Origin of the sequence: Caulobacter sp. DWR1-3-2b1, from assembly GCF_049895765.1 — a bacterium.
In the GTDB taxonomy this organism is placed as follows: domain Bacteria; phylum Pseudomonadota; class Alphaproteobacteria; order Caulobacterales; family Caulobacteraceae; genus Caulobacter.
Genome location: NZ_JAFCSZ010000001.1, coordinates 221,645 through 275,895, shown reverse-complemented (window position 1 = coordinate 275,895; position 54,251 = coordinate 221,645). Strand labels below are relative to the sequence as shown.

Below are 54,251 nucleotides of genomic sequence, written 5' to 3'. Positions count from 1 at the left end.
TTTCCGATCTGGTCAAGGTTCACGACGCCGCCAGCCAGGCCCTGATCAAGCGCCTGGAAAGCCGTGATGCTTCCGACGCCCTGAGCGAGTTCGACCGCCTGTACCTGGATCATGGCGATGGCACTCGTCGCACCGACCCCACGCTTTACGACGGCGGGCGTACAGGGCCCCATTATGTCTACGGCATCGGCGGCTACCTGCCGAAGGCCGAGCTGATGAGCCAGGCCGAAAAGGCGTTGTTCGTCTCGGCCATGGAGGTGGTGGCCAATACCGGCGAGACCGAAGTTCACCACTACGACAATTTCTATTTCTTCACGCCAAAGACCCAGCTGGTGATGTTTGGGCCCAAGCGGGCGGACAGGCTGCTCTATTATCGCCGCGATGCACCGCCCAACTTGGATATCTCCAAGGAAGAGATGGCCCAGATTACCCTGCCTGAGAATAATCCCGGCCAGGTGATGAAATGCACCAAGCTGCGCCGGCTGATTTCCGACCCCAGTGGGCGCGGTCTGAACGCGGCCTGCATCACGCCCTTCTATCACAAGGGCCAGTACATGGGCTCGTGGGGCACCACCCTGTCGCTGGACTCCTACCTGCTGCGCGCCGTGGCCAAGGCCCTGCCGGGCGGAACCAACATGATCGTCTCGGATGACGGCGAACTGATCGCCTCGCCCGGCTTGGCCCAAAAGGGCGTGATCGATGCCGCACGGCTGCGGGAGGTCGAGACTCGCAACCGCGTCGGCGAGGTGATCACCCAGATCAAGGCGGCCGGCCGCAACGTCGGCGCCCTCCGTGACAAGCGGGGAGACCGGGTTATCGCCTATGGTCGACTGAAGGAGCCCAATTGGTGGTTCCTGATGACCTTCCCCTCGGGCGACGTGGTCTGGTCGTCGATCAAGACCGCCTCGTGGGTGCTGCTGTTTGGCGTGCTGGGCGTGGTGGTCCAGGTGATGCTGCTCTATCGCGTGGTCAGCCGCGAGGTGGCCTGGCCGCTGGGCGTTCTGGCCCAGTCCCGGCGCTCCGGCGACGGCAAGGATGCCCTGGAGGTCGAGAACCGTCAGGATGAGATCGGCGCCCTGGCCCGCACCCTGCGCCAGCAGCGCGAGGGCAATGAAGATCTGCTCCGCTCGCTTGAGGACCGCGTCGCCGAACGCACGGCCGAGCTGGAGCGCGCCAATCAGGCCAAGTCGCTGTTCCTGGCCAATATGAGCCACGAGCTGCGTACGCCGCTGAACGGCGTGATCGCCATCGGCGGCCGTCTGGCCGAAGAAGAAGATCCCAAGGTCCGCCGCGATCTGGCCGCTCTGGTCACCTCGTCCGGCCGCCTGCTGGAACAGGTGCTGGGCGATATTCTGGACGTCTCCAAGATCGAGGCCGGCGAGTTCCAGCTGACGCCCGCGCCCTTCGACCTCGAGCGTCTGGTGCGCGGCATGGCCGAACTGCACGCCGTCGCCGCCAAGGCCAAGGGTCTGGATTTTTCCTGGTCCGTCGCGCCCGGCGTGGCGGGCGGCTATCTGGGCGACGGCGGGCGTATCAGCCAGATCCTCTCCAACCTGCTGGCCAATGCGGTCAAGTTCACGGCCAAGGGGTCGATCTCTCTGCACGTCGAAGGCCGTGACGAGCAGCTGGTCTTCACGGTGGCAGACACCGGGGTGGGCTTTGACGATGCGGTGCGCGAGCGGCTGTTCAAGCGCTTCGTCCAGGCCGACCAGTCGATCACTCGCCAGTTCGGCGGCACGGGCCTTGGCCTGTCGATCTCGGCCGCCCTGGCTGAGATGATGGGCGGCCGGATCGATGCGCGGGCTGTGGTCGGTTTCGGAGCCACCTTCGCGGTCGAACTTCCGCTGCCCCGCTGCGAGGGCGAGCTGGTCGATGCGCGCCGGGAACCCGAGGACGAGATCTCTCTTGAAGGCCTGCGCGTGCTGGTCGCCGAGGACCATCCGACCAATCGCAAGGTTGTCGAGGTGGTGCTGGAGCCGTTTGGCGTCGATCTGACCATGGTCGAGGACGGCAAGGCGGCCCTGGCGGCCGTCGAGAGCCAGGTTTTCGACGCGATCCTGATGGACATGCAGATGCCGTTCATGGACGGCCTGACCGCCACCCGCGCGATCCGCGCACGCGAGGCGGCGCTAGGCCTGCCGCCGGTGCTGATCATCATGCTGACCGCCAACGCCATGGAAGAGCACGTCGCCTCGGCCAAGGCGGCGGGCGCCGACCTGCACCTGGCCAAGCCGCTGCATCCGGTGATGCTGCTGGAGGCGCTTGCCGCCGTGCGAACTGGCGGTCTGGCTGATGCGGCCAGCGCTGCGGTGTAGGGGGCGATCGTTTACTCAGCGACGGGCAGACAAGAGTCTGCTTTCGACCCATTGCAGACATTCAGCTATCAAGACACCTTAGGTTTATGAAACTCGCTGAAACTTCTCTTGCCGTTGAAGCCCGGCGAAGGTTCGTGCCCAGCGCGTCACTCTCAGTGTGCCGCCGCGCGGCCAATATAGGCGCACTGGTTTGTGCGACTGCCGGGCTCCAGCTTGCCGGGTGTGCACCCGCCCCCAACGGAGCGGACATGGCGCGTATCACGCTTGAACGTGCTGAGTTTTATTACTGCGATACGAGATGCAGTTCCTTCACCCTTCACCTACGCATCCAAAATCAAAGCGACGAGACGCTCTGCGTACCCGACTTATTTCTCACCGAACGAGCATCCGAATTTCTTTATTTTAAAGTCGCCGGAGGTCAAGAATACCAGCAATCCACCAATTCCGGTTCCCCGTCGGAAGCGGTTGAAAAAGGTGGGCAATTCTTGGCTAGAGCATACCAGTCGGGGTCAAACTATATACTGGCACCGCGAGAACGGCGCGATATTGAGATTTATACCGGCGATAACTTTGATGTTCCCAATGCTGATGGCCAGATAAACACTTATGTTGAATATTTTCCATGCATTCCCGATGACCATGGCAATATTGCGCTAAAGCGTGCCGATATGAAAGCGCCCGTAAAACGACTGCCGCAGAAGATGACGCTGTCGCGCTAGTTAGAATTTCTGCGTGTCCGCTCCCGCCCCTAGCGGACTTTCACCGTACGCGCTTTGCGGCGGCTCTAGGCTCCGGTAACCTTTCGAACATGGAATATTTTAGCCGTGCATGGGCCTTGGGCGACCTGTCGGATGAGGAATCTGACAGGGTTGAGGAACTATACAGGGAATACATTGGGTCTCTGGACCCTGATGGGCACGTGCGACGGTTCGCAACCACTATCAACCTGCACGATGCCTATGTGGATCGCCTGAGCTATTCCGATGGAGCCTTATCCCTACGTTTGCTGACAGGCGACATGCAGCGCGGCTATTGGCACACACTCATTCGCTATAGCGGCGGCAATATCGTCCAGGGTCGTGATGCGCTTGAGCAAGCGATGGCCGTGAGGCCGACGGAAATTTGGTACGGCGAGTTCTCGTCCGCCCCGCCTCGAATGGTTCACCGGTTCCTCTTGGTAAAAGCCAACACCAGCGAGGACCGAGGTGAGGTCCATGTCGAGTTTGAAGGATTTTCGTTCAGCGAAACCCAAGCCGCCGGACGCAGTCTGGGGTAAGATTAGTCGAGGTCTGCTCTCCACCCATTGCCGAATATCAAAAGGTCCGCTTTCGGGCAGCCCTCCACCAGATCCCCGTTATCCCGCGACTTGTTCGCGGGACCCATTTGTCCGCCTCAGGTGAAGAGGGGGCGGTCCACCGAGGCGCGCCGCTGGCGCCACTGTACGGGTTGAACGATGGGTCCCGCGAACCAGTCGCGGGATGATGGGCTTGGTGAATGCAGGGCGAAGCGGGCAATCGCCCCGGACGTTCCGGAAAGTCGCCGGCCAAAAGCCTAGCCTTCGGCCGCCTTCAACACGATCCGTCCCACATCCGCGATCACCGCGTCCCGCGCTTCGTCCGACGCTGTCGAGCCGCTGAGGAACACGACCACGGCGAACTGGCGGCCGTCCTTCAGCTTATAGATCCCGATGTCGTTGCTGGCCGGGGTCATGCCCAGGTCGGTGCGCGCGCTGCCGGTCTTGTGGGCCAGGCTGGCGCCTTCGGGCAGGGCGGCCTTGAGGCGACCCTGTCCGGTCGTCGTCGCCGTCATGATCCCCAGCAAGCGCTCCGTCGACGCCTTGGAGACCAGTTCGCCCGCCCGCAAAGCGGCCAGGAACCGCACGGCGGCGACCGGGGTGGCCGTGTCGCGCTGATCGGCCAGATAATCGGCCATGGCCTTGCGGCGCGTCGCTTCCGGCACCGCCAGCAGGACAGGCTTGTAGGCCTGGCCCCGCCAGCCGGCGCGGAACGAGGCCATGCCGGAGATTTCGGGTTGCAGCTGCCGCTCATAGCGGTCGATCTGGAAGTCGCGGATATTCTTCTGGTTCAGCCAGGCGGTGAGGGCGCCCGGCCCGCCGATCCTTTTCATCAGAACGTCGGCGGCGGTGTTGTCGCTGGCGCCGCTGGCCAGCTCCAGAAGTTCGGCGATGGTGTAGTCGGCCCGCCCCGGCCAAGCCTCGGCAACAGGGCTGAAGGGCGGCGACAGGTCGATGTCGCGAATGGTGACGACCTCGTCCAGACGGATCCGCCCCTTGTCGACCTCGGCCAGGACGGCCGCGCCCAACGGGGCCTTGAACACGCTCTGCAGCGGAAACCGGTTCTCGCCATTGAAGGCTACGGTCTGGCCGGTTTGAGCGTCGCGCACGGCGATGCCCAGCAGCCCCGGCGCGGCGCGGTCGGCCAAAGCCTGGAATTGCGTGGTCAGATCCTTGTTGTCGAACACCGGCTCCAGCTGCCCCAGCATCGGCGTCGTTTCCTTGCATCCGACGGTCAGGACGCCAGCGAAGACGGGGGCGGAAAGCAGGAAGGCGCGACGATGCATGGACCTGTCTCACACGGGCGAACACGGCCGTAAACGCGTATCCCGCGGGTTGGGGACTTGCATCTGAACGCACGGCGGCGGCAAAGGGACGCCATGAGCCAGTCTTTTGCCCCGCCCTGCGTGATCCTCAACGAACCTCAGATGGCCGAGAACATCGGCGCGGTCGCCCGTGTGATGGCCAATTTCGGTCTGTCTGACCTTCGCCTGGTGCGGCCGCGCGACGGCTGGCCTCAGGAACGCGCCTGGCCGTCGGCCTCCGGCGCCGACTGGCCGCTGAACAACGCCAAGGTGTTCGACACTTTGGAAGAGGCCATCGCCGACCTGAAGCTGGTGTTCGCCACCACCGCCCGTCCGCGCGAGACCCGCCTGCCGGTATTGACCCCCCGCGAAGCCGCCGCCCAGTTGTCGGACGATGTTGCCCAGGGCCGCGCGGTCGGCCTGCTGTTCGGCGGTGAACGGGCCGGGCTGGAGACCCAAGACATCGCCCTGTGCCAGGGGATCGTCAGCATTCCCATCGACGAGCGGTTCCGGTCGCTGAACCTGGCCCAGGCCGTGTCGATCAACGCCTACGAATGGAAGATGACGATCGACGATCGTCCGTGGGTGAAGTTCGAACAGAACGTCGAAGATCCCGCCGACCAGTCGTCGTTGCTGGGCCTCTATGGCCAGCTGGAAGACGAGCTGGAAAAGGCCGGCTTCTATCACCCGCCGGAAAAGAAGCCCTCGATGGTCCGCAACCTGCGTGTCCCGCTGGCCCGCGCCCGATTGACCGAGCAGGAGGTCCGCACCTTCCGGGGCGTGATCACCGCGCTGTCGCGAGGCCGGGGCAGGGTGCTGGCCAAGCTGGCGGCCAGGGCGGTCAAGGACGAGCCAAAGAGCGAGAGGTCAGACCAAGGGTCTTGACGCAACACCCGCCAGAGTCGAAGGCCAAGGTCATGACCCTTCGTGAGATGACCGCGGTCGACGCCGACGAATTCCACGGGACGATCGTGCCGGCGGCGCAGCCGGTGATCTTTCGGGGGCTGGTCTCCGACTGGCCCGCCGTCCAGGCCGGGGCGCAAAGCGACGAGGCCCTGTTCGCGCACCTGTCGGGCTTCGACCAGCAACAGTCGGTGACCACCCTGGTCGGCGATCCGGAGGCAGGCGGTCGGTTTTTCTACAATGCCGATCTCAGCGGCTTCAATTTCCGCAGCGGCGGGGCGCGGCTGAGCAAGAGCTTCGAGTTCCTGCTGGCCAATCGGGACGAGCCCAGGCCCGCCAGCCTGGCCGTACAGTCTGTGGCCACCAACACCCATCTGCCGGGTTTCGGCCAGGCCAATCCGTCCAGCCTGCTCGACCCCTCCGTCGAGCCCCGGCTGTGGATCGGCAACCGCGCGATTATCGCCGCTCATCATGATCCTTACGAGAACCTGGCCTGCGTCGTGGCGGGCCGGCGGCGTTTCACCCTGTTCCCGCCGAGCAGCGTGGGCGACCTCTATATCGGCCCGTTCGAACTGACGCCGGGCGGCCCGACGATCAGCATGGTGTCGTTCGACGATCCCGACCTCGAACGCTATCCCCGGTTCGCCCAGGCGATGGAAGCCTCGCTCGTCGCCGAGCTGGAGCCGGGTGACGCGCTCTACATCCCCTATCTCTGGTGGCACCATGTGCGCTCGCTGGCGCCGGTGAATGTGCTGGCCAATTACTGGTGGACGCCGCCCGCTGAGGAGCGGGGCGCGCCGCACGATGCTTTCCTGCACGCGGTGCTGGCGCTGCGCGCCTTGCCCGACCCGCACCGGGCCGCCTGGAAGACGCTCTTCGACCACTATGTGTTCGGGGAGCCCGAGGCGGCGACCGGACATCTGCCCGCCGGGCGCCAGGGCATATTGGGTGAGTTGACGCCCGAGGAGGCCCAGCGGCTGCGCAAGCTGCTGAGCCAGCAGATCCTTTCCTAGCGGACGGTCGGGCTTCCAGCGCTTGCGCGCGCAAAAGCCGAGACAGGCAGGCGCGCAGAGGGCTAACCTTCCTCGAGCAATCGTTGGGGGAAACATCATGAACCGTCGGGAACTGCTGGCTTTCGCCAGCGCGCTAGGTCTGGCGCCCTCGCTGGCGAGCGCTCAGGACGCCGATCCGGCGGCTGCCGCCCGCGACGCCTGGCTGTACGCCCTGCCGCTGATCGAAATGGCCACCACCCGGGCGCGGGTCCTCTCGGCGCCCGGCGCGGCGATCAACGTCCTGCGCCACGACCGCGAGCTGACCGACCACACCAAACGCTGGGTGACCACGCCCAACAACGACACCCTCTATTCCTCGGCCTTCGTCGACCTGACCCAGGGAGCGGTGATCCTGACCATCCCCGCGACCGGGACCCGCTACTACTCCGTCGCCGTCATGGACATGTTCACCAACAACAACGTCGTGCTGGGCCTGCGCACCGTGGGCGGGCAGGGCGGGACCTTCACCCTGGTCGGGCCGGGCCAGGCCGCGACGGGCATGAACCCCACCCGCATCGCCACCAGCTATGCCTGGGTGCTGATCCGCACCCTGGTCAATGACGACGCCGATCTGCCCGCCGCCCACGCGGTGCAGGACGGTTTTTCGCTGAAGGGACCCGAGGCCGGCGCGCCGCCGGTCTTCGCCGCGCGCGACGCCGCGCCCGCCGCCTATTTCGCCGCCGCCCGCCAGCTGCTGGCCGCCGATCCGGCCCCGCCCACCGACCTTCGCATCCTGCGCCGGACGGCCTCCTTCCTGGGCGCGGGTCCGTTCGACGCCGCCGCCGCCGCCAAGGGCGTCGAGACGGCGCGGATGATCCCCATTCTCGCCAAGGGACGGCAGACCTTCATCAATGGGTGGAGTTATCCGCGCGCCAATATGGGCGACTACGGCCAGGACTACCTCTACCGCGCCATCGTCGCCGTGCAGGGCCTGGGCGCCCTGCCAACGGCCGAGGCCCTGTACATGAAGGCCGCGGGCGACGACGGCACAGGGCTCTATAAGGGCGACGGCCTCTATCGCCTGACCCTGCCGAAGGACCTGCCGATCGACAGCTTCTGGTCGCTGTCGATGTACGAGGCCACGGCCGACGGGCAGTTCTTCTTCACCGACAATCCCATCAAGCGCTACGCCATAGGCGACCGCACCAAGGGGCTGAAGCGCAACACCGACGGGACACTGGACATCTGGATCGGCCGGACCGACCCCGGCGGCGAGCGCAGCGCCAACTGGTTGCCGGCCCCCAAGGCTGGACCGTTCTCCCTGACTCTGCGCACCTATCTGCCGCGCGCCGAGCTGCTTGGCGGCCAGTTCCGCTTCGCGCCAATCAAGAAGGCCTAGAGCATTTTCCGATAAGTGTGAAACGGTTATCGGATCGAAAAATGCTCTAAACTTTTGATTTAATGCCCTTTTTGCCCGAACCTGATGAAGCCATCAGGTCGGAAAGGGCTCTAGGGCGCTGTCCAGGGGGGCTCGACCCCGGCGGCGGTCGGCGGCAGATTGGCCGCCGACTCGCCCAACAGGAAATCCACGATGAAGACCCGCGCCGCCGTCGCCTTCGAGGCCAAGAAGCCGCTCGAGATCGTTGAGGTCGACCTGGAAGGTCCCCGCGCCGGCGAGGTGCTGATCGAGATCAAGGCTACCGGCGTCTGCCACACCGACGCCTATACGCTGGACGGTCTGGACAGCGAGGGCCTGTTCCCCTCGATCCTGGGCCACGAGGGAGCGGGCGTGGTGGTCGAGGTCGGCGCTGGCGTCACCAGCCTGGCGGTCGGCGATCACGTGATCCCGCTCTACACGCCCGAATGTCGCCAGTGCAAAAGCTGCCTGAGCGGCAAGACCAACCTCTGCACGGCCATCCGCGCCACCCAGGGCAAGGGGCTGATGCCCGATGGCACCAGCCGCTTTTCCTACAAGGGCCAGACCATCCATCACTATATGGGCTGCTCGACCTTCTCGAACTACACGGTCCTGCCCGAGATCGCGGTGGCCCGGATCCGCAAGGACGCACCCTTCAAGTCGGCCTGTTATTGCGGCTGCGGCGTCACCACGGGTGTCGGGGCGGTGGTCCACACCGCCAAGGTCGAGCCCGGCGCCAACGCTGTGGTGTTCGGCCTGGGCGGCATTGGCCTGAATGTGCTGCAGGGCCTCAAGCTGGTCGGCGCCAACATGATCATCGGCGTCGATATCAACCCGGATCGCGAAGCCTGGGGCCGTCAGTTCGGCATGACCCACTTCGTCAATCCCAAGACCATCGACGGCGACGTGGTGGCCCATCTGGTGGCCATGACCGACGGCGGCGCCGACTACACCTTCGACGCCACGGGCAATACCACTGTGATGCGCCAGGCGCTGGAAGCCTGCCATCGCGGCTGGGGCGAGAGCATCATCATCGGCGTGGCCGAGGCCGGCAAGGAGATCGCCACGCGGCCGTTCCAGCTGGTCACCGGCCGGGTCTGGAAGGGCACGGCCTTCGGCGGCGCGCGCGGCCGCACCGACACGCCCAAGATCGTCGACTGGTACATGGACGGCAAGATCCAGATCGACCCGATGATCACCCACGTGCTGCCGCTGGAACGCATCAACGAGGCGTTTGATTTGATGCACGCGGGGACGAGCATCCGGACGGTCATCGAGTTCTAGGATTTCTGCCTTCTCCCCTTGCGGGAGAAGGTGTCGCCGCAGGCGACGGATGAGGGGTTGCGCGGAACGTTTTGAGAGACCCCTCATCCGACCTGCGGAGTTTATCTTCGGGCGCGCGCTTAGCGCGACCCGGGGGCAGGCCACCTTCTCCCGCAAGGGGAGAAGGATCGTTTGAGCAGGTCGATGTCTGAAGTTGAAGTTCTGAACACCCACCGCCTGCACGGCGGAACCCTGCGTTACTGCAAGCACGACAGCGCCAGCACCGGCACGCCGATGAAGTTCACGGTGTGGACGCCGGATGGAGAGGGGCCGTTTCCGTATCTCGTCTGGCTGTCGGGCCTGACCTGCACGGAAGACAATTTCACCACCAAGTCAGGCGTCTACGAGCACGCCGCCAGGCACGGCCTCGCCATCGTCGCGCCCGACACCTCGCCGCGCGGCGAAGGTGTGGCCGACGATCCGGCCTACGACCTGGGGCAGGGGGCTGGCTTCTATCTCGACGCCACCCAGGCTCCGTGGGCGCCGCACTTCCAGATGTACTCGTATGTGACCAGGGATCTTTTGGAGGCCGTGGATGGCGCCTTCCCGCTGGACCCTGCCCGACGCGGGGTGTTCGGCCACTCGATGGGCGGCCACGGCGCCCTGACCCTGGCTTTGCGCAATCCCGACCTTTTCAAGTCGGTCAGCGCCTTCTCGCCCATCGTGTCGCCGCTGAACTGCCCGTGGGGGGACAAGGCGATGACCGCCTATCTCGGCCCCGACCGCGCCGCCTGGCGGCCCCACGACGCCTGCGCGCTGATCGAAGACGGGGCGGGCTCGAGTTTCGACGACATCCTGATCGACCAGGGCCTGGCCGACAATTTCCTGGAAAGCCAGCTCAAGCCCGAACTGATCGAGGCCGCCGCCGCCAAGGCCGGCCGCAAGGTGACGGTGCGGCGGCAGGAGGGCTACGACCACAGCTACTTCTTCATCTCGACGTTTATCGGGGATCACCTGGCGCGGCACGCCGCCCGGTTGTGAACTTTCGGTAATTCATCCTCGGTTCAGGCGGCCAAGCTTCCTCTCACGGTCAAGCTAGAATTAGAGGGGACCTCATGAAATCCGTATCATTCGCCGCCGTCATCGCCTTGGCGCTGATCACCTCGGCCTGCGTGATCATCGACGCCGATGATCACGCCGACACCTCAGTCAATATCACCAAGACGGATCTGGAGCCGATCCAGGGCGCGACCATCGACAAGGGCGATCTGGTGATCCGGGTGTCGTCCAACGGCTGCACCAACGCCGCCGACTTCGCGGTCGACAGCACCCGCCGCGACGGCAATGCCAGCTTCGCCTTCACCCGCAAGCGCCCCGACCTGTGCCGGGCCCTGATCGCCGAGGGCGTCGACCTGCGCTTCCCGCTGGACGCCTATGGCGTGGATCGCGGCGCCAGGGTGCGGGTGCGGAACCCGCTCGTGCGTCCGTAAGGTTGCGTGGGGCCTCCGTCGCGGTCAGTCTCGACCAGACGGAGGCTCCATGATGCATTTGAACACCCCCGGCGAAACCTATCTCGCAGCCGGAGACGGGGTCGCGATTCGTCGTCTCGAAGCGCGCGATCTGGAGCAGGTCAGCAGATTTGCTTTCACGGTCTCCATCACCGAGCCGCTGACGGACTTGGGCCGGCTCTCGGATGTTTATGCGACCACGGGGCTCTGGACGCCGGAATCGGGCGCGGTGGGGATCATCGATCTGGCGACGGACAGGTTGGTCGGGACATCCCAGTTCTATCGCTCCGCGCCTTGTATCCACGGTCTTGAGCTGGGCTACATCCTTCATGATCGCGTCGATCGAGGACGAGGTCTGGCGGGCAGGGCGGTTCGAATTTTCTCGGACCTGCTGTTTGCCGAGAGGCCCAGTTTCCATCGCCAACAACTGATCATTGAGGTCTGGAACACCGCGTCCTGGCGGCTGGCCGAACGTTGCGGTTTCATGCGCGAAGGCATGCTGCGCAGCTGCGGATTTGGCGTGGACGATCCGTCCGATGGTTTCATCTATTCGCGGACACGCAAGGATTGGCGCGAAGAGCTGCATTCCAAGGTCGGCGGCTAACAATTCCCGAGGCCGCAAGCGTTGACTCCCCGCCGCCCCTCCGTCATAAACCGCGCCTTCCCGCCGCCGGCTCGCCGTGTGGCGTGGAATCACATGACGGACTGATGCGACGCCGCCGTTGAGATCGCGCCTCTACTAATTGAGGCGCCGGCCCGGATCGAACTGAAGAGCTACACATGTCCAAGCGCCATAGCGCCAAGTACAAGATCGATCGCCGTATGGGCGAAAACCTCTGGGGCCGGCCCAAGTCGCCGGTCAACCAGCGGTCCTACGGCCCCGGCCAGCACGGCCAGCGCCGCAAGCAAAAGGTTTCCGACTTCGGTCTGCAGCTGCGCGCCAAGCAAAAGCTGAAGGGCTACTACGGCAACCTGACCGAGAAGCAGTTCTCGCGCACCTACGAAGAAGCCGCCCGCCGCAAGGGCAACACCGCCGAAAACCTGATCTCGCTGCTCGAGTCGCGCCTGGACGCCATCGTCTATCGCGCCAAGTTCGTGCCTACCGTTTTCGCCGCCCGCCAGTTCGTGAACCACGGCCACGTGACCGTGAACGGCAAGCGCGTCAACATCGCCTCTTACCGCTGCAAGGCCGGCGACGTCATCGCCGTCCGTGAGCGCTCGCGCAACATGGCCCTGGTGCTGGAAGCCGTCGTCTCGGCCGAACGCGACTTCGCCGAATACATCACCGTCGACGTCAAGGGTCTGTCGGCCACCTTCGTGCGCGCTCCGGAACTGTCGGAAGTGCCGTATCCGGTGAAGATGGAACCCAACTTGGTTATCGAATTCTACGCTTCGTAAGAAGCCTCGACCTCGAAGAGATACGTCAAAGGCCCCGGAGCGATCCGGGGCCTTTTTCGTTAGCGGCGGACGCCGGACGCCCCCTCCGTCACATCGCCTATCGGCGCCGCGCCACCTCCCCGTTTCACGGGGCAGGAGAAGAACAGCTGAACCCTCCTGCCCCGTGAAACGGGGGAGGTGGCGCGCTGCGAATACGCAGCGTGACGGAGGGGGCGTTCTGCATTGGCCCCCTTGAACTCTCGTCCGGCCCTCCCCATCTACAATGAGCGGGCCGGGCCCCTCTGACGAATGAATGCAAGCATTCGTGATGTCGGACCGCATCGGGTGTTCTCGATGTCTGGGTCCGGTTGTCCCTCCCCCTAGGTCCGGGTCCAGCGTCGAGAACACCCATCCAGTCTGGATGGGGAAAACGCGATATGCCGCTACTGTTGTGCCCCAACTGCGATGGTTCGATGCAGGCCGTGAACCGCGCCGACGTCGAGTTCGACATGTGCCCCAAGTGCCGGGGCGTGTGGCTGGATCGTGGCGAGCTTGAAAAGCTGATGGCTCTGAAGCGCGAGGAGGCCGCTGGCCAGGCCGCCGCGCCCCCGCCGCGCGCGCAGACCCAGTATCAGGCTCCGCCGCAACAGCACTATGCGCCGCCGGCCCAGCGCTATGACGAGCCGCGGCGCTATAGGGATGATGACGACGACCGTCACCGCCATGGCCAGCACGGCCACCACAAGAAGAAGCGCTTCGACCTGTTCGACATCTTCGACTGACGAAAGAGCGCCGGAGTTAGGGCGCTTTGACGGGTCGCACCGGATTGTATTCCCAACCCCACGGTACGCCGATTTCACCAAGAGCCGCCTTGACCAGAGGCGGGAAGATCCGCGCCCCGACCCCGCTGTTGGTCAGTAGCACCACGCAGCGCTGACCCCTCTCGACACAGACCATCTGGTTGTCGGTGATGTCGTTGTGGCCGCCCTTGTAGAAGGCGTGGCCCTGTGGTCCATCGAAGACAACGACGCCCAGGCCCGCCGCCAGGCCGATCTTCGCGTTGCCCGGATTGTCGCGGATCAGGAACGGCGGAAACTGGTTCTGGCTGACGATCGGAAAGCTGGGCTTGCTCAGCTCGGCCCGCGCCTTGGCCGACAGTCCCTTGCCGGACACCATGGCGGCGGCGAGCCGGCCAAGATCGCTGATCGTGCTGTCCAGCGAGCCGGCGGCCTTCACACTGCCCCGGTCGTCATGAGCCTCCCACCTGCCGTCGGCGTGATAGCCGTCGGCCAGATTCTCCTTGAAGTCGTCGCGCCAGATCATGCTGGAGCGGGTCATGCCCAAGGGGCCGAAGACCCGCCGGTTCATCTCGTCGCCGACCTTGAGGCCCAGCCCCTCGTCGATGACGAACTGCATCAGATTGATGCCTTCGCCTGAATAGGCGTAGCGGGCGCCTGGCTCCAGATTGAAGCGCAACCTGTTCTGCGGATCGTAGAATCGCTGGTCGGCCAGACCCGAGGTGTGAGTCAGCAGCATGCGGGACGTGATCGCCTCCCAGCGCGGATCGCCGGCTAGATCAGCGTAGCGGGGATAGTCGGGCAGGGGCCTTGGCAGATAGGCCCTGATCGGCGTGTCCAGGTCGATCCGGCCCTCATCGACCAGCATCAGCACGTAATAGGCGAAGGCCGATTTGGTGATCGAGGCGGTGTACATGATCGTGTCGGGGGTCAGGGGCAGCTGCTTTTCGACATTGCGGAAGCCCCGGGCGCTGACATGGACCACCTTGCCGTTCTCGATCACGGCAATGGCCAGGCCGGGGATCTTGCCGACCTTCATCAGCCGCGCCGCCTCGACGTCGAGCGCCTTGTAGCCCGGGGCGGCTAGGGCGGACGTCACGATCATAAGGGTCGCCGCTAAGCCAAGAATGCCGTTGCGCATGAGCCGTCTCTCCCCAAGAGTCCCAGCTAGAGCCGATTTCCGAGAACCCGTACAGCCGCCGATGCAGCCGTCCCGTCGATCCCTGCTGGTCTGTGGCGCTTCCTTGTTGGCGGCTGGCTGCGCAACACGGCCCAGCCTTGTCGCGGCCAGCAGGACCTGGCCGGAACTGGAGCCGGTCGGGGTCACCGCTGGCCGTGAAGGCCTGACGGTGCGCGTGGCGTCACGAGGTTGCGCCGCCAAGGCCGATTTCGTGTTCCATGTCGATCGGGCGCAGCGGGATGTTGTCATCGCGTTCGCGCGCCGTCGGATCGAGACTTGCCGGTCCGGGCAGGCAGGAGGGGTCGATCTGGTGTTCGGCTATGACGAGCTGGGGCTGAAGCGCGGCGAGCGCTTCACGATCGCCAATCCGCCTTCCCGTTGACCAAGCTTGGGGCCTGGTCGCATCCTTGGGCCAGGTTCAAGGCGATCGCGCGAAAGCTCCAGGCCCTCCGCAACGACATCGTGCGGGAGTTCGGAGGCCTGGAAAATCCGCTGCACCAGTTGCGGCCGCCAAAGGTCACTGCCGTCGGTCGGAGGCTTGCGCTACGGCGCGTTTGGCGAAAAGCGCGTGCTGGGCCACTGCTCCTGGTGCAACTGCTTTCGCATCTTGAAGATTTACAAGCCGGTGGACGAACAGCCCATACCGCCGAGAGGCCCCTAAGCCTTCGCCGAGAAACGTTCGACCATCCAGTCCATCACTCGGGCGGGGCGTCTGGCGGCGATGTCGATCAGCACCCAGTCGGTACGGCACTGGGCGCACATCTCGCCATCGGGGCCGTCGATGCGGACATAGCGCTCGAAGCGCGGACCTTTCAGCTCGCCGACCCAGGTATAGCCGGTGGCGATCTCGCCTCGGCGCAGTTCGCGGCGATAGTCGATCTCGTGCCGGCGAGCTACCCAGCTCCAGCCGGCCCGCTCCTCGGGCGTGGCCCAGGCTTGCCAGTGCGCGATAGCCAGGTCCTGGGCCCAGGCCAGATAGACTACGTTGTTGACGTGCTCGTTGGCGTCGATATCCGACGCCTTGGGCGTGAAGGTCATCGAGAAGGCGTTGGCCGCCGGGACGAAGACCTTGCTCAAGCGGCGATCAGGCCCTGTTCGGTCAGGAGGGTCTTCAGTTCGCCCGACTGGAACATCTCGCGGACGATGTCGCTACCGCCGATGAACTCACCCTTCACATAGAGCTGGGGAATGGTCGGCCAGTCGGTGAAGGCCTTGACGCCCTGGCGCAGCTCGTCGTCCTGCAGCACGTCGACGCCGATGAACTCGACGCCCAGATGGTCGAGGATCTGCACGGAAACCGCCGAGAAGCCGCAGCGCGGCTGGTCGGGAACGCCCTTCATGAACAGCACCACGGCGTTATCGGCCACGGTCTTGGTGATGAAGTCGAGGGCGGGGGAGGAGGCGGCGTCAGTCATGGCGGGGCAGGTCCTTGCAAGTCCCTTCAGCTAGGCGCCGCACGGGTCCGGGTCAAGTGCGGCTCAGTGTCGGCCGTCGGCCCGTTCGCGTTCCTGGGCCGAAAAGCGCGCCATCTCGATCTGGGCGCAGACGCCATTGGGCAGATCGCGCTCGACCACGGCGGCCAGGCGCTCGACCTCGGCCTTGGTGTCGGCGGTGATCCGCACCGTCGATAGCGAGGGCTCGGTCAGGGCGTAGCCCAGGCAGATATCCTCGGCGCTCCAGCCTTGCGTGCCGGTCAGAAACTCGTAGCCGCCGACATCGGCCAACGGATCGTTGCGTCGACGCCAGAGCGAGGGCTTCTGGAACGCCGGCTTGCTGTTTGTGTCGCGCAGGGCCTGGGGCCAGAAGTCTTCGCCGATCACTGCCAGGTCCTTGACGATGGCCGCGCGGACGCGATTGCGCTCGGCCCAACCCGACGACAGGTTGAAAGGCGAAGACAAGGCGGTGACCAGGCCGGAGTTCAACAGGCTGGGATGCACCTCGCCCCGGCTCGCGACACCCAGGCCCCGGACGACCCGTCGCTCGTGCAGCGCGCGAAGCGCCGTGCTGGCGGATGGCGTCAGCTCCGGACCCAGCGGATCGTTCAGCAGCACCAGGTCCAGATAGTCCAGCCCGAGCTCGTCGAAGGCCGACGCCGTCATGGTGTCGACGACATCTCGCGTGAGTTGCTCGGCCTCGTCGCGCACCTGCCAGGTCAGGAACAGCAGGTGGCGCTCGATCGAGGCGAAGGCTTCGGCCGCGCCCTGCAACAGGGCCGGGGAGACGCCGTCGATCTGGAAGCTGTTGATGCCATTCTCGATGGCCGTGAAGATCAGGGCCCGCCATTCGTTGGCGCGCAGGCGTGACTGGTCGGACAGGCGAAGGGTGATCGCCGAAACCGTCATGCCTGAGGCGCCGAAGGGGCGGTAGCGCACGCTAGTCGGCCGAGCCCGAGGGAGGGGCCGCGGTTTCCAGCGCCAGGGCGTGCAGAGTCCCACCCAGCACGTCGGCCAGCGCGCGGTTGACCAGCTGGTGCTGCTTGACCCGGTTCAGGCCACGGAACGCCGGCGAGACGATGCGGGCCTTGTAGTGGTCGCCGTCGCCGGCCAAATCGGTCAGCACGATCTCGGCGTCGGGAAAGGCGGCGTGCAAGCGGCCTTCGAGGTCGGCGGGAGACATGGGCACGGGAGGAAAGCTCCGATTCTGGAACGGGTTGTATGGCCCGAATTCTTAAGAACGGGCGCACGCGGTCAAGACAGGGAGTCTTTTGCCACAGGCATGGTTAAGTGGATTTAACTCCCTCTGGAAGTCGCCTGCGGGCAATATGGTCGATATGATTCAGCTTCTTGCGCCGCGCCTTCGCCTTCTTGCCCTGGTGTTCGCCCTGGGAGCCGCGACTTGCGCCTGCTCAGCCACACCGGGCGCCAAGGCGCTGGACGACGTCCGCATCCTGTCGGACGACGCCCTGCAGGGCCGCGCGCCCGGCACGCCGGGATCGGCCATGGCGCGCGCCCATATTCTCAAGCGCTTTGGCGAAATCGGCCTCTCTCCCATCGGGACAAGCTTCGAGCGGCCGTTCAGCTACGCCAGGCGTGACGGAACCAAGGTCGACGCCATCAATCTGGTGGCCCGCATTGCTGGAACCAAGCCTGGCGGCAAGGCCATGGTGGTCTCGGCCCACTACGATCATCTGGGTGTCCGGGGCGGCGAGATCTTCAACGGCGCCGACGACAACGCCTCGGGCGTGGCGGGTCTGCTGGCTGTGGCCGAAGCGTTCAAGGCTCAGCCGCCCAGACACGATGTGATCCTCGCGGTGCTAGACGCCGAAGAGGGCGGCCTGCGCGGCGCCCACGCCTTCGTCGCCGATCCGCCCGTGCCGCTGCCCCGCATCGCCCTGAACATCAATTTCGACATGCTGAGCAAGAACCCCAGGAACGAGCTCTATGTCAGCGGCGCTTCGCCGTTCCCGACCCTGAAGCCGATCCTGGACAAGGTGGCGGCGACCGCACCCGTCACACTAAAGCTGGGTCACGACACCGACGCCGACGGCAAGCAGAACAACTGGACCAACCAGTCGGACCACTACGCCTTCGCCGCCAAGGGTGTGCCCTGGGTCTATTTCGGGGTCGAAGACCATCCCGACTATCACAAGAGCACCGACGACTTCGCCACCATCCCGCAGGATTTCTTCAAGCGCTCGGTCGCGACGGTGGTCGCCGCAAGTCTGGCGTTGGAGCGTGACCTGGACACCATTCAGCCGCCGCACTGACCCTGCCAGCGCGACCTTTTGCCACCCCTGATAACATACCGGATCATCTGATCTTAAGCCCCAGCCCGCAAGCTGGGGCATTTTCCGATAAGTGTGAAACAGTTATCGGATCGAAAAATGCTCTAAACTTCTGATTTAGAGCCCTTTTCGCCCGACCCTGATGAAGCCATCAGGTCGGAAAGGGCTCTAGAGTTTGGAAGAGGATGCGCAGCGATCGACCGGGTGATGCTGCGCGACACGATTATCAGAACGGCCAGGATAACCGCGCTGGTCGTCGGCGCCGCCATGGTGATGGACTATATCGTCAATATTCTGATCCTCGATGATCCCGCCGCCTATTCGCCGCTGGCGACCTTCCTTATCGCCGTCGTCATCGCCGCTCCGTTGGCCTACTCGCTCAATAGCCAGAAGCAGGGCCTGCTTCAGCTACAGGCCGACCTGTCGCGTAGCCTGGAAGCCAAGCAGGTGGCGATTGTGGAGGCCGAGAGCCGCCGCGCAGAGGCTGAGGACGCCCTGGCCCGCCTGCGGGAAAGCGACCGGCTCTACCGGCTGCTGGCCGACAACCTGACCGACAACGTCAATCTGTGGTCCCGCTCGGGCGAGCGCCTCTACATGTCGCCATCGATCGTGAAGCTGACCGGCTTCACGATCGGGGAATATATGGATCTGCCGGCCAACGCCAATGTCAGCCCCGAGGACTACCAGCGGATCGTCTCCGTTGTCCGGGCCCTGGTTCCGGGCGGCGAGCCGGGCGTGGTCGAGTACGAGAGCGCCACAAGGACGGCTCGGTCATCTGGGTCGAAAGCACCTATTGACGGCTGGCGGACGAGGACGGTGAGTTGCTTGCCACCTCGCGGCTGATCACAGAGCGCAAGCGACTTCAGTTGGAACTAACCCATGCCCTGGAACTGGCCCAGGCCGCCGTCGCCGCCAAGTCCGACTTCCTGGCCAACATGACCCATGAGTTGCGCACGCCGCTCAACGCCATCATCGGCTTTGCGGGCGTGCTGCGCGGCTCGCACACCTTGTCCGGACGCGACGCACGGCACGTCGGCCTGATCCAGGACGCGAGCAACACCCTGCTCAACGTCGTCAACGATGTGCTCGACTTCTCCCGGCTTGAGGCCGGCGGGGTCGAGCTCGACCCCGCAACCGTTCGATCCGCGAGCCATGGTCGCCTCCTGCGCCGCGCTGATCGAGGACCAGGCCCGCACCAAAGGACTGACTCTGGACGTTGTGGCGCCAGACGATCTGCGGGCCATGCAAGCCGACGCGCCGCGCCTGATCCGGGTGCTGCTCAACTTCCTGTCAAACGCCGTGAAGTTCACCAACAACGGCTATGTCACGGTAACCGTCGAGCAAACCTTGGAGGGCGAGGATGGCCTTTTGCATATTGAGGTGCGCGACACCGGAATCGGTATCGCCGATCATCAGCTGAACGGTGTCTTCGACCGCTTCTCGCAGGCCGATGCTGCTGTATCCCGACGATTTGGTGGCACCGGTCTGGGGCTGGCCATCTCGCGTCGGATCATCGAGCAGATGGGCGGGGAAATCGGCGTCGACAGCCGCGACGGCGAAGGCTCGCGCTTCTGGTTCGAGATCCGCGCGCCGCTTTGCGAGCTGGTTCCCGAGCCCCCGGCGGATGAAACGGCGATCCCCGATCCGGGTCGGGCGGTGTGCCTGCTGCTGGTCGAAGACAACGCCGTCAATCGCGAACTGGTTCGCACCATGCTCGAGCCGTTCGGCATCAGCGGCGAGACGGCCAATGACGGCGCCGCCGGCGTCGAGGCGGTGCGTCAGGGCCGCTACGATCTGGTGCTGATGGATATCCAGATGCCCGGCATGGACGGCCTGACCGCCACACGCCGCATCCGCGCCATGACCGATTTTGCCGGCTCACGCACACCCATCGTGGCCATGACTGCCAATGTGTTGCCAGAGCAGATCGCCAACTGTCTGGCCGCCGGGATGGACGATCATTTGGGCAAGCCGATCAATCCGCCCCGCCTGCTTGAGACGGTGGCGCGCTGGTCGGGGCAGACCCACGCCCACGTCGGATAATCGACGACAATCCCGCACAGCACGCATCCGGGTTCGAGCGACGCTCGTAGCTGCGAAAGTCCCAGCAATGGACCAGCAAATCCCCGGAGACGACCCTATGAAGAAGTCCATGATGCTCGCCGCAGCTGGCGTGCTTTCAATCTCGTTCACCGGCGCAGCCCTGGCGAAGGTGGAACATCATGCCATGGGCCACGGCAAGACCGTGATGGTGGGCGGCGCGGCGATGTATCCGTCGAAGACTATTGTCGAGAATGCGGTTAACTCGAAGGACCACACCACGCTGGTCGCCGCGGTGAAAGCCGCTGGCCTGGTCGAGACGCTGTCAGGTGCGGGACCGTTCACGGTGTTCGCGCCGACCAATGCCGCCTTCGCCAAGCTGCCGGCCGGTACGGTCGAGACCCTGGTCAAGCCGGAAAGCAAGGCCACCCTGACCACCATCCTGACCTACCATGTCGTGGCGGGACGTATGACGGCCGCCGACATCGAAGCCAAGGCCAAGGCCGGCGGTGGCAAGGCCGTTCTGACCACGGTTCAAGGCGAGCCGATCACCGTGGCCAATGGCGCTCATGGCTGGACGATCACGGACGCCAAGGGCGGCATGTCTCACATCACCATCGCCGATGTGATGCAGTCCAACGGCGTGATCCATGTGATCGACACCGTACTGATGCCCTGAAACGTTGACGCCGGCCGGAGCGATCCGGCCGGCGTCATTCGTTCGAATTGAAGGCAGGTGATCAGTCGATGCAGATCGCGCCGGTCGTCTGGCCATTCTCGACGCGCGCGAAGCAACCAAACTGCACGTTGGTCTTCTGACACTGGCCGGTCACCGACGCCTGCGGCTCCAGATTGCCTTCGAGAATGCACGCGCCCTTGCACTGGGCCTTGTCGGTGCAGGCCTTTCCGGCGTCGGCATAGGGGATGGCGCAGGTCGGCAGCTGCAGCCTGCCGGCTTTCTGGATAACTCCGCCGCGCGCTGCGCAGGACGCCTCCGTGACCGGCGCTGTCGGCGTCGGCGCCATCGCGGCCGGCGCGCAGGCCGTGAAGAGTGACAGGGCCAGGGCGGCCGACGCCAGGAGCGAGATTTTCATGTCGGTTTTCCTCAAGCCGCTGAGCCCATGAAGCCCGGCAACCAGGCCTCGTGCGCCGCGCGCAGGGTGTCGAGGGGGATGCTGAAGAGGTCCTTGGAGGCGAAGGCGTCGCCGCCGGCCACACCGGCCAGATTGGCGTGGACGCCGGCTTCCTTGGCCGCCGCCAGCACCGCGTCTGGATCGGGCGTGGCGATCAGGTAGCGGGCCTGATCTTCGCCGAACAGATAGGGGTGGGCGTGCAGGTGGCTGGAGGCGTTCAGGGTGATCCCGACCTTGCTGGCCAAGGCCACGTCGGCCGCGGCGATCAGCAGGCCGCCATCCGACAGGTCGTGCAGACCGGCCACCAGCCCCGTGGGGATCAGGCCGCGCACGAAGTCGCCGTTCTTGCGCTCGGCGGCCAGGTCGACCGGCGGCGGGGCGCCGTCTTCGCGGCCCAGGATCTCGCGCAGATAGATCGAGGCGCCCAGTTCGCCGTGGCTCTCGCCGATGACGATCAGGGTGTCGCCCTCGGCCACGCTGCCAAAGCCCATCCGCAGGTCGTAGTTCTCTAGCAGGCCGACCCCGCCGACAGTGGGGGTCGGCGGAATGGCGACGCCGTTGGTCTCGTTATAGAGGCTGACATTGCCGCTCACGACAGGGAAATCCAGAGCCCGGCAGGCCTCGGCCATGCCGTCGGTGGCGCGGACGATCTGGCCCATGGTCTCGGGCTTTTCGGGGCTGCCGAAGTTGAGGTTATCGGTGATGGCGATCGGCAGCGAGCCGGCGGCCGTCAGGTTGCGCCAGGCCTCGGCCACGGCCTGCTTGCCGCCCTCATAGGGGTCGTTCTGGACGTAGCGGGGGGTCACGTCGCTGGTCACCGCGATAGCCTTGCCCGTGCCGTGGATGCGCACGATGCCGGCGTCACAGCCGGTGGAGCTGTCTTCCAGGGTGTCGGCCATCACGTGGCGGTCGTACTGCTCCCACAGCCAGCGCTTGGAGGCCATGTCGGGGCAGCCGACGACCTTCAGCACGGCGGCTTCCCAATCGCTCGGAGCGGGGATCTGACCCGGGTCGAGGCGGGGATGCAGGGTCGGCTGGACCCACGGACGGTCATACAGCGGCGCATCGTCAAACAGCGGCGCCAGGGGCACGTCGCATACCGTCTCGCCGTGATGCTTCAGCACCAGGCGGCCGGTGTCGGTGGTGTAGCCGATGATGGCGGCGTCCAGGCCCCACTTTTCGAAGATGGCGTGGCCTTCGTGCTCGCGACCGGGCTTCAGGACCGCCAGCATACGCTCCTGGCTTTCCGACAGCATCATCTCGTAGGCCGACATGCCGGTTTCGCGCTGGGGGACCATGTCCATGTTCAGCTCGACGCCGACCCCGCCCTTGCCGGCCATCTCGACCGACGAAGAGGTCAGGCCCGCCGCGCCCATGTCCTGGATCGCCGCCACGGCTCCCGTCGCCATCAACTCCAGCGTCGCCTCGATCAGCAGCTTCTCGGCGAAGGGGTCGCCGACCTGGACGGTGGGGCGCTTTTCCTCGGAGTCTTCCGAGAACTCGGCCGACGACATGGTCGCGCCATGGATGCCGTCGCGGCCGGTCTTGGAGCCGAAATAGACCACGGCCAGGCCCGCGCCCGGCGCGGCGGAGTAGAAGATCTTGTCGGCCTCGGCATGGCCCACGCACATGGCGTTGACCAGGATGTTGCCGTTGTAGCCGCGATGGAAATTGGTCTCGCCGGCCACGGTGGGCACGCCCACGCAATTGCCATAGCCCGCAATGCCCGCGACCACGCCGTCCACGAGGCGCTTGGTCTTGGGATGGCTGGGGTCGCCGAAGCGCAGGGCGTTCAGCAGGGCGATCGGCCGCGCGCCCATCGTGAAGACATCGCGCATAATGCCGCCCACGCCTGTCGCCGCGCCCTGATAGGGCTCGATATAGGAGGGGTGGTTGTGGCTCTCCATCTTGAAGATGATCGCGTCGCCGTCGCCGATATCGATGACGCCGGCGTTCTCGCCCGGACCGCAGATGACGCGCGGGCCAGTGATCGGGAACTTCTTCAGCTGGTTCTTGGAGGACTTGTACGAGCAGTGCTCGGACCACATCACCGAGAACACGCCCAGCTCGACCAGGTTGGGCTCGCGGCCCAGGCGCTCGAGGACGACGTCGTATTCCTCGGCGTTGAGACCGAATTCACGGGCCGTTTCGGCCATGGACTTGGCCGACGATTGGGCGGGGGGCGTTGAGGGGGTGCTCATGAGGCCGCCTTCTAGCGCGGCGTCGCGGATTCCGCCACCAGACAGAGCGGCCTTAAGGCGCTCCGCAGGCGATCAGTGGGCGGGTTTTTCGGCCTTGGCCTTCATCGGCTTGCCGGTGATGTCGCCGATGGCGTCCTTGACGTGATGGCAGGCGATGGAGACCCAGCCGTCCATCCGGGCTCCAGCCCCGGTGAACGACTTTTCCTGGATCGCCAGCCCCGCCGTCAGGGCGCCCAGCAGAAACAACGGAACCACCACCAGGCCTACCAGCGGATTGCCGGGCTTGTGGCGTTTGCGGGCCCAGACGGGTACGCCGCTCGTGGGTTCAGGAGTGCTCATCTGTTCGTCCCATGGTCGTCGACGGATCTCTGGGCGCGCGACGGCGCGATCCTGGATCGCCGCTTCTTTGTCCGGTGATTAGCGGCGCGACGCGCGCCACTTTCCAGCGATCTCCCCCTCGGCGCGAGCTTGGCCTTGGACGTAGACCCAATGAGGCGACTGCAAAGCTTGAATGGGCGTGGTCGGAAATCCGCGAATATGATCATGCTGGGCATCCCATGACGACGACAGGGGTTTGCCGCCGTGCGCACCGCGATCAGACGTTTCGACCGCCGGCTGTTCGTCGCCGGCCTGCTGACCACGCCCCTCGCGGCGGCTGCCCCGGGGCCCGTCCGCGTGCGGATGAGCACCGATCTGGGCGACATCGTCGTCGAGCTCTATCCCGACAAGGCCCCGATCTCGGTCGCCAACTTCCTGGCCTATGCCGACCGTCATCTGCTGGATGGCGGCAGCTTCTATCGAACGGTCGGTCCCTGGAACGACAACAACCCGGCGACCATCAGCGTCATCCAGGGCGGTCTGAACCGTGACGACAGCCCCCTGCCGGCCATCGCCCATGAGACGACCAAGGTCACGGGCCTGCCGCACATCGACGGGGTGATCTCGATGGCGCGCGATGGGCCCGGCACGGCGGGGGGCGAGTTCTTCATCTGCATCGGCAATAATCCGGCCCTGGATTTCGGCGGCACCCGCAACCCCGACGGCCAGGGTTTCGCCGCTTTCGGACGCGTGGTCGAGGGCATGGATGTGGTGCGAAAGATCCACAAGGCGCCGGCCGTCAGCAACGCCAGCGATCCCTATCTGAAGGGTCAGATGATCGCGGAGCTCGTGAAGATAAGGACGCTAGGCCGTAGCTAGGACAGCGGAGCCTAAAACTCCGGCGGACGGCGGATATCCATCGCGCGACCGTTCTGGCAGACGCCGCGATATCGACCCGCGCCCGCAATATCGACCCGGCCGGTGCTCCGATTGATCGTCACGCGCTGGGTGTTTTTGGGGTTTACCTGATAGGCGGCCGTGATGGTGTCGCCCTGCTGGCTGACATCGCTCAGGCGCCACCAGCCGTCCCGGCCGCCGGTGCGCACGCCGGGGGTCATGCTCTCTCCCAGGCGGATGCGCCCGCGCTCCCTGTTGATATCGACCTCTATCGTCGCCGGACGACGGTAGGCGGCCCACCGCTCCTGCAGCGCGGATCGGACTTCGGGCCGCGTGTAGTCTTCGGCGAAGAACCGGTCTTCGCGCGCGCCCTGGCAGACCAGTTTCAGATCGACGGGAGCGGGGGAGGCGGACGCCATGGTCGCGGCCGCGGCCAGCATGGAAGCGAAAGTCAGCATGGATCAAATCTCACGCTTGAGGTTGAGCTAAGCGATTGGGCCACATACCGGAGCGCGTGTAAAGCTGTCGCCACAATCTCCGGATAGGCCGCTGACGAGCAACCCCTACCTCCGACAACCCGAAGCTTTTGCCAGAGGAAAGGGCCGGCGATCACCCGCTGGCCCCTTTGTCGGGCGCTACTTCTCCACGACCGGCAGCTCGATGAAGCTGGCCGTGTCGCCAGCGTGGAACACCCGCTGTGTGGCCTTCACATAGTCGGTCGGCTTGGCCAGCAGGATGTTGGGCGTGAAGGTCTGGGGGTTGCGGTCATAGAGCGGGAACCAGCTGGACTGGATCTGCACCATGATCCGGTGGCCCGGCTTGAAGGTATGGTTCGCGGTCGGCAGGATGAACTGGTACTTCAGCGGCGTGTTCGGCTTGATCGCCTTCGGATCGCTGAAGCTTTCGCGATAGCGCCCGCGGAAGATGTCCATGCCCACAGCCAGCTGGTAGCCGCCCAGCTCGGGCTGGCTGGGAACCTCGTCGGGGTAGACGTCGATCAGCTTCACCACCCAGTCGCTGTCGGTCCCGCTGGTCGAGGCCGTCAGATTGACCTTCGGCACGCCGGCGATGGTCACCGGCTTGTCCAGAGGTTCTGTCGTGTAGGTCAGGACATCGGTGCGGTCGGCGAAGGCGCGCTGGTCGGCGACCAGCCACTGCTTCCAGCGGTCGCCGTCCGCAAAGCGCACCGGACGCGGCAGATACGGAACCGGCTTGGCCGGATCGGAGACATATTCGTCATAGGCCGCAGCGCCCTTGGCCGCCGCTGGGGCTGTGAAGGACAGGCCGCCCCCCGCCGCCAGATAGAGCGGCTTCGACTTCGCCTGGCAGTTGCTCTCGCAGGCCAAGGGCCAGCTCTTGAGCCGGTCCCAGTGGTTCTCGCCGGTATTGTAGATCAGCACCGGTGGGGTGTCGGCCTTGGGCGCGCCGTCCTTCAGATACTGGTCGAAGAAGGGCTTGAGCACGTCGCGCCGGAACTGCAGGGCGGTGTCGCCGTCCCACTTGAACGGGCCGAGATTATAGCCCTCGTAATTGACCTGGCTGTGCCGCCAGGGACCCAGCACCAGATAGCTCTTGTCGTTGGCCGTATCCTTGGGCTCGGTGGCGGCATAGGCGTGCACGCCGCCCCACATGTCTTCCTGGTCCCACAGGCCCTGGATCCACATGACAGGCACGTTCAGCGGCGTCTTGGCCATGGTCTTGTCGAGGGCCTGCTCGCTCCAGAAGGGCGTGTAGGCGGTGTTCTCGACCATCTTCTTCCACCAGGGCAGGCCATCCAGTCCATTGAGCCTGGCGTAGTCGCCGGCCGAACCGGCGCGGCGGAAGGTCTCGTAGTCGTCATAGCCGGGACGGATCACATCGTCGGCCGAGCCGCGCGCGGTGGTCTGGCTGGCGAAGAAGTCGAAATTCACCTGGCGAAACGCGCCGTGGTGAAACCAGTCGTCGCCCATCCAGCCGTCGATCATCGGGCTCATTGGGGCTGCGACCTTCAGGGCCGGGTGCGGATTGACCAGGGCCATCACCACCGTGAAGCCTTCGTAGGAGCTACCCAGCATGCCGACCTTGCCGTTGGTCTCGGGCACGTTCTTCACCAGCCAGTCGATGGTGTCATAGGCGTCGGTGGAGTGATCGACCTCGGACGAATTGAGCGGGCCCTTCAACGGCCGGGTCATGACGTAGTCGCCCTCCGAGCCGTACTTGCCGCGCACGTCCTGGAAGACGCGGATATAGCCGCCATCGGCCACAAACGGCTCGTCGCCTTGGGGCAGGGTCGAGATCATGCGCGAACTTTCGTTGCGCGTGGCCCGCTTGGCGGCGTTGTAGGGCGTGCGGGTCATCATGATCGGCAGGCTCGCCGTGGCTTTTGCGCCGCCCTTGGGGATCACGATGACGGTGTAGAGCTTGGTCCCGTCCCGCATCGGGATCATCACGACGCGCTTTTCGTAGTCGAAGCCCACCTTGGCGGCGACGTACTTGCCGTCGATGTCCGGGGTCATCGCCGAGGTTTGGGCGTGGGCGACGGTGGCGAAGGCGGCCAGGGCGGCGGCGGCCAGCAAGGCGGCGCGGAGGGTGGAAACGAGACTCATCGAAAAACTCCCCAATGGTGCGGGCACCTTAGGAGCGGTTTTCGCGCGGCGCTGTAATATAACAGCGCTTCCTCCCTTCTCCCCTAGCGGGAGAAGGTGGCGCGCAGCGCCGGATGAGGGGTTGAAGAAAGAAACCGCAGCCGGACGATGGTTGGGGTCGTGAGACCCCTCATCCGTCGACTTCGCCGACACCTTCTCCCGCAAGGGGAGAAGGGGACTTTATGCGCTCGCGAAGACGCTGCGGAACAGGAGCGCGCCGTCTTCCGAGCCCAGATCGGCGTCGAACGCACGGTCGGGGTGGGGCATCAGGCCCAGGACATTGCCCTTGCCGTTGACGATCCCGGCGATGTCACGGGCCGAGCCGTTGGGGTTATCCTTGTAGCGGAACACCACCTGGCCCTCGCCCTCGATGCGGTCGAGGGTTTCGGCGTCGGCGAAGAAGTTACCCTCGCCGTTGCCGACGGTCATCACCGCCTCGCGTTGCTCGCCGAACTCGGCGGTAAAGCGGGTCTGACTGTTGACGATGTCCAAGACTACCGGCTTGCAAACATATTTCAGCTTCTCGTTACGCAGCAGGGCGCCGGGCAGCAGGCCCGCCTCGCACAGTACCTGGAAGCCGTTGCAGATGCCGACCACGGCCATGCCGTCATTGGCGGCCTTGACGACCTCCTTCATGACCGGGCTCTGGGCCGCCATGGCCCCGCAGCGCAGATAGTCGCCATAGGAGAAGCCGCCGGGCAGGACGATCAGGTCCAGGTCGTCCGGCAGGGCGGTCTCCTGGTGCCAGACCATCTCGACGCGAGCTCCGGCGGAGCGCTCGATGGCGACCTTGCAATCGCGATCGCAGTTGGAACCCGGGAAGACGATGACGGCGGCTTTCATGGCGCGGGCGTGTAGCAGACTCGCGGGAAAAAATCCGCGCAAAAATCGTCAGGCGACCGGAATGGCTAGATCAGGGCTAGGGTCCGGCGGACGCGGGCGCCGATACCGCGCGCACCGTTCGTCTGATCGTCTTCCTGGCAGCGAGGGCTAGCCGCCAGCGCCTCCAAGGCGTCCGACATCCGTCGCCGGAGGTCGGCGTTCAGCTTGCGCCGGCTGAGGCGATTGTCGGTGCGCAGGACGGTCTCCAGCGCCATGACGAGGCGATAGACGGTCTTGAGGCGGAAGCCGCGCAGCGTCTTGTCGGCGGCCAGGTAGTCGATCTGGGCGGTCAGGGGCTCGGCGAACCGCGCCCTCGGTTGGGACCGCGCCACAATGGCGGCCCCAAACACCTTTTCTTCAGGCGCGCCTTGGGTCAGATCCTGCTCGTATTCCGCGGGATCCTGCAGGGTAGAAGCGATCGGTCGTAGCGCGCTGGCGAGGGCGTCAAGACGTTCGGCCGGCGCCTCGCTGTTGAAGGCCGCCAGCGGAGCGTCCAACTCGGTGCGGTCGACGGCCAGAGCATCGAGTTGTTCTTGGGCGGAATCGGCCTTGCTCTCGGCGACAGCGACCCGCTCTTCCAGTTGCTGGAACTTCAGCGAAACATCGCCGACCTTCACCTCAGAGAAGGTCGAGGCCAGACCCCTCAGGCCCGCTCCGCTGGAGCGTCGAAAGACCGTGACCATCAGTAGGATCACGATGGTCATGAACACCAGCGGCCTCGTCAGCAGATCCAGCAGATAGACCGCCGTCAATCCGTCGAAGAAGCCCGCCTGCTCGCCGATTTTGGTTTTCATGATCGGTCCCCGGCCGAAGCCTAGGCCGGCCATAGCCGGGGCGCAATCTGGGACGCTAGCGCTGGGCTTAGGCTCCGCACTCATCCAGCACCGGCGCCACCGGAACTGCGTCCGGCGCGGGGAAGGGTGTCTTGGAGGTGAAGGCCTCGCGCGTCGGGCCAAGCTCTTCCAGCAGGGCCAGCCTGGCCTTGGCCTCGTCGATGGTCGGACGGTGGCCCGCCGGGACCCACCACAGCACCATGAACACGTCCATATGCTCGAACCACTCGCGGCGTCGACGCATGATCGTGACGTGGTCGCCGCGATAGACGAAGGCGCCCAGGGATTGGATGTCGGTCCAGACCGACATGTTGATGGCCATAAGCGGATCTTCGAACGGCTGCAGGTCGGTGGCGTTGTGGCCCTCCCCGGTCAGTCGCCAGACGAAGCCGGGCGAGGCCTCGGCGATGGCGTTCACGGGATCGAGGTTGTCGGCGAAGTCCTTGATCGACGGATGATCGATCGGCGCGCGGAGGCGACCGATATTGACCTGCGCGAGTTGGTGCTTGCCGCTCATGTGGATCCCCTGGCTTCGACACCGGACATTGTGCGGCGAAGCTTGCGGGGAAAGGGGCGGCGCGGAGAAAAAGCCGCGCCGCGTGAGCACGGCTTTCGCCATGCTCCAAGGCTGGAGTAGAGCCTGTCCGCTGCGGACAGGCTCCGGGGGTCAGGCGATCTCGACCCGGTAGCTTTCGATGACGGTGTTGGCCAACAGCTTGTCGCACATGGCCTTGACCTCGGTCTCGGCCTTGGCGGCGTTGGTTTCCGCCACGTCGAACTCGATGGTCCGGCCGACGCGGACGTTCTGCACATCGGCCCAGCCCAGGCCATGCAGGGCGGCTTCGACGGCCTTGCCCTGAACGTCGAGGACGCCGGGCTTGAGGAACACTTGGACCTTGGCTTTCAACTTCTTCTCCTTGCAGGAGAGGGGGAACTGCGGTGGCGAGGACTTACCCGTCCACCGCCTGGAACTTCCCCCTCCGTCGCCTTCGGCGACACCTCCCCCTTCAGGGAGAGGATTTTAAATCTAGTTCATGCCGCCCTGAATAACGGTCGGCATTTCCTTCATGATGCCCAGGCGGCGGGCCACCTCGGTATAGCTCTCGATGACATTGCCCAGATCGCGCCGGAAGCGGTCCTTGTCCATCTTCTCGTTGGTGATCGAGTCCCAGAGGCGGCAGCTGTCAGGGCTGATCTCGTCGGCCAGGATGACCCGCGAGAAGTCGCCTTCGTAGATGCGGCCAAACTCGATCTTGAAATCCACCAGGGTGATGCCGACGCCGCTGAACAGGCCCGACAGATAGTCGTTCACCCGCAGGGCCATGGCCATCATGTCGTCGATCTCCTGGGTGGCGGCCCAGTTGAACGCCGTGATGTGCTCTTCCGACACCATCGGGTCGTTGAGCTTGTCATCCTTGTAGTAGAATTCGATGATCGAGCGCGGCAGCGGCTGGCCCTCGGGCAGGCCCAGGCGCGTGGCGATCGAGCCGGCGGCGATGTTGCGCACCACCACTTCGAGCGGGATGATCTCGACTTCCTTGATCAGCTGCTCGCGCAGGTTCAGACGTCGGATGAAGTGGTTCTGGACGCCGATCCCGTTCAGGCGAGTCATGATGTACTCGCTGATACGGTTGTTGATCACGCCCTTGCCTTCCAGCTGGGCTTTCTTCTCGCCGTTGAACGCCGTGGCGTCGTCCTTGAAGTACTGAATCAACGTACCGGGCTCGGGACCCTCGTACAGGATCTTCGCCTTGCCTTCGTAGATTTTCTTGCGGCGGGTCGTCATGGCTCTCGTCGAGGCCCTTCATGGATGCGAAGCGCGTCCCGTCAAAGAAACGAAAAGCGCGCGCGGCCGGATAGCTGCGCGCGACGTTCGACTCAAGGCCGCTCACTGAAAATGTCTGTTGGAACTTATCTGAATGCCGGCTGCCGCGCAAACGCGGGGTCAGGTTCCGTTCAGGTCCGTCAGCCTAAAGCGAACCCTGCGGCGTATCCGCCGATTGCGAGTTGTCCCATCACGGGATAGATAGCCGCCTTAGACGCATTTGGGGCCTTCATGACCACCTTCGACGATCGCGAACAGGGTTTCGAACGCAAGTTCGTTCTGGACCAGGACCTCGAGTTCAAGGCGACCGCGCGCCGCAACCGCCTGCTGGGCGAATGGGCCGCCGGCCTGATGGGCCTTGCCACGGTCGAGGAATACGCGCGCGCCGTCGTGAAGTCGGACTTCGAACAGCCCGGCGACGAAGACGTGCTGCGCAAGGTCTCCGGCGACCTCAAGGGCGCGGGCGTCGCGGTTTCCGAGAGCGAAGTTCGCATGAAGATGGACGAACTGCTGGCCCAGGCCCGCGAGCAGATCAAGACCGGCGTCTAAGCCGCGCCGGCCAAGGCCGAACGAACAAGGGTCGCCCCTCAGGGCGGCCCTTTTCTTTTGCCTGAGACGCCACCGGGCCGCGCTATTGAATTTCTCACTCACTTAGCTAAGTTGGTTAGCTAAGTGAGGCCCCCGTGACCGTCGTCACTATCCACTACGCCAAGACCCATCTCTCGCGCCTGCTCGCCGAGGTCGAAGCCGGCGGCGAGGTCGTCATTGCGCGCGGCAAGACGCCGATCGGACGGCTCGTGCCGGTTGCGCCCACGCGACCAAAGCGCGTGTTCGGGTCGATGCAGGGGCAAATCGCTGTCGATGAAGCCTTCTTCGAGCCCCTGCCTGACGAAGAACTGGCGCTTTGGGAGGGCGGCGACGCGTGAGGTTCCTGCTGGATACTCACGCCCTGCTCTGGTTTCTCGCCGGCTCGGAAAACCTGCCGACAGTAGTGCGCGCTGTTCTGCAGGACGACGCGCATGAGGTGTTCGTCAGCGCCGTCTCGGCCATGGAAGTGACCACCAAGTTCCGGCTCGGCAAACTGCCGTCCGCCGGAGTCCTGGCCAATCGGTTTGAAGCGACGGTGACGGAAAAGGGCTTTCTGTCGCTGCCGATCTCGCTGGTCCATGCCGAGCGTGCTGGCTCCTTGCCGATCCCGCACAAGGACCCGTTCGACCGGCTGCTGATCGCGCAAGGTATTGTTGAAGAGATGACGCTCGTCTCCAATGAGACGATGTTCGACGGCTTTGGCGTTGGCCGTTTCTGGTGACGGCGCCTAGAGCATTTTCCGATAAGTGTGAAACGGTTATCGGATCGAAAAATGCTCTAAACTTTTGATTTAGAGACCTTTTCGCCCGACCCTGATGAAGCCATCAAGTCGGAAAGGGCTCTAGCTGAGCCAGTCTTTCAGAACGCCCCACGCCACCGCCTTCTCCGCGAAGCTCCGCGCCGCGTGGGCGGGGCTGGAGGAGGGCAGGGCGACGGTCTCGATCCTGTCGGCTACCGGCGCCAGCAAGCGCGCTCCCAGCTTCGCCGCCGTGCCGCCATTGAAGGCCACGACGCGCAGGGCGGGCAGGGTCCCGACCAGGGCCAGCAAGTCGTTGGCGCTGGGATTGAGGATCGCCGCGTCAAGGCTGCCGCGCCGCTCGGCCTCGGCCACGACGTCCCACAGACCGACGCTGCGTCGTTGCAGGGTCGCCAGACGATCCGCGTAGGGCAGGGCGACCAATGGTTCGTCCAGTACGGTCTCCAGCAATCGCCAGAATGCGTTGCGCGGGTGGGCGTAGTACCGGGTCGCCGCCAGCGAGGCCTCGCCGGGCAGACTGCCGAGGATCAGGACGCGGGTGTTCTGATCGACGACCGGCGAGAAGCTGCGTTTGCGCTCAGCGTCCATTGGGCGGGTCGTTCCGCAGCCAGCCGGTGACAGTGAGACGCGGCGCGCCGGCATAGGGGGCGACCGGCGCCACCGAGTGTTTGCGCGGCACCTTGAACAGGGTCAGCACATTGAAGGCGGGCGCGAAGCCGCGCTCGATGTCGCCCGCCTCGTCATGGAATAGCAGCTGACCACCCCAGTCGGGCCGCCATTGCCGGGTCAGGCCCAAGGTATAGGCGGCCAGGCGCTCGCCGGCTCCGGTGTCGTCGTGCAGCGTGAGAAAGTCCGCGGGGCGATAGAGCGTCGCCTGGGCGTCGATCTTGGTCACGCCGGGCTCGCCCGTGACGGCGGCGGCGAAGGCGATCATCTCAGGGCTGTTGAGAAAAGCTGTCAGGGCGTGGATCGGATGGCCGGGGTCGCGGCCCTCGACGAAGGCGTCGATCATCGGATAGCCGAGATAGATATAGGCGAAGCCCGTCCGGGCCCGCAGGGTCGCGCCATGCAGTCGGCCGGCTACCGCGTCCGGTCCCAACTCGGCGCGGCGCGCGCGGCCGAGGACCTCGGCCTTACCGGTGTCCGTCGAGCAGATCACATCCCAGTCGATAGTCTGTTCCAGAATGCCGGCCAGGCGGTCGACAACCTCGGGTTCGAAGACTTCCGGAATACGCACGACGCCGTCTCGCGCATAGGCCTGCGCGAAGGCCGCCGGATCCAGCGCCGGATTGAGGCGAAGGACCGGCGCTTCCGTCATCGTCAGGCTTGCTCGCCGAACACGCGCTTGAAGATCACGTCGACATTCTTGATGTGATAGCCGTAGTCGAACAGGTCTTCTAGCACCTTGTCCGACAAGGCCTTGGAGACCACCGGGTCGGCCTTGAGGAAGTCGATGAACCGACCCTCGCCGCGCCACACCTTCATCGAATTGCCCTGCACGGCGGCGTAGGCGTCCTCTCTGGAGACGCCCTCTTGGGTCAGGGCCAGCATGACCCGCTGCGAGAACACCAGGCCCCCCAGCTTGTCGAGGTTCTTGGCCATGTTGTCGGGATAGATATTGAAGCGCTCGATGACGCTGGCCATGCGGCGCAAGGCAAAATCGAGGTGGACCGTGGCGTCCGGACCGATGCCGCGCTCGACCGACGAGTGGCTGATGTCGCGCTCGTGCCAGAGGGCGACGTTCTCCAGCGCCGGTGTCACGGCAGAGCGGACCAGGCGGGCCAGGCCGGTGAGGTTCTCGGTCAGGATCGGGTTGCGCTTGTGCGGCATCGCACTCGAACCTTTTTGGCCGACCTCGAAAGGCTCTTCGGCTTCAAGGACTTCGGTGCGCTGCAGATGGCGGATCTCGGTGGCCAGGCGCTCGATCGACGAGGCGACGACGCCCAGGGCGCAGAAATAGGCGGCGTGTCGATCGCGCGGAATGACCTGGGTCGAGACCGGCTCGACAACCAGCCCCATCATCTTGGCGACGTGCTCTTCGACGCGCGGATCGACATTGGCGAAGGTGCCGACGGCGCCCGAAATGGCGCAGGTGGCGATCTCGAACTTGGCCATCGCCAGGCGCTCCTTGGCGCGCTGGAACTCGGCGTAGTAGCCGGCGAGCTTGAGGCCGAAGGTGATCGGTTCGGCGTGGATGCCGTGGCTGCGGCCGACGCAGACGGTCATCTTGTGCTCGAGCGCGCGGCGCTTGAGCGCGGCCAGCAGCAGGTCGACGCCTTCGATCAGCAGATCGGTGGAGCGCGACAGCTGCACGGCGAAGCAGGTGTCCAGCACGTCGCTGCTGGTCATGCCCTGGTGAAGGAAGCGCGCCTCGGGGCCGACGATTTCCGACACGTGGGTCAGGAAGGCGATGACGTCGTGCTTGGTCACGCGCTCGATCTCGTCGATGCGGTCGCTGTCCCAGACCGCGTCGCGGCCCTTTTCCCAGATCGTCTCGGCGGAAAGCTTGGGAATGACCCCAAGTTCGGCCATGGCGTCGGCGGCGTGAGCCTCGATCTCGAACCAGATCTTGTACTTGGTCTGGCTGGACCAGATGGCGGCGGCTTCGGGGCGGGCGTAGCGGCTGATCATGGACCGGGCGTTTCGGCCGGACAGTGGCTTGAGTCAAGCATCATGGGCGGCGGAGGCCGGACAAAAAGACGGCCGCCCTCCAGGAGGAGAAGGCGGCCGAGTCATTGGGAGGAAACGCCCTGGAAGGGCATGACCTGTGTAGCCCAGACCCAATAGTTTGACAACGTTGTCACGAAAAAATTCTCGAAATGGTGAATAGGCGTCTTTCGAGGCGCAAACCGGCCGACGAAAAAGGGAGACAGGCGCGAACCTGTCTCCCTTTCCGACGCCAATCAGGCTCCCGCTTGGCAGGAAGCGGACGGCTACTTCTTTTTCTTGGCCGCCTGAACCTCGATCTCGACCAGCATGCCGCCGGCCACGAGGCCCGTGACCTGGCTGGTGATGCGCGAGGGCTTGTTGGGCTGTTCGGCTGTGCCGAAGAAGGTCTTGTAGGCCTCCATCATGCCGGCGAAGTCCATCTTGCCTTGTTTGGCCGGGTCGCCGACCAGCAGGACGCGCATCATCACGACGTCGCCCATGGTGGCGCCCTGGCTCTTGAGGGCAGCTTCGATCCGGCCCAGCACGCCCATGGTCTGGGTCTTGGTATCGCCGAAGGTGGCCGTGAGAGCCGGGTCGCCCTTGGGATCAATCATCGGCGGCACCATGCCGCTGACATAGATGGTGTCATAGCCGGCGGGCACGGTGACGACGCTGGCGATGGCCGACTTTGGGTCGCCGCCGCGAACGATGTCCTGGGCCGATGCGGCGCCGGCGAAAGCCGTGGCCAGGGCGAGGCCGGCGGCGAGGGTGGCGAAACGGGTCATGGTCTTCTCCTTGGGGGGATGATCAGTGGGCTTGCAGGCCGCGCGCCTTCTGGGCGGCCTTGGCCTTGGCGCGGATGGCGGCGATCTCGGCGGTCGTGACCGGCTTGCCCTTGTTGCCCCACGAGGTGCGCACATAGGTCATGATGGCGGCCAGATCGGCGTCGTTGATGTCGTCCTTGAAGGCGGGCATGCCGGCCCGGCCGTTCAGCACGGTGGTAACCAGCGGCGCGGCCGGACCGATGGCCAGCGGTGAGGCGGCCAGGGCCGGGAAGGCGCCCTTGATGCCCTTGCCGGTCGCCTGATGGCAGGCCGAGCAGTTGTCGGCGTAGAGGTCCTTGGGCGATTGGGCCGCCAGGGCCGCAGCGGGCGCCGACGCGGTTGCGATCAGGCAAAGCAAGGCGAAACGGGAAACAAACGTCATAGGGTCCTCGGATCAGGCCTGCTGCACGCGGGCGTGGATCTTGGCGATCTGTTGCCAGGCCGACTCGATAGCGCCAGCCTGCCAGCCGCCAAGGTAGCTGAGGTGTTCGCCGGCGAGATAGAGGCGACCGTCGGGTTCACATAGCACTGGATAGGCGTCGCGGCGGCCATCCTCGCTCCACTCGGCCCATCCGCCGAGATTGTGCTCGGCCAGGTGCCAGCAGAACGAGAAGGCGTTTTCGAAGTTCTCGGCGTATTCGGGAAACACCTTTTGACCGCCAGCCACGGCGAAGGCCGCGCGCTCGGCGGGCTTCATGGCGCTGATGCGCGCCGCCTGGCCGCCGAAACTATAGAAGCCCAGCAGCACGCCCTTCTGGCTCTGCCAGCCGGTGGAGGGCAGCGAAATCGTGCCGATGCCCGGGATGTCGTTATAGATGTGACCACCATAGATGTGATGCTTTTCCTCCCAGAACCGCGTCTTCATCTGCAGGCCGATCTTGTTGACCGGCGCATAGGCCACGCCCGCCATCGCCGCCTTGAACGGCGCCGAAGCGTCCAGATCGATCTGCTTGAGCACGCTGAGCGGGATGGTGCAGATGCAGTAGTCGGCCTCGATCTCGCCGGTCTTGCCCGAGGCTTCCTTGAAGGCGACCTTCACACCCTTCGGGGTCTGCTTGATCTTTTCGACCACGGTCGAGTAGCGGATCATCGAGCCGACCTGCTTTTCGAAGCCCTTGGCGATCTGGTCCATGCCGCCGATCGGTTGCAGCATGGTGCGCTGCTGCTCGTAACCGGTGACCGAACTCAGTACGCGCCAGGCGCCGCTGTCGAGCACGTCCTTGAAGGCGAAGGGCGGCAGTTCCTTGCCCGGGCCCGGATTCACGCCAGCGCCGGGGTGAACGGAAAAGCCGCGTCCTTCGGTGCCCGTATAGGCCATGTCCTTGGGCGACAGGCGGCCCTCGTTGATCATATAGGCCACGAATTTCTCGCGGTCTGCCGGGGTCAGGGCGGCGTCCAGCTCGCCCTTGCTGGCGGCCTTGGCGATCAGCTCGGCGGCGTAGCCCCGGGCGTCAGCGGCGATCTCGCCCTTGCGGACCGGCTTGCCCTTCAGAGGGCCTTCGCCCTTCTCGAAATAGACATAGGCGGCGTCATTGTCGTTGACGAAGCTCTCCAGCAGCACGCCGAACAGCTTGGTGTAGTGCAGGGTCGAGCGGTGGTGGTACGGAATCCGCCAGGCGCCGTGGTTGATATAGAGGCCGTCGTCGAACTCGCAGGTCTGCTTGTTGCCCAGAAGGTCGGTGTGCTGAAAGCCCTTGCGCGAGGTCTGGCAACGGCCGCCGGCGAAGGATCGGGCTTCCAGGATCTGCACCTGATAACCCGCCTTGGACAGCTCATAGGCGGCGGTCATGCCCGCCAGGCCCGCGCCGAGGATGACGATCTTCGTACCCTTGGCGTCGCCGGTCAGGGTGGGCGGCAGTTCGGTGGCCGAAGCCATGCCAAAGCCCAGGGCGTCCATCCCTGACATCGCCAGGGAAACGCCCCCGACCGCGGCCAGACCCTCGAAGAAGCGCCGCCGGGTCAGAACTCCGCCCGTCGCCGGGCCTGCAGTCGTATTCATGCCAATCCGCCACTAAAACAGCCGACGCCGAAAACGCGTGCATCGTCGTGACGATACACCTTTCGCTTCTCCGGTCGAACGCGCCCCTCGCCGAAGTCCGGGGCATCTCGAAATTTCGATGGAACTGGCGCAACCCGATTTCGGGCGGCGGCCGATCTGACATGTTAGATGCGTCCCAGATGCTCCGCTGTTGGGCGCCTGGGGCGCCTCCTGTGCGAACCGTGGGCGGGTGGACAAGCAAAGGCGGTCGCCGCCGGAATAGCTCTTCCACCCCCCTGCGCGCGACGCATCAACGGATGAACGCCGCGCGAGGAAAACGCCATGACCACGACCGGAGCTTCCCTTCGCCTGCGGCTGGCGCGGCCCGAGGACATGCCGGCGCTGTCGGCTCTGATGAACGCGGCGATCGGCGAGCTTTTGTCACCGTTCCTGCCGCCCGGGGGGGTGAAGGCCTCGTTCGAGATAATGGGGCTGGATAGCCAGTTGATCGCTGACGGCACCTATTTCGTGGTCGAGGACTTTTCAGTTTCAGCAGGGGGCAAGATCGCCGGTTGCGGCGGCTGGAGCCGGCGCGCGACGCTGTTTGGCGGCGACCACTCGGCGGGGCGCGACGTGGCAGTGTTGGATCCCTCGCGCGACGCGGCGCGGGTGCGGGCGATGTACACCCATCCAGACCACACCCGGAAAGGCGTCGGCCGCATGGTTCTGGACGCCTGCGAGGCCGCTGCCGCGGGCGAGGGCTTCACCCGCTGCGAGCTGGCCGCGACCCTGGGCGGCGAGCCGCTCTACCGGGCCTGCGGCTATCAGGACATCGAGCCGTTCACGGCGGCCACATCGAGCGGTTATGAAGTGCCGCTGATCCGGATGGGCAAGGTCTTGCCGTCCGTCACGCGGTAGCGGCCAACGAAAAGGGCCAGGCTTTCGCCTAGCCCTTCCGTCTTGTCTGGTTCGCGGTTCTAGAAGGTCGCGGTGGCTTTCATGTACCAGAACCCGCCTTGCCAATCGACGACCGAATCCGAGCGATAGATGCGGCCGTTGGTGGCCGACTCGCCGGTCTTGTCGGGATCGGGATAGTTGGAGAACAGGTTCCGGGCGCCGACCGAGACCGTGTAGGTGTCGGTCGCCTTGTAGCTGAACTCGGTGTCGACGAAGACTTCCGGATCCCACTTCTGGGTGACCTGGTTGGCGACGCTGAACATGTTCTTGTAGGGGCCCCAGACGGTGGCGCGGGCCACGGCCTTGAACTTGCCGATCTCGTGGCTGGCCGAGAACACCGAGCGCCAGCGCGGCTGGGCGTTTTCGAAGTCGAAGACCCCTTCGGCGTCGAAGAAGGTGTATTTGACGGCCGCCGTGGCCGCAGGCGTGTTGACCTTGTCGATCTTGAACTTGTTCACATTGCCGCTGGCGGTGAAGCTGGTGCTCTGACCGTTCTCCCAATTGACCTTGTAGGTGGCGACGACGTCGAGGCCGGTCGTGGTGGAGTCGAAGGCGTTTTGGAAGAACTGCACCTGACCGATGGTGTCGGCCCCGGGCACCTTGGCGGCGATCAGGCCGGCGCGGATGGTGGCATTCACCGCGATGGCCGAGGTGGCGTAGAACTGGTCCTCGATCTTGATGCTGTAGGCGTCGACCGTCAGGCTCAGGCCGTCGAACAGCGAGGCGGTGAAGCCGGCGGCGATGTTCAGCGACTTTTCGGGCTTCAGCTCCTTGGCGCCCATGAACTGGGCCACCGGGTTGGTGGCCGGGAACAGGCCCGAGGCGATGATCGCGCCGTTCTCGACGCGCGTGGAGACGTTGGTCGTGAACAGCTGGCCTGGCGTAGGAGCCCGGAAGCCGGAGCCGACGGAACCCCGAATGCCGAAGCTGTCGGTGATCTGGTACTGGGTGGCGACCTTGCCGTTCCAGGTGCTGCCAAAGTCCGAGAACTTCTCGCCGCGCACGGCGACATCGAAGAACCAGGCTTCGGTGATGTTGGCCGAGCCTTCCAGATAGCCGGCATAGGAGTTGCGGGTCAGCTTGCCCGAATAGGACGGGGGCGAGCCTGGGGCGCCGTTCGAGCCGACGGCCAGGGCGGCGTAGACCGGATCTTGCCCGGCGAAGCCGTCGACAGGTTGACCGGCGTTGGGGAGGCCCGCCGCAATAACGGCCGAGGTGTAGTTGGCGCAGTTCAAGCCATTGGCCAGAACCGTCGGAGTGGCGGCGGCCGTCGGCGTGTGGGTCGTGGCGTTGCAGAAGCCGAACGGGTCGGGCGTGGCCCAGGCGCCGGCCACGTAGGAGGCTACGTCGCCCGCCTCGATCTCGTAGCCTTCCTTGCGGTATTCGGCGCCGAAGTTCAGCGTGATCGGGGTGTGGAGACCACCGACGCCCCAGTCATAGGCGAAGTCGGCGTTGGCGGCGCTTTCCGTCGAGATCAGCGAGCCGACATAGAAGGACTTGGGCGAGGCCGGGCCCATGGACGGGTTCACGGTGTCCCACAGGGTATAGGCCAGCTTGTCGTTGCCATAGCGGCCGCTGAAATCATATTGCAGGCCGTCGCCGAGCTTGCCCTTCAGGCCGCCGGTTAGGCTGTAGTCGGTGACGTCGCCGCCGAACATCGGGGTGAAGCCGGCGGGGAAGATCGAGCTGAACTGGAAGAGCGAGCCATCGGCCTGGCGGATCTGCGTTGCGTTGAAGTTGGGGGCGGCTGGCGGACGATAGTTGAAATACTCGACCGCGCTGCTCTTGGAATAGTTGCCGAAGGCGTAGAGCGACATGGTGTCTGAGATGTCATAGCCGGCGTTGATTACGCCGCGCAGGGCTTCAGAGTCTGGCTGACCCCACTTCTGCACATAGTCGGTGATCAGGGCGCCATACGAAGGGTTGGCGGCGGCGTAGCTGGTGACGCAGAAGCCCGCCGACTGGTTCGGGATGCCGACATTGCAGTACTGCTTGCCGCGGTGGACCTGGTTCTGGCTGGTATATTCGAACGTGCCGTTGACGAAGCCGCTGTCGCCGAGCGGAAGGCCGAGGTTGCCGGTGACCAGCACGTCTTCGCCGTCGCCGAGGAAGAACTGGCCGTATTGCGCGGTCAGCGAACCGCCGCTGGGGCTGTCCTTGAGCTGGAAATCGATGACGCCGGCAATGGCGTCCGAGCCGTACTGCGCGCCGGCGCCGTCACGGGTGACGACCACGTTTTTCAGAGCCGAGGCGGGGATGGTCGCCGCGTCGGGGGCCTGGGAGCCCGATCCGCCAATGCCCACCAGCGCCGAGCGGTGGCGACGCTTGGAATTGACCATGAACAGGGTCTTGTCGGTGGGCAGGCCGCGCAGGCTGGCGGGGCGGATGAAGGTCGCGCCGTCCGAGATGGGCTCGCGGGCCAGGGTGTAGGACGGGACCAGCGTCTTCAGAATGTCGTTGGTGTCAGTGAAGGCCGCAGACTTCAGATCAGCCTCGCTGAAAGAGTCCACCGGAACTGCGCTGTCCAGAACGGTGCGGGGCTTGCCGCGCGCCGTGACGATCAGGGTCTCAAGTTCAGAAGTGGTTTCAACCGCCGGGTCGACGGCCGGATCTGCGGCATACGCAGATGCAGAGTATCCAAGAGTAACGGACATCGCAGAAATACCTGCGAGCAGAGTCGTTTTAAAGTGCCGATTCATAGAGAGCCCCCTCATTTCATTTATCAACGCAAGATTGATTCCTCCTCCATGGCGTTCATCTCCCGACCTTTTATTGTTTTTGGTACTGACGCGACTTTTCACTCGGACGTTGCCGACCAATTCAGCCTGGATTGAAGGTGGTGGCTTCGGCAATGGTCGTGGTGTCACAAAAACGCGCTGCGGCCCCGGCGCCCCTTTGGGTGGCGTCAGGACCGCATTTTTAGGCAGAACATTGCTCTTGGATTGCTCAAATCACGGGCGATGTGCCTGTAAGGTCAGGCTACCAGCCGTTGGTCGAGCGGTTCGCGGACCTCGGACTCGAACAGATCATAGGCGTCTTCCCAGGCCGCCAGGCGCGAGTCGCGAAGCTCGGCGTCGTCGATGATCCGGATGATCTGATCCTCGCGGTCGTTCCACACCAGCCCCAGATCCACGACCCTCTCGGCGTCGCGGCCGAGCAACAGGATGACGTCGGCTCGGGCGGCGCGTTCATGGCTGATCCGCATCAGGGTGCGTCCGGCGCCAAGGTCGCGATGGATGTCCGCGAAGGCCAGCACGGCCGAGATCATCGGCGCATTGACGGGGGCGATGGCCCAGGCAGGGCAAGCAAAGCGAGACATGAAAATCCTCCTTCGTTCGGACCCCTTCTGTTTGCACGTGCCGTACGCCAGATTCGGTCGTATGGAGAACGTATGAGGCACGAAAAAGCTGCACGGCTCCTCGACCTGGCCCGCATGTTGGCGGGATCTGGCGAAGGCATGACCCTGGACGAGATGGCCCGCACCCTGGATGTGGGGCGGCGCACGGCCGAGCGCATGCGCGATGCGGTCTGGGCGGCCTTCCCGCAGATGGAGGTGGTCGACGACCCGCCGACCCGGCGTTTTCGCATTCCCGCAGGCCTCGACGGCCTGTTCCAGACGCCGACCGCCGAGGAACTCGCGGCGCTGCGGACGGCGGCCGATGCCTACAGGGCGTCCGGCGCCGATGGACGCGCCGCTTCGCTGTTCGCCCTGGAGCGCAAGCTGCTGTCGGCCCTGCGCGGCGCGGCGCGGCGCAAGGTGGCGCCCGACGTGGAAGCCCTGGTCCAGGCCGAGACCATCGCCGTTCATGCCGGCCCCCGACCCTATGAGGACGAGACCGCACTCGCGGCCATCCGCACGGCGATCAAGGGGCTGAGCGCTCTGGCGTTCCGCTATGACGGCGGCAGCACGCCGGGGCGGACGCGAGAGGTTACGCCGCTGGGCATACTGTTCGCCCGCAGCAACTATCTGGTGGCGCTGGAGGGCGACGACCCGCGTCCGCGCTCCTGGCGCCTGGACAAGATGAAGGACCTGAAGGTGCTGAACCGGCCGGCCCCGCCGCCGGAGGACTTCTCGCTACAGGCCTTCGCCGACGAAAGCTTTGGCATCTATCACGGCGCGGTCGAGGACGTGGTCCTGCGCATCCACCCCGACCGGGCCGAGGATGCGATGCGCTGGCGTTTTCATTCCACCCAGACCGTGCGGCCCGAGCCGGATGGCTCGGTGACCGTGGCCTTTCGCGCAGCCGGCATGCTGGAACTGGCCTGGCACCTGTTCACCTGGGGGGACGGGGTCCAGATCGTCTCGCCACCCGGCCTGCGCCAGATCATGATCGACGAACTGCGACGGGCCATGGCCGTGCATGATACAGCGGGCGCCGCTTCCGGGAGCCTGCCTCAGACATGAACTACCGCCACGCCTATCACGCCGGAAACTTCGCCGATCTGCAGAAGCACGCCATCCTGCTGGCCGTGCTGGAGGTTCTGAAGGCCAGCACGCCCAGCCTCTCGGTGATCGACACCCACGCAGGGGCCGGCGGCTATGATCTGAGCGGCGAAATGGCGCGGCGGTCGGGCGAGGCCGAGGCCGGGATCTTCCGCCTACTGCAGGAGGTCGAGGCGCCCGCCGTGTTCGCGCCGCTGGTGGCCGCCGTGCGCGCCATGAACGGCGGCAAGGACGGGCCGCTCTATCCGGGTTCTCCCCTGCTGATCGCCGGGGCGCTGCGCCGCGAGGATCGCTACACCGCCTGCGAGCTGCGCGACGACGACTTCGAGCTGCTGCGTCGCTCGCTGGCGCCCTATGCCTTCGCCCAGGCGTCCAAGGTCGACGGCTACGAGACCGCCGCCGTCAAGGCGGGCCGGGGAGGGCGGGCTTTCATCCTGATCGATCCGCCGTTCGAGCGCCCGGACGACTATGCCCGCATCGTCGAGGTCACTCGTCAGGTGCTGCAACGCGATCCGGCCGCCGTGCTGGCGATCTGGACCCCGCTGAAGGACCTAGAGACCTTCGACGCCTTCGTCCGCGGACTGGAAACCGTCACGAACGACGCGTTAGTTGCCGAGGTCAGGCTTCGCCCCTTGCTGGATCCGATGAAGATGAATGGCAGCGCCATGGTCCTGGTCGGGACCCCGCCCGAGCTCGAGCCCGCCGTGCGGACGGCCACCGAGTGGATCGTCGGCAATCTGGGTCAGGCGGGCGGCGCGGCCAGGGTCTGGCGCACGGCCGGGTGACCAAGGTCGCGCCCAGCTTTGGCGAGGCTCTGCTGGTCTGGCTGAAGATCGGCTGCCTGGGCTTTGGCGGGCCGGCCGGCCAGATCGCCCTTCTGCACAAGACCGTCGTCGAGGAAAAAGGCTGGGTCGATGAGGCTCGCTTCGCCCACGCCCTGAGCTTCTGCATGCTGCTGCCGGGGCCCGAAGCCCAGCAGCTGGCGGTCTGGCTGGGCTGGCGACTGCATGGCGTGCGGGGCGGCGTGGCGGCGGGGCTGCTGTTCGTCTTGCCGGGCCTCGCGATCATGCTGGCCCTGTCGGCGCTCTATGTCGTGTACGGACGATCCGAATGGGCCGGGCCCGTGCTGCTGGGCCTGAAGGCGGCGGTGGTGGCTCTGGTGGCCCAGGCGCTGCTGCGTATCGGCGGTAGGACGATCCGCGACCGGGCCGGGGTGGCTGTCGCCGTCGCCGCCTTCGCCCTGATGAGTTTTACCAGCCTGCCGTTCCCGCTGCTGATCCTGGCGGCTGGCGCCATCGGCTGGTGGCTGGGCGGCGGCGCTGTTGCAGAGGTCGCGCCGGAAGCGGCGGTCGAGCGTCGCGGAACGCTGCGGACTGTTCTGATCTGGCTCAGCGTCTGGCTGGTCCCTGTCGCGGCCGCCCTTGCCATAGCGCCGGACTCCGTCGTGGCGCGAATGGGCGCAATCTTCAGCGGCCTGGCGGCGGTCAGCTTTGGCGGCGCCTATGCGGCCCTGGCCTATCTGGGGCAGGCGGCCTCGGCGCTTGGCTGGCTGACCCCGACGCAGATGCTGGACGGTCTGGGCCTGGCCGAGACGACGCCGGGACCCTTGGTGCTGGTCTTCGTCTTCGTCGGGTTCGTCGGGGCCTATCAGGCCGCCTCGCCGGAGTGGGCCTGGTTCGCCGGTCTGGCCGGCGGCGTGATGGCGGCGTGGGCGACCTTCGCGCCGTCGTTCCTGTGGATCTTCGCCGGCGGACCGTTCGTCGAGCGCCTGCGGAGTCGTCCTCGGCCAGCGCGCGCCCTGTCTATGGTTTCGGCGGCTGCCGTAGGCGTCATCGCGCAACTGGCGACGTGGTTTGCCACCCATCTGCTGTTTCGCACCGGCGATGCTCTGGCCTGGGGGCCGGTGAAGATCACGATCCCCGATCCCGCCAGCCTCGACATCGTCGCTCTGGGCATGACGATCCTGGCCTTGGGCCTGACCTTCGCCTTGCGCATGCCGGTGCTGGCCTTGGTGGCGGTGATGATGGCGACGGGACTGGCTTTGAAGGCCGCCGGACTCAGTTGACCCAAGGGCAGCATTTTCGCACTTGCGAGCGAAAAATCTGTGTTATGCTGCGATGCACAAATCGCGGTTTGCCGGAGCGCTCGCCATGGTTTCTACCCTGTCCTTCTTCCCCGAGTTCAAGACCCAGCCGGTCGATCCCGAAGCGGGGCCGCATCTGATGATGGGCGCCGCCTCGCCGCTGTGGCTGATGTTCGGCGGTGCGGCCGCAGCTGGCGCCGCGTGGTGGTGGTGGGCGTCGCGCTGGCGCGAAGCCGTCAATCTTGAATCCATGATCGCCCTGGCGCCCTCAGCTGTGGCGACGCCGATGCCGGCTCTTGAAACCGTGGCGGCTCAGGCGGTCGAAACGGTGGAAGCCACCGTCGAGGCGGTGGTCGAGCCCGCCAGGATCGTCGCCGAAGCGGCTGTCGAGACCGCTGTCGAGACCGTCGCAGTCGCCAACGATTCCATGGTCGAAACGGTCGAAACGGTCGAGGCCGTGACCGAGCTAGAGCCCGCAGTTGTCGAGACTGTGGAGACTATCGAGACTGTCGCCGAAGCCGCCACGGCGCCCGTCGTCGAAGCTGTCGAGGCCCAGGTCGAGGCCGCGAGGATACTGGCCGACGATCTGACCCGTCTGGTTGGTATCGGCCCCAAGCTGGCCGAGTCGCTGGGCGAACTGGGCGTCACCAGCTTCAGCCAGATCGCCGCCTGGAGCGCCGACGACCTCAAGTCCATCGACCAGTTGCTCAATCTCAAGGGCCGGGCCGACCGCGACGCCTGGATCGCTCAGGCCAAGCGCTTCGCGATCGCCGACGCCTGACCCAGACCCCGCGGGTCACCGGCTCGCGCCGATGCCTCCGGGGCCGCACTCGGTGTTCAGGTACTTCTCGATCTCGACCAACTGGGTCTCGATCATGGCCGGCTCCATGGTGACAAAGCCGTGGCCCATGCCCTTTATCTCGAGATAGCGGTGTGGCTTGCCCGCCGCTTTCAGCGCATCGACGAACTTGCGCGACTGCTTGACGTCGACGTTCGTGTCGCGGTCGCCGTGGTAGATGAACAGCGGGATCTGGGCTTCCTTCGCGTGATCGAGGGCGTCCAGGCCCCGGATCGTGGAGTTCTGGAACTCGCGCAGGAAGCGGTTGTCGAAGGTCGCGCGCTTCAGGCTGGCCAGATCGCCGGCTCCCGCGCCGGAAATCGCGCACTGATATAGGCCATTGGGCCGGATCGCGGCGGCCAGGGCCGAATAGCCGCCATAGGAATAGCCGAACATGGCGATGCGATCGGGCGCAGCGATCTTCCGGTCGATCAGCCACTTGGCGCCGTCGTCCTTGTCGTCCTGCATCTTCTGGCCCCACTCGCCGTCGCCGGCGCGCCAGAGCTTCTGGCCCCAGCCTTCGGACCCCCGGAACTGCGGCTGCAACACGGCATAGCCGCGGCTGGCGAAATACTGGACCCAGCCGGCGAAATCCCAGTCCAGGTTGTCGCGAGCCCAGGGACCGCCGTGCGGCTCGATCAGGGTGGGATAGGGACCAGGACCGAAGGTCTCGGCCGGGGGCGTGGTCAGGAAGGCCGGGATCATCAGACCATCGCGCGCCGGGTACTGAACCAGCCGCGTGGACCCCAGCGAGGCCAGGTCCAGATCCGGCCTCACCTTGCCCAACAGTGTCAGCGAGCCTGACGCGTCGAGCAGGTAGTATTCGCCGGGATTGCCCGGTCCCGACTTCTCGACGATGAAATGCTTCAGGTCTTCCGACCAGTCGGTGATCGTCGCGTCCGCTCCGTCGACCACCGGCAGACGCGTCGCCGCACCGTTCGCCGGATCGACCCAGTTCATCGCGATGGTCTTCACGCCCAGCGCCGCCCGCAGGCTCTTGTTGAGCGCCGAGAAGGTCTCGTCCGTCCAGTAGATGCTGCGCGTTGGCCCGGCATAGGAAAAGCCCAGTACGCGGCCATAGTCGGCGGCGGCGCTGGAGGTGACGACGCCGCCCACGTCGAACAGCTTGTGCTCCAGCAAGGGCTCGACGATCTGGCGGGCCTTGATGTCGTAGACATAGACTCCGGCCTTGTCCCGACCCTTGCCCGACGCGACGTAGATGATGTTGGGATCGTTGGTGAAACCGAGGATCTCAACAGGCTCGCGATCCTTGGCGTACCAGCGGAAGTGCTCTGCCCATTCGCCGCTCGCTGGATCGCGGATCCACTGGGCGAAATACACCGCGCCCTTGTCGTAGTTCAGTTCCCGGCGCGCGCGGATCTCGCCCTTGAGGTCCAGCTGGAAGCCGCCGAATCGCTCCGAGCTGCGCATCAGGCGCTCGGTGACGCCGGAATAGATGTCGACCTTGAGAATGTCTCCGCGCGTGTCGATCCGCCCGTCCTCCACCACCACGTGGCGAGGATCGGCGGGCAGCAAGTCGATCACCTGCGCATCGTCGAACTTGGCCCAATAGGCCTCGAACTCGGACTTGGCCCGGGTGTCGGGCAGCAGGGTCGTCCAGGATTTTCCTTGCAGGTCCGACACGTACTGCCGGGTCAGGTGACCCTTGCGGTCACCGTCCGTGAAGGTCTGGATGGTCTGCACCAGCAGGCGGTCGTTCTTCAGGAAGCTCACCCCGAGGATGCGGACCTTGTTGGCCGCGATCACCGCCAGAGGCTTGTCCAGGGCATTGGTCGCCCAGACCGAGATCGTCGGGCTCTGGCCAGCGGGCGAGGTCAGGGCGACGATATGCTTGCCGTCGCGCGAGATCTGCACGTTGCTGACGGCCGGCGGGTCGGAGAAGACCTTGGCGGGCAAGGGCGCGGCGTGGAGCGCCGACGAGGCCAGACCCAGCAGCATGACGGCGGTCGCGACAAGCGGGCGCGGATCGAATCTCACGGGCGACTCCAGAGCTCAAAAAGGCGAGTCGCCACCAAAGCGCGCCCTTCGACCTGTATTCCACCATAGCGATTAAAGCGCGCCGGCCAAGCCGTCACAATGTGCGGCTTTCCGGCTCTCAGGACGGGTCAAGTGCGTGGGGAATGCCACACCGTGTCGGAATTACGTCCGTATTGCGACGCGGAAGTTGCGGCCAATGGGCATAGCGCGCTCTGCTCGCGTGGCGGTGAAACCTCGCGCTCCTGCGGCGGGGAAGCAGTTGAAGTTACCGCGTTATGCGAAATCACGGAGGCGTTTCCATCATGTCCAATCATCGCAAGCATCTTCTAGCCTCCACGATCATTGCCGGGCTGGCGGTCGGCGTGATGTCGCCGGCCCTCGCCCTGGCCCAAGCCGCAGCGCCCCTCGCCACCACCGACCAAAGCGCTCCCGAGGAGACCGAGGTCGAAGCCCTGGTGGTCACCGGATCGCGCATCAAGCGCAGCGAGTTCAACAGCCCCGACCCGATCCAGGTGATCAACGCCGAACAGGGCAAGCTCAAGGGCATCGCCAACACGGGCGCGCTGCTGCGCACATCGACGGTGGCCTCGGGTTCGCCGCAGATCACCTCGGCGATCTCCAGCGCCTTCGTCACCGATGGGGGGCCCGGTTCGGAAACCATCTCCCTGCGCGGCCTGGGCGCCAACCGCACCCTGGTGCTGATCAACGGCCGGCGCCTTGGCCCCTCGGGCGTCCGGGGAGGCGTGTCCGCCGTCGACCTCAACACCATTCCGTCGTCGGCCATCGATCGGATCGATATCCTGAAGGACGGCGCGTCCTCGATCTACGGGTCTGACGCGGTGGCTGGTGTCGTCAACATCATCACCAAGCGCGACACCGACGGGTTCGAGATCGACGCGTTTGTCAGCCAGCCGCAGAGGCACGGCGGCGAGGAATATCGGGGCAGCCTGGCCTGGGGTAAGACCTTCTCGAAGGGCTTCTTCAGCGCCTCGTACGAATACTCCAAGACCGCCGAGCAGCGCATCGGCGACCGCAAGTACACCAACTGCGGCCAACCCTATACGACCAACGCCCAGGGCAAGCGCACCGACGCCGTCGATCCGCGCACCGGCAAGACCCAGTGCCGCGACCTGCTGTACGATCAAATCTGGCTCTACGATTTCAACTTCAGCCCGCTCGACGGCAAGCTGCAGTACGACTACGGCAACAACCTCGGCCAATTCATCCCGCCCGTGCCCCCCGGTCAGGCCGCTGCCTATCCGGGCTTTCCGCCCGGCTTCTTCACCGTCGGGTACGGCGTCGCGGGCGACACTGACCTAGCCGTGCTGGACTACAACAGCCCGTTCAACCTGGCGTCCTCGCTGACCCCGCGCACCGAACGCCACACCGTCTATCTGACGGGCGCCTATGACATCACCGACAGCGTCGAGGCCTATGGCGAGGTCCTGCTCAACCGCCGCTCCAGCAAGACCAATGGCTACCGTCAGTTCTGGAGCTACTTCTATACTGGTGACTACGACCCCTTCTCGGCCGGCTTCACGGGCGACTTCATCCTGTCCCCGACGCCGGTCACCAACTTCAACCGCGCCGGCCAGAAGGTCGACTATCAGCGCTATCTCGGAGGCCTCCGCGGCGACTTCGGCGGCGTCGATTTCCTGAAGGGCTGGGACTGGGACATCTTCGCCCAGCACAGCCACTCCAAGGGTCTGTACTCGCAGGACGTCATTCTGGACGATGCCCTGCGGTCCAGCGCGTTCCGCACCGGTTCGTGCGCCGGAACCATCACGCCGATCAGCAAGCGCAAATGCGTCGATGTCAGCTGGGTCACGCCCGACTTCCTGGCCGGCAAGTACACGCCGGAAGAGCAGGCCTTCCTGTTCGACTCCGAGACCGGCAAGACGATCTACAAGCAGTTCGTCGTCGAAGGTTCCGCCTCGGGCAACCTGTTCAGCCTGCCCGCCGGTCCGATCGGCGCCGCAGTTGGCTTCCACTACCGCCGCGAGTCGATCAACGACACCCCAGGCGACATCACCCTGGCTGGCAATATCTGGAACTCGTCGAGCGCTGGCATCACCGCCGGCAAGGACAAGACCAAGGAAGTGTTCGGCGAACTGAGCGTTCCACTGCTCAAAGACCTGCCGTTCGCACAGAGTGTCGATCTGTCCCTGTCTGGTCGCTACACCGATGTCGACAGCTACGGCAGCGACAGCACTTACAAGATCGGCCTGAACTGGCAGCTCATGTCGTCGCTCCGTCTGCGCGCAACCAAGGGCACCTCGTTCCGCGCCCCGGCGTTGTTCGAGCTGTACAAGAACGCCGAAACCAGCTTCCCGTCGCAGCGCAGCGTCGACCCTTGCATCCGTTGGACGCAGAACCTGGCCCAGGGCAACATCTCGCAACGCGTGGCCGACAACTGCAAGTCTGCGGGTATTCCCGGCGCCTATTCGGGCGCGGGCGTCAGCGCGACGGCCAGTTCTTCGGGCGGCGCCGGTGCCCTGGTTGCAGAAACTTCGGACGCCAAGACCTATGGCGTGATCTGGACCCCCGGCTTCGCCAATTTGAACGTGGCGCTCGATTACTTCGACATCACCGTCAAGAACGAGATCACTCAGCTGGGTTCGGCTAACATCGTCGACGGCTGCTATCGTTCGCTGAGCTTCCCGACCGATCCTCTGTGCGGCCTGTTCACCCGCCACCCGACGACGTTCAACATTGTCACGATCACCGACAACTATCTGAACATCGCCGACCAGACCAACCGCGGCATCGACCTGACGGTCCGCTACGGGACCGATCTGCCTTGGGACACCAAGCTGACGGTGGACATGCAGTCGACCTGGCAGTTGAAGGACACCACCGCCCTGTCCGCTGACAATGTGATCGACAGCAACGGCTTCGTCGGGGATCCGGACTGGACCGGCCAGCTGAACTTCCGTCTGGAGCGCGGCGACATCACCGCGTTCTGGGGCATCGACATGGTCGGCAAGGCCTCCGACGCCGAGGACTATGCCGACACAGCCCAATCGGGCGCCGTGAAGCTGAAGGTCCACACCGAGTTCACGGCCTATCACAACCTGTCGCTGCAGAAGAAGTTCGACGAGATGACGCTGCTGGTGGGCGTGGCCAACGTGTTCGACGAGGCTCCTCCTGCAGTCTCGCAGAGCGCCGGCAACTACAGCATGGTCGGCTCTTCGGTGTTGGCGTCGCAATACGACTACATCGGTCGCCGAGCCTTCGTGAACATCACGGCGAAGTTCTAATCCGTTTTCGCCGCTTCCAGCGGCGGAAAGCTCGAGGGCGCGGGCGCCGGCAAGGCGTTTCGCGGTCCCTCGGGGCAGGCTACAATCTCGGGCGGCGGAGCAATCCGCCGCTTTTTTCTTTGGGGAACCTGCTCGCGTGAACGCCATCATCCGGGGCAAGCCCGACAATCTGGACGAGATCGGCCTGCGCTTCGAGCGCGCGACGCTGGCGACGCCTGTCTATCTCAACAGCGTGCCCAAGGCCGGCACGCACCTGATCCGCAACATCCTGCGGATGTTCGTCGCGCCCGAGCAGCACTGGCGGCGCGAATATATCCAGCACGCCATCCTGCGGCAGTACGGGCCGGACGCGTTCTCGACGGCCAAGCCGATGATCAGCTGGGGGCACATGCTGTTCTCCGACGAGTCGGCCATCGCCCTGCGCGACGTCCGCCACATCGTTCTGGTGCGCGATCCCTATGACTGGGTTCTGGCGCGGGCGCGCTTCTATCTGTCGGACGAATTCCAGGGCAATCTGAACCACATCAAGGGCGGGGCAGCCTTGCCCGAGGACGTGATCATGATGATGGTCATGGGCGCCCACGGTCGCGTGCCGGACCTGCGCGATATCTTCAGCATGAACGCCGTGGCCTGGATGGGTTCCAGCGCCGTGATGGTGCGCTACGAGGACATCGTCGAAAGCCTGGGCGACCTGGGCTCAAGGCGGACCGAGGCGTTCTTCGCCAGGCTGCTGGCCGATTGCGGCCTTGACTTGCCCGCCGACTGGCGCGACCGCGTCGAGGCCGGCGCCGACCGCCGCGAGAGCCGCACGGCCAGCGAGAATCTCAATCTCACCGCCGAGATACCCAAGGTGCTGTCGGAGACCCACAAGCGCGTGGTGGACTTCCACGCGCCCGGACTGCGGGCGCTGTTGGGCTATGCTTGATTATTGGCGCGTGGCGGGCGCCGAAACCGGCATCCACTTTCGGCTGCCACGCTCCTAGAGCCCTTTCCGACCTGATGGCTTCATCAGTGTCGGGCGAAAAGGGCTCTAAATCAGAAGTTTAGAGCATTTTTCGATCCGATAACCGTTTCACACTTATCGGAAAATGCTCTAGAGAACGACGGCCGTCCCGGACACCGAGACCATCATCATCGACCCGTTGGGCCCGACGGTATTGTAGTCCAGGTCCACGGCCAGGATCGCATTGGCGCCCAGCTTCTCGGCTTCCTTGACCAGGTTCTTCATCGCGTCTTCGCGCGCCCGGGCCAGAACCCGCTCGTAGGACTTGGAGTGGCCGCCCACGAAGTCGCGGATCGCCGCCATCAGGTCCAGCACCACGTTCGCGCCAAGGATCGACTGGGCGTAGATCGCGCCTTTGTAGTCCTGAACCGGCCGGCCTTCGATGAAGGGCGTGGTCGAGATCAGCATGATGAACCCCTGTGCGACACACGCGCCAACGTCCTTAACTTAGGCGTAAACGTCGCTGTTCGCGAGGGGCTCCCCCAGAAAGGGACACTTTCTGGCGCCGTTCTCCCGTCACACGGGAATCTGGCGTTCTCCCACTTCCTGAGAGCCGATGGTTAAGGCAGATTGGCCGCAGTTTTCGCCCCCGGAGCTTTCTGGTGATCTTCGCCAAATCACATCTCGACCTGCACAACATCCGAAGCAACGTCGAGCGGGTGAAGAAGCTGTCGGACAATGTCGTCGGCATCGGGCCTCTGGGCATCGGGCTGGACGGCCTGTTGACCTGGATACCGGGCGCGGGGGAACTCTACAGTCTGGGCGCAGGCGGCCTGATCATGATCGACGCGGTCCGGGCCCGCGCCGCGCCGATGATTGTGATCCAGATCTTCGCCATCATCCTGATCGACACCGTGGCCGGCGCCCTGCCGGTGGCGGGCAAGGTGGCCGACATGCTGTTTACCGGCCACAAGTGGTCGGCCGACATGCTGACCAAGCATATGGACGACACCATCTATTTCGAGGGCACCCGCAAGGAGGTCCAGGGCACGGCGGAATATCGCGACCTGCTGGCCCGTATCCAGAGCGGCAAGGAAAAGCGCCGCGTCGTTTTCCTCGGCTGACGAACTTCGACAACCATAATGCGGGTAGGACGTTGATCAGAGCATGACCATAGAAGCCGTCTCTTACGCCGATAGCCCTCGCGCCCGCGCGCACCGCGCCTGGAAGTCCGCCGAAACGATCAAGGGACTGTCCGACCGCCTGATTGGCGTCGGGCCGTTCGGCATCGGCCTCGACGGTGTTCTGTCGTGGGTGCCGATCGTAGGCCCGCTCTACAGCATGGGGGCCGGTGGTCTGCTGTTGATCCACGGCATGTCAGGTGGGGCCTCTTTCCTCACCCTGGCGCGGATGGCGGCCTATGTGGCCATGGACACCGCCACCGACGTAGTGCCCATCGCCGGCTCCGTCGTGGACATGATGTTCCCCGGCCACCTGATGGCGGCCAAGGCGCTGCAAAAGGATATCGAGGCGCGCCACGGTCTGCCCGACGACATCGCCGTCAAACGGTCGGCCAAGAAGCGCGGCAAGGTCGGCAAGCGCTAGGTCAGGCGTCCGGGCTCTCGCCGACCGGCTTGCTCATGGCGAAGGGCAGGTCAGGCGAGGAAATGGTCGATTCGCGCCCGTTGCCATGGATCACGGTCACACGCCCGAAGGCGGGCATCACGACGACACCGGTCAGTTCGTCCACCCACTTGTGCAGGGCCGCCCGCGCGGCTTCCAGGGCGTCGCCGCCGACGACGGACTGGCCAGAGGCCTCGACCTCTTCGGCGAATTCAAGAACGCGGCCGGCGATCGTTTGAGCCTCGTTGGCCTGCCTCTCGGTCATGATGGCTCCTATGGATCGCTAGCAAGGTTCGATGGAAAACTAGTGTCCCCAGCAAACGCTCTTGTCGTCCATCCAGGCGCCGGATCCGCCCACTTTGCGCGCTGGCGATATCTTCACGCGCGCGCTTGAACAAGGCCGCAACTTGGGGATTTTGGCCGTGATGGAGGACCCCATGAGCCAAGACAAGCAACCAGAACTCGCGAGCGCCGCTCGGACC

General features: G+C 65.1%; 58 protein-coding genes and 2 pseudogenes (2 of these 60 running past the window's edge). 33 read left to right on the top strand and 27 right to left on the bottom strand.

Going from position 1 to position 54,251, the window contains the following annotated elements; genetic code table 11:
- The 3 genes from ACP69S_RS01425 to ACP69S_RS01415 form a co-directional block, all read left to right on the top strand.
- A protein-coding gene (locus ACP69S_RS01425) for an ATP-binding protein (protein WP_425994304.1) crosses the window boundary here: on the top strand, positions 1–2,315 show its 3' portion. It extends 175 nt beyond the left edge of the window; only the last 2,315 of its 2,490 coding nucleotides appear in the window; its start codon lies beyond the left edge, outside the window; its stop codon occupies positions 2,313–2,315.
- Between the two features lie 248 nt (positions 2,316–2,563).
- Positions 2,564–3,034 carry a hypothetical protein gene (locus ACP69S_RS01420; protein WP_425994135.1) on the top strand — a complete coding sequence of 157 codons (471 nt, stop codon included), beginning with the start codon at positions 2,564–2,566 and terminating at the stop codon, positions 3,032–3,034.
- A gap of 89 nt (positions 3,035–3,123) precedes the next feature.
- Positions 3,124–3,591, top strand: coding sequence for a hypothetical protein (locus ACP69S_RS01415; protein WP_425994133.1), 468 nt, complete (start codon positions 3,124–3,126; stop codon positions 3,589–3,591).
- Between the two features lie 275 nt (positions 3,592–3,866).
- On the opposite strand, the gene bla is transcribed toward ACP69S_RS01415, so the two are convergent.
- Positions 3,867–4,895, bottom strand: a complete 1,029-nt coding sequence (bla, locus tag ACP69S_RS01410) for a class A beta-lactamase (protein WP_425994131.1) — start codon at positions 4,893–4,895, stop codon at positions 3,867–3,869.
- 93 nt (positions 4,896–4,988) lie between these two features.
- Here bla and ACP69S_RS01405 point away from each other — a divergent pair, with 93 nt between their 5' ends.
- From ACP69S_RS01405 to ACP69S_RS01360, 10 genes and pseudogenes are all read left to right on the top strand, one after another.
- Positions 4,989–5,798: an RNA methyltransferase gene (locus ACP69S_RS01405; RefSeq protein WP_425994130.1), complete on the top strand. Its 810-nt coding sequence runs from the start codon at positions 4,989–4,991 to the stop codon at positions 5,796–5,798.
- 32 nt (positions 5,799–5,830) lie between these two features.
- Entirely contained in the window at positions 5,831–6,829 is a 999-nt protein-coding gene (locus ACP69S_RS01400) for a cupin-like domain-containing protein (protein WP_425994128.1), read from the top strand.
- Between the two features lie 97 nt (positions 6,830–6,926).
- Entirely contained in the window at positions 6,927–8,207 is a 1,281-nt protein-coding gene (locus ACP69S_RS01395; RefSeq protein ID WP_425994126.1) for a DUF1254 domain-containing protein, read from the top strand.
- 192 nt (positions 8,208–8,399) lie between these two features.
- Complete coding sequence (locus ACP69S_RS01390; protein ID WP_425994124.1) at positions 8,400–9,509, top strand: S-(hydroxymethyl)glutathione dehydrogenase/class III alcohol dehydrogenase; 1,110 nt, start codon at positions 8,400–8,402, stop codon at positions 9,507–9,509.
- Between the two features lie 18 nt (positions 9,510–9,527).
- Positions 9,528–9,700, top strand: a pseudogene (locus tag ACP69S_RS01385) (hypothetical protein).
- Positions 9,693–10,529, top strand: coding sequence for an S-formylglutathione hydrolase (fghA, locus tag ACP69S_RS01380; RefSeq protein ID WP_425994122.1), 837 nt, complete (start codon positions 9,693–9,695; stop codon positions 10,527–10,529). Before ACP69S_RS01385 ends, fghA begins: the two are co-directional and overlap by 8 nt.
- Before the next feature lie 74 nt (positions 10,530–10,603).
- Positions 10,604–10,978 (top strand): hypothetical protein, encoded by a 375-nt coding sequence (locus tag ACP69S_RS01375; protein ID WP_425994120.1) that lies wholly within the window; start codon positions 10,604–10,606, stop codon positions 10,976–10,978.
- 58 nt (positions 10,979–11,036) lie between these two features.
- On the top strand, positions 11,037–11,600 hold the full coding sequence (locus ACP69S_RS01370) for a GNAT family N-acetyltransferase (protein ID WP_425994118.1): 564 nt from the start codon (positions 11,037–11,039) through the stop codon (positions 11,598–11,600).
- 176 nt (positions 11,601–11,776) lie between these two features.
- Entirely contained in the window at positions 11,777–12,394 is a 618-nt protein-coding gene (gene rpsD / locus ACP69S_RS01365; protein ID WP_425994115.1) for a 30S ribosomal protein S4, read from the top strand.
- A gap of 416 nt (positions 12,395–12,810) precedes the next feature.
- Positions 12,811–13,155, top strand: coding sequence for a zf-TFIIB domain-containing protein (locus ACP69S_RS01360; RefSeq protein WP_425994113.1), 345 nt, complete (start codon positions 12,811–12,813; stop codon positions 13,153–13,155).
- A gap of 16 nt (positions 13,156–13,171) precedes the next feature.
- Here ACP69S_RS01360 and ACP69S_RS01355 read toward each other — a convergent pair whose 3' ends face one another.
- Positions 13,172–14,311, bottom strand: a complete 1,140-nt coding sequence (locus ACP69S_RS01355) for a serine hydrolase domain-containing protein (protein WP_425994111.1) — start codon at positions 14,309–14,311, stop codon at positions 13,172–13,174.
- Between the two features lie 61 nt (positions 14,312–14,372).
- Between ACP69S_RS01355 and ACP69S_RS01350 the strand changes: the two genes are divergently transcribed.
- Positions 14,373–14,732, top strand: a complete 360-nt coding sequence (locus tag ACP69S_RS01350; protein WP_425994109.1) for a hypothetical protein — start codon at positions 14,373–14,375, stop codon at positions 14,730–14,732.
- Between the two features lie 275 nt (positions 14,733–15,007).
- Here ACP69S_RS01350 and ACP69S_RS01345 read toward each other — a convergent pair whose 3' ends face one another.
- The 4 genes from ACP69S_RS01345 to ACP69S_RS01330 all read right to left on the bottom strand — a co-directional run bounded on the left by ACP69S_RS01345 (position 15,008) and on the right by ACP69S_RS01330 (position 16,972).
- Complete coding sequence (locus ACP69S_RS01345; protein ID WP_425994108.1) at positions 15,008–15,427, bottom strand: acyl-CoA thioesterase; 420 nt, start codon at positions 15,425–15,427, stop codon at positions 15,008–15,010.
- The gene (gene grxD / locus ACP69S_RS01340) at positions 15,424–15,765 is read right to left on the bottom strand and encodes a Grx4 family monothiol glutaredoxin (protein WP_425994106.1); all 342 of its coding nucleotides are present in this window, start codon (positions 15,763–15,765) and stop codon (positions 15,424–15,426) included. Before grxD ends, ACP69S_RS01345 begins: the two co-directional genes overlap by 4 nt.
- A 63-nt stretch (positions 15,766–15,828) precedes the next feature.
- Entirely contained in the window at positions 15,829–16,722 is an 894-nt protein-coding gene (locus ACP69S_RS01335; RefSeq protein WP_425994104.1) for a hypothetical protein, read from the bottom strand.
- A gap of 1 nt (position 16,723) precedes the next feature.
- Positions 16,724–16,972 (bottom strand): BolA/IbaG family iron-sulfur metabolism protein, encoded by a 249-nt coding sequence (locus ACP69S_RS01330; RefSeq protein WP_425994103.1) that lies wholly within the window; start codon positions 16,970–16,972, stop codon positions 16,724–16,726.
- A 148-nt stretch (positions 16,973–17,120) separates the two neighbouring features.
- On the opposite strand from ACP69S_RS01330, the gene ACP69S_RS01325 reads away from it, so the two are divergent.
- The 5 genes and pseudogenes from ACP69S_RS01325 (at position 17,121) to ACP69S_RS01305 (ending at position 20,793) form a co-directional block, all read left to right on the top strand.
- Positions 17,121–18,056, top strand: a complete 936-nt coding sequence (locus tag ACP69S_RS01325; RefSeq protein WP_425994302.1) for a M20/M25/M40 family metallo-hydrolase — start codon at positions 17,121–17,123, stop codon at positions 18,054–18,056.
- Between the two features lie 225 nt (positions 18,057–18,281).
- Positions 18,282–18,917, top strand: a complete 636-nt coding sequence (locus ACP69S_RS01320) for a PAS domain S-box protein (RefSeq protein ID WP_425994101.1) — start codon at positions 18,282–18,284, stop codon at positions 18,915–18,917.
- A gap of 92 nt (positions 18,918–19,009) precedes the next feature.
- A pseudogene (locus tag ACP69S_RS01315) lies at positions 19,010–19,126 on the top strand (histidine kinase dimerization/phospho-acceptor domain-containing protein); the annotation flags it as partial.
- Positions 19,127–19,226: 100 nt separating this feature from the next.
- The gene (locus tag ACP69S_RS01310; RefSeq protein WP_425994099.1) at positions 19,227–20,117 is read left to right on the top strand and encodes an ATP-binding protein; all 891 of its coding nucleotides are present in this window, start codon (positions 19,227–19,229) and stop codon (positions 20,115–20,117) included.
- Between the two features lie 97 nt (positions 20,118–20,214).
- The gene (locus ACP69S_RS01305; protein ID WP_425994097.1) at positions 20,215–20,793 is read left to right on the top strand and encodes a fasciclin domain-containing protein; all 579 of its coding nucleotides are present in this window, start codon (positions 20,215–20,217) and stop codon (positions 20,791–20,793) included.
- Positions 20,794–20,854: 61 nt separating this feature from the next.
- Here the strand turns inward: ACP69S_RS01305 and ACP69S_RS01300 are convergent, their stop codons facing one another.
- The 3 genes from ACP69S_RS01300 to ACP69S_RS01290 form a co-directional block, all read right to left on the bottom strand.
- Complete coding sequence (locus tag ACP69S_RS01300) at positions 20,855–21,208, bottom strand: hypothetical protein (protein WP_425994095.1); 354 nt, start codon at positions 21,206–21,208, stop codon at positions 20,855–20,857.
- Positions 21,209–21,219: 11 nt separating this feature from the next.
- On the bottom strand, positions 21,220–23,448 hold the full coding sequence (gene purL / locus ACP69S_RS01295) for a phosphoribosylformylglycinamidine synthase subunit PurL (RefSeq protein ID WP_425994093.1): 2,229 nt from the start codon (positions 23,446–23,448) through the stop codon (positions 21,220–21,222).
- A 72-nt stretch (positions 23,449–23,520) separates the two neighbouring features.
- A complete protein-coding gene (locus ACP69S_RS01290; protein ID WP_425994091.1) occupies positions 23,521–23,787 on the bottom strand; it encodes a hypothetical protein in 267 nt (88 codons plus the stop codon).
- Between the two features lie 243 nt (positions 23,788–24,030).
- Here ACP69S_RS01290 and ACP69S_RS01285 point away from each other — a divergent pair, with 243 nt between their 5' ends.
- Positions 24,031–24,645, top strand: coding sequence for a peptidylprolyl isomerase (locus ACP69S_RS01285; protein WP_425994090.1), 615 nt, complete (start codon positions 24,031–24,033; stop codon positions 24,643–24,645).
- 11 nt (positions 24,646–24,656) lie between these two features.
- Here ACP69S_RS01285 and ACP69S_RS01280 read toward each other — a convergent pair whose 3' ends face one another.
- From ACP69S_RS01280 to purC, 7 genes are all read right to left on the bottom strand, one after another.
- Positions 24,657–25,121 carry a hypothetical protein gene (locus ACP69S_RS01280; protein ID WP_425994088.1) on the bottom strand — a complete coding sequence of 155 codons (465 nt, stop codon included), beginning with the start codon at positions 25,119–25,121 and terminating at the stop codon, positions 24,657–24,659.
- A gap of 177 nt (positions 25,122–25,298) precedes the next feature.
- Complete coding sequence (locus tag ACP69S_RS01275) at positions 25,299–27,248, bottom strand: CocE/NonD family hydrolase (RefSeq protein ID WP_425994085.1); 1,950 nt, start codon at positions 27,246–27,248, stop codon at positions 25,299–25,301.
- A 219-nt stretch (positions 27,249–27,467) separates the two neighbouring features.
- The gene (purQ, locus tag ACP69S_RS01270; protein WP_425994083.1) at positions 27,468–28,130 is read right to left on the bottom strand and encodes a phosphoribosylformylglycinamidine synthase subunit PurQ; all 663 of its coding nucleotides are present in this window, start codon (positions 28,128–28,130) and stop codon (positions 27,468–27,470) included.
- Positions 28,131–28,195: 65 nt separating this feature from the next.
- Positions 28,196–28,963, bottom strand: coding sequence for a hypothetical protein (locus ACP69S_RS01265; protein WP_425994080.1), 768 nt, complete (start codon positions 28,961–28,963; stop codon positions 28,196–28,198).
- Between the two features lie 67 nt (positions 28,964–29,030).
- Entirely contained in the window at positions 29,031–29,519 is a 489-nt protein-coding gene (locus ACP69S_RS01260; protein ID WP_425994078.1) for a DUF3291 domain-containing protein, read from the bottom strand.
- A gap of 150 nt (positions 29,520–29,669) precedes the next feature.
- Positions 29,670–29,909, bottom strand: a complete 240-nt coding sequence (gene purS, locus ACP69S_RS01255; protein WP_425994076.1) for a phosphoribosylformylglycinamidine synthase subunit PurS — start codon at positions 29,907–29,909, stop codon at positions 29,670–29,672.
- Positions 29,910–30,029: 120 nt separating this feature from the next.
- Positions 30,030–30,788 (bottom strand): phosphoribosylaminoimidazolesuccinocarboxamide synthase, encoded by a 759-nt coding sequence (gene purC, locus ACP69S_RS01250; RefSeq protein WP_425994075.1) that lies wholly within the window; start codon positions 30,786–30,788, stop codon positions 30,030–30,032.
- A 270-nt stretch (positions 30,789–31,058) separates the two neighbouring features.
- Here purC and ACP69S_RS01245 point away from each other — a divergent pair, with 270 nt between their 5' ends.
- From ACP69S_RS01245 to ACP69S_RS01235, 3 genes are all read left to right on the top strand, one after another.
- Positions 31,059–31,376 (top strand): DUF1476 domain-containing protein, encoded by a 318-nt coding sequence (locus ACP69S_RS01245; protein ID WP_425994073.1) that lies wholly within the window; start codon positions 31,059–31,061, stop codon positions 31,374–31,376.
- A gap of 134 nt (positions 31,377–31,510) precedes the next feature.
- The gene (locus ACP69S_RS01240) at positions 31,511–31,753 is read left to right on the top strand and encodes a type II toxin-antitoxin system Phd/YefM family antitoxin (RefSeq protein ID WP_425994071.1); all 243 of its coding nucleotides are present in this window, start codon (positions 31,511–31,513) and stop codon (positions 31,751–31,753) included.
- Positions 31,750–32,136, top strand: a complete 387-nt coding sequence (locus ACP69S_RS01235; RefSeq protein ID WP_425994069.1) for a type II toxin-antitoxin system VapC family toxin — start codon at positions 31,750–31,752, stop codon at positions 32,134–32,136. The genes ACP69S_RS01240 and ACP69S_RS01235 overlap by 4 nt, the downstream gene beginning before the upstream one ends.
- Before the next feature lie 120 nt (positions 32,137–32,256).
- Here ACP69S_RS01235 and ACP69S_RS01230 read toward each other — a convergent pair whose 3' ends face one another.
- The 6 genes from ACP69S_RS01230 to ACP69S_RS01205 all read right to left on the bottom strand — a co-directional run bounded on the left by ACP69S_RS01230 (position 32,257) and on the right by ACP69S_RS01205 (position 37,644).
- On the bottom strand, positions 32,257–32,760 hold the full coding sequence (locus ACP69S_RS01230; RefSeq protein WP_425994067.1) for a DNA-deoxyinosine glycosylase: 504 nt from the start codon (positions 32,758–32,760) through the stop codon (positions 32,257–32,259).
- Positions 32,750–33,490 (bottom strand): 2OG-Fe(II) oxygenase, encoded by a 741-nt coding sequence (locus ACP69S_RS01225; protein WP_425994065.1) that lies wholly within the window; start codon positions 33,488–33,490, stop codon positions 32,750–32,752. Before ACP69S_RS01225 ends, ACP69S_RS01230 begins: the two co-directional genes overlap by 11 nt.
- A gap of 2 nt (positions 33,491–33,492) precedes the next feature.
- The gene (gene purB, locus ACP69S_RS01220) at positions 33,493–34,803 is read right to left on the bottom strand and encodes an adenylosuccinate lyase (RefSeq protein WP_425994063.1); all 1,311 of its coding nucleotides are present in this window, start codon (positions 34,801–34,803) and stop codon (positions 33,493–33,495) included.
- A 302-nt stretch (positions 34,804–35,105) separates the two neighbouring features.
- Entirely contained in the window at positions 35,106–35,606 is a 501-nt protein-coding gene (locus ACP69S_RS01215) for a RidA family protein (RefSeq protein ID WP_425994061.1), read from the bottom strand.
- A gap of 22 nt (positions 35,607–35,628) precedes the next feature.
- On the bottom strand, positions 35,629–36,027 hold the full coding sequence (locus tag ACP69S_RS01210) for a c-type cytochrome (RefSeq protein WP_425994059.1): 399 nt from the start codon (positions 36,025–36,027) through the stop codon (positions 35,629–35,631).
- 12 nt (positions 36,028–36,039) lie between these two features.
- A complete protein-coding gene (locus ACP69S_RS01205) occupies positions 36,040–37,644 on the bottom strand; it encodes a flavin monoamine oxidase family protein (RefSeq protein ID WP_425994057.1) in 1,605 nt (534 codons plus the stop codon).
- A 321-nt stretch (positions 37,645–37,965) separates the two neighbouring features.
- Here ACP69S_RS01205 and ACP69S_RS01200 point away from each other — a divergent pair, with 321 nt between their 5' ends.
- Positions 37,966–38,541, top strand: a complete 576-nt coding sequence (locus ACP69S_RS01200) for a GNAT family N-acetyltransferase (RefSeq protein WP_425994055.1) — start codon at positions 37,966–37,968, stop codon at positions 38,539–38,541.
- A gap of 59 nt (positions 38,542–38,600) precedes the next feature.
- On the opposite strand, the gene ACP69S_RS01195 is transcribed toward ACP69S_RS01200, so the two are convergent.
- Entirely contained in the window at positions 38,601–41,294 is a 2,694-nt protein-coding gene (locus ACP69S_RS01195; RefSeq protein WP_425994054.1) for a TonB-dependent receptor plug domain-containing protein, read from the bottom strand.
- A gap of 260 nt (positions 41,295–41,554) precedes the next feature.
- A complete protein-coding gene (locus ACP69S_RS01190) occupies positions 41,555–41,899 on the bottom strand; it encodes a hypothetical protein (protein ID WP_425994052.1) in 345 nt (114 codons plus the stop codon).
- Positions 41,900–41,971: 72 nt separating this feature from the next.
- On the opposite strand from ACP69S_RS01190, the gene ACP69S_RS01185 reads away from it, so the two are divergent.
- From ACP69S_RS01185 to phaH, 4 genes are all read left to right on the top strand, one after another.
- Positions 41,972–42,985: a helix-turn-helix transcriptional regulator gene (locus tag ACP69S_RS01185; RefSeq protein WP_425994051.1), complete on the top strand. Its 1,014-nt coding sequence runs from the start codon at positions 41,972–41,974 to the stop codon at positions 42,983–42,985.
- On the top strand, positions 42,982–43,809 hold the full coding sequence (gene rlmJ / locus ACP69S_RS01180) for a 23S rRNA (adenine(2030)-N(6))-methyltransferase RlmJ (RefSeq protein ID WP_425994049.1): 828 nt from the start codon (positions 42,982–42,984) through the stop codon (positions 43,807–43,809). The genes ACP69S_RS01185 and rlmJ overlap by 4 nt, the downstream gene beginning before the upstream one ends.
- Complete coding sequence (chrA, locus tag ACP69S_RS01175) at positions 43,806–45,089, top strand: chromate efflux transporter (protein WP_425994047.1); 1,284 nt, start codon at positions 43,806–43,808, stop codon at positions 45,087–45,089. Before rlmJ ends, chrA begins: the two co-directional genes overlap by 4 nt.
- A gap of 85 nt (positions 45,090–45,174) precedes the next feature.
- Positions 45,175–45,888: a phasin PhaH gene (gene phaH / locus ACP69S_RS01170; RefSeq protein ID WP_425994045.1), complete on the top strand. Its 714-nt coding sequence runs from the start codon at positions 45,175–45,177 to the stop codon at positions 45,886–45,888.
- A 15-nt stretch (positions 45,889–45,903) separates the two neighbouring features.
- Here the strand turns inward: phaH and ACP69S_RS01165 are convergent, their stop codons facing one another.
- Positions 45,904–47,943, bottom strand: coding sequence for an alpha/beta hydrolase family protein (locus tag ACP69S_RS01165; RefSeq protein WP_425994043.1), 2,040 nt, complete (start codon positions 47,941–47,943; stop codon positions 45,904–45,906).
- A gap of 302 nt (positions 47,944–48,245) precedes the next feature.
- Between ACP69S_RS01165 and ACP69S_RS01160 the strand changes: the two genes are divergently transcribed.
- Entirely contained in the window at positions 48,246–51,203 is a 2,958-nt protein-coding gene (locus ACP69S_RS01160; RefSeq protein WP_425994041.1) for a TonB-dependent receptor plug domain-containing protein, read from the top strand.
- A 136-nt stretch (positions 51,204–51,339) separates the two neighbouring features.
- Positions 51,340–52,128 carry a hypothetical protein gene (locus tag ACP69S_RS01155; RefSeq protein ID WP_425994039.1) on the top strand — a complete coding sequence of 263 codons (789 nt, stop codon included), beginning with the start codon at positions 51,340–51,342 and terminating at the stop codon, positions 52,126–52,128.
- 168 nt (positions 52,129–52,296) lie between these two features.
- Here ACP69S_RS01155 and ACP69S_RS01150 read toward each other — a convergent pair whose 3' ends face one another.
- Complete coding sequence (locus ACP69S_RS01150; RefSeq protein ID WP_425994038.1) at positions 52,297–52,614, bottom strand: heavy metal-binding domain-containing protein; 318 nt, start codon at positions 52,612–52,614, stop codon at positions 52,297–52,299.
- A gap of 191 nt (positions 52,615–52,805) precedes the next feature.
- On the opposite strand from ACP69S_RS01150, the gene ACP69S_RS01145 reads away from it, so the two are divergent.
- Together ACP69S_RS01145 and ACP69S_RS01140 are read left to right on the top strand one after the other, a co-directional pair.
- The gene (locus tag ACP69S_RS01145; protein ID WP_425994300.1) at positions 52,806–53,270 is read left to right on the top strand and encodes a DUF4112 domain-containing protein; all 465 of its coding nucleotides are present in this window, start codon (positions 52,806–52,808) and stop codon (positions 53,268–53,270) included.
- 43 nt (positions 53,271–53,313) lie between these two features.
- A complete protein-coding gene (locus ACP69S_RS01140; RefSeq protein ID WP_425994036.1) occupies positions 53,314–53,751 on the top strand; it encodes a DUF4112 domain-containing protein in 438 nt (145 codons plus the stop codon).
- A 1-nt stretch (position 53,752) separates the two neighbouring features.
- Here the strand turns inward: ACP69S_RS01140 and ACP69S_RS01135 are convergent, their stop codons facing one another.
- Positions 53,753–54,034: a hypothetical protein gene (locus ACP69S_RS01135; protein WP_425994034.1), complete on the bottom strand. Its 282-nt coding sequence runs from the start codon at positions 54,032–54,034 to the stop codon at positions 53,753–53,755.
- A gap of 172 nt (positions 54,035–54,206) precedes the next feature.
- Between ACP69S_RS01135 and ACP69S_RS01130 the strand changes: the two genes are divergently transcribed.
- Positions 54,207–54,251, top strand: partial view of an amidohydrolase family protein gene (locus tag ACP69S_RS01130; protein WP_425994032.1) — the 5' portion only. 1,221 nt of this gene lie beyond the right edge of the window; 45 of the gene's 1,266 nt are visible here — the first part of the coding sequence; the start codon lies at positions 54,207–54,209; its stop codon lies off the right edge, out of view.

What these genes read in the sequence shown, in the direction of transcription:
- ACP69S_RS01420 (WP_425994135.1), top strand. Translation starts at nt 2,564, where the DNA reads ATGGCGCGTATCACGCTTGAACGTGCTGAGTTTTATTACTGCGATACG.
- ACP69S_RS01415 (WP_425994133.1), top strand. Translation starts at nt 3,124, where the DNA reads ATGGAATATTTTAGCCGTGCATGGGCCTTGGGCGACCTGTCGGATGAG.
- bla (WP_425994131.1), bottom strand. Translation starts at nt 4,895, where the DNA reads ATGCATCGTCGCGCCTTCCTGCTTTCCGCCCCCGTCTTCGCTGGCGTC.
- ACP69S_RS01405 (WP_425994130.1), top strand. Translation starts at nt 4,989, where the DNA reads ATGAGCCAGTCTTTTGCCCCGCCCTGCGTGATCCTCAACGAACCTCAG.
- ACP69S_RS01400 (WP_425994128.1), top strand. Translation starts at nt 5,831, where the DNA reads ATGACCCTTCGTGAGATGACCGCGGTCGACGCCGACGAATTCCACGGG.
- ACP69S_RS01395 (WP_425994126.1), top strand. Translation starts at nt 6,927, where the DNA reads ATGAACCGTCGGGAACTGCTGGCTTTCGCCAGCGCGCTAGGTCTGGCG.
- ACP69S_RS01390 (WP_425994124.1), top strand. Translation starts at nt 8,400, where the DNA reads ATGAAGACCCGCGCCGCCGTCGCCTTCGAGGCCAAGAAGCCGCTCGAG.
- fghA (WP_425994122.1), top strand. Translation starts at nt 9,693, where the DNA reads ATGTCTGAAGTTGAAGTTCTGAACACCCACCGCCTGCACGGCGGAACC.
- ACP69S_RS01375 (WP_425994120.1), top strand. Translation starts at nt 10,604, where the DNA reads ATGAAATCCGTATCATTCGCCGCCGTCATCGCCTTGGCGCTGATCACC.
- rpsD (WP_425994115.1), top strand. Translation starts at nt 11,777, where the DNA reads ATGTCCAAGCGCCATAGCGCCAAGTACAAGATCGATCGCCGTATGGGC.
- ACP69S_RS01360 (WP_425994113.1), top strand. Translation starts at nt 12,811, where the DNA reads ATGCCGCTACTGTTGTGCCCCAACTGCGATGGTTCGATGCAGGCCGTG.
- ACP69S_RS01355 (WP_425994111.1), bottom strand. Translation starts at nt 14,311, where the DNA reads ATGCGCAACGGCATTCTTGGCTTAGCGGCGACCCTTATGATCGTGACG.
- ACP69S_RS01350 (WP_425994109.1), top strand. Translation starts at nt 14,373, where the DNA reads ATGCAGCCGTCCCGTCGATCCCTGCTGGTCTGTGGCGCTTCCTTGTTG.
- grxD (WP_425994106.1), bottom strand. Translation starts at nt 15,765, where the DNA reads ATGACTGACGCCGCCTCCTCCCCCGCCCTCGACTTCATCACCAAGACC.
- ACP69S_RS01325 (WP_425994302.1), top strand. Translation starts at nt 17,121, where the DNA reads ATGATTCAGCTTCTTGCGCCGCGCCTTCGCCTTCTTGCCCTGGTGTTC.
- ACP69S_RS01320 (WP_425994101.1), top strand. Translation starts at nt 18,282, where the DNA reads ATGCTGCGCGACACGATTATCAGAACGGCCAGGATAACCGCGCTGGTC.
- ACP69S_RS01310 (WP_425994099.1), top strand. Translation starts at nt 19,227, where the DNA reads ATGGTCGCCTCCTGCGCCGCGCTGATCGAGGACCAGGCCCGCACCAAA.
- ACP69S_RS01305 (WP_425994097.1), top strand. Translation starts at nt 20,215, where the DNA reads ATGAAGAAGTCCATGATGCTCGCCGCAGCTGGCGTGCTTTCAATCTCG.
- ACP69S_RS01300 (WP_425994095.1), bottom strand. Translation starts at nt 21,208, where the DNA reads ATGAAAATCTCGCTCCTGGCGTCGGCCGCCCTGGCCCTGTCACTCTTC.
- purL (WP_425994093.1), bottom strand. Translation starts at nt 23,448, where the DNA reads ATGAGCACCCCCTCAACGCCCCCCGCCCAATCGTCGGCCAAGTCCATG.
- ACP69S_RS01290 (WP_425994091.1), bottom strand. Translation starts at nt 23,787, where the DNA reads ATGAGCACTCCTGAACCCACGAGCGGCGTACCCGTCTGGGCCCGCAAA.
- ACP69S_RS01280 (WP_425994088.1), bottom strand. Translation starts at nt 25,121, where the DNA reads ATGCTGACTTTCGCTTCCATGCTGGCCGCGGCCGCGACCATGGCGTCC.
- ACP69S_RS01275 (WP_425994085.1), bottom strand. Translation starts at nt 27,248, where the DNA reads ATGAGTCTCGTTTCCACCCTCCGCGCCGCCTTGCTGGCCGCCGCCGCC.
- purQ (WP_425994083.1), bottom strand. Translation starts at nt 28,130, where the DNA reads ATGAAAGCCGCCGTCATCGTCTTCCCGGGTTCCAACTGCGATCGCGAT.
- ACP69S_RS01265 (WP_425994080.1), bottom strand. Translation starts at nt 28,963, where the DNA reads ATGAAAACCAAAATCGGCGAGCAGGCGGGCTTCTTCGACGGATTGACG.
- ACP69S_RS01260 (WP_425994078.1), bottom strand. Translation starts at nt 29,519, where the DNA reads ATGAGCGGCAAGCACCAACTCGCGCAGGTCAATATCGGTCGCCTCCGC.
- purC (WP_425994075.1), bottom strand. Translation starts at nt 30,788, where the DNA reads ATGACGACCCGCCGCAAGAAAATCTACGAAGGCAAGGCGAAGATCCTG.
- ACP69S_RS01245 (WP_425994073.1), top strand. Translation starts at nt 31,059, where the DNA reads ATGACCACCTTCGACGATCGCGAACAGGGTTTCGAACGCAAGTTCGTT.
- ACP69S_RS01230 (WP_425994067.1), bottom strand. Translation starts at nt 32,760, where the DNA reads ATGGACGCTGAGCGCAAACGCAGCTTCTCGCCGGTCGTCGATCAGAAC.
- ACP69S_RS01225 (WP_425994065.1), bottom strand. Translation starts at nt 33,490, where the DNA reads ATGACGGAAGCGCCGGTCCTTCGCCTCAATCCGGCGCTGGATCCGGCG.
- purB (WP_425994063.1), bottom strand. Translation starts at nt 34,803, where the DNA reads ATGATCAGCCGCTACGCCCGCCCCGAAGCCGCCGCCATCTGGTCCAGC.
- ACP69S_RS01215 (WP_425994061.1), bottom strand. Translation starts at nt 35,606, where the DNA reads ATGACCCGTTTCGCCACCCTCGCCGCCGGCCTCGCCCTGGCCACGGCT.
- ACP69S_RS01210 (WP_425994059.1), bottom strand. Translation starts at nt 36,027, where the DNA reads ATGACGTTTGTTTCCCGTTTCGCCTTGCTTTGCCTGATCGCAACCGCG.
- ACP69S_RS01205 (WP_425994057.1), bottom strand. Translation starts at nt 37,644, where the DNA reads ATGAATACGACTGCAGGCCCGGCGACGGGCGGAGTTCTGACCCGGCGG.
- ACP69S_RS01200 (WP_425994055.1), top strand. Translation starts at nt 37,966, where the DNA reads ATGACCACGACCGGAGCTTCCCTTCGCCTGCGGCTGGCGCGGCCCGAG.
- ACP69S_RS01195 (WP_425994054.1), bottom strand. Translation starts at nt 41,294, where the DNA reads ATGAGGGGGCTCTCTATGAATCGGCACTTTAAAACGACTCTGCTCGCA.
- ACP69S_RS01190 (WP_425994052.1), bottom strand. Translation starts at nt 41,899, where the DNA reads ATGTCTCGCTTTGCTTGCCCTGCCTGGGCCATCGCCCCCGTCAATGCG.
- ACP69S_RS01185 (WP_425994051.1), top strand. Translation starts at nt 41,972, where the DNA reads ATGAGGCACGAAAAAGCTGCACGGCTCCTCGACCTGGCCCGCATGTTG.
- rlmJ (WP_425994049.1), top strand. Translation starts at nt 42,982, where the DNA reads ATGAACTACCGCCACGCCTATCACGCCGGAAACTTCGCCGATCTGCAG.
- phaH (WP_425994045.1), top strand. Translation starts at nt 45,175, where the DNA reads ATGGTTTCTACCCTGTCCTTCTTCCCCGAGTTCAAGACCCAGCCGGTC.
- ACP69S_RS01160 (WP_425994041.1), top strand. Translation starts at nt 48,246, where the DNA reads ATGTCCAATCATCGCAAGCATCTTCTAGCCTCCACGATCATTGCCGGG.
- ACP69S_RS01150 (WP_425994038.1), bottom strand. Translation starts at nt 52,614, where the DNA reads ATGCTGATCTCGACCACGCCCTTCATCGAAGGCCGGCCGGTTCAGGAC.
- ACP69S_RS01140 (WP_425994036.1), top strand. Translation starts at nt 53,314, where the DNA reads ATGACCATAGAAGCCGTCTCTTACGCCGATAGCCCTCGCGCCCGCGCG.
- ACP69S_RS01135 (WP_425994034.1), bottom strand. Translation starts at nt 54,034, where the DNA reads ATGACCGAGAGGCAGGCCAACGAGGCTCAAACGATCGCCGGCCGCGTT.